The sequence below is a fragment of the Comamonas sp. A23 genome (assembly GCF_004522605.1).
In the GTDB taxonomy this organism is placed as follows: domain Bacteria; phylum Pseudomonadota; class Gammaproteobacteria; order Burkholderiales; family Burkholderiaceae_C; genus Comamonas; species Comamonas thiooxydans.
On record NZ_RSDT01000019.1, the window covers coordinates 1 to 41,511 of the forward strand.

The following is a 41,511-nucleotide window of genomic DNA, read 5'->3' on the forward strand; positions in this document are numbered from 1 at the left end:
TGGCGTGGTCGTTGTAGACCAGGAAGATCACATCGGGCTTGTTGTCCTTCATCCACTGGCGCGAGAAGTCATAACCCTTGAACAGGGGCGCCCAGTAGGCTTCCTGGGTCTTGCCCATGTCCATGGCAGCGCCGATGGCAGGCACATGCGAGGTAAAAACGGATGCGGTGATGCGTGCCATCAGGCTTGCCTCCCTGTTTCATGCAGGAATCTGTTGCCCTCTATGCCGCGCCCACCTGCAAGCATCATCTGGCGGTAGTCTTCTTCGCTCATGCCCGTCATGGTCGATACCATGTTCTGCACGCTGATGCCGTCGGTGGCGCCTATCTTTACCAGGAAGTAAATATTCCCGCCCAGCGCGATGCAGCGATTGAGGTCGCGCGCCAACACGGCCTGCTTCTGCTCCTCGGTCATCGCCCACTCGTCGAGATAAGCACGCTCGTTGGCGCGGAAGCGCTCGCGGTTCTCGGCCTTCATCAGACTCATGCAGAACTGGTTGAGCCAATAGCCCTTGCGGGACTGCTCGGCGTCAAACACCGTGGTCCCAGGCACATCAAGATAAGGTTTGTTCAATGCCATAAAAACGTCCCTGCGGACTCAAAGATCCAGTACCAGTCGTTCACAGTGAGCCCTTGAGCAGCAAGGGGTGAACTGATCGTTGGCCGCTTGTTCCTCATCCGTCAAGTAGGCATCTCGGTGGTCAACCTGCCCCGACAGAACACGGGTCAGGCAGGTTCCGCAGACCCCCTGCTCACATGAAACCATGACCTCCACGCCCGCCTCCAGCAGCGCCTGCGTCACACTCTGTCCCGCAGCGACGGGCACGACGCGTCCCGAGCTCGCGAGCTGCACCTCGAAAGCAGTGTCTTCGCCGCGCGGGCCAGCATTGGCGGCCGCAAAAAACTCCCAATGCAATCGTTTCTCGCTCCAGCGCTGCTTGCGCGCCGTCTCCAACACTGCGTCGATAAAGCCCTGAGGGCCGCACACGTATAAATGCGTGTCTGGCAAAGCATCCGTAAGCACGGCCTCGATGCACAGACGCTGCGAAGCATCGCCATCGTCAAAGTGCAGTTGCACCCGATCAGCGAAGGCAGAAGCCGCAATACGCTGCTGAAAAGCCATGCGCTGCCTAGAACGGCCGCTGTAGTGCATGCGAAAGGAGGCGCCAAGTACCGAAAGTCGCTCCGCCATGCACAGGATGGGCGTCACGCCTATGCCACCGGCCAGGAGCAAGTGGTGCGGCGCATCAGATTCCAGCGCGAAATGATTTCGAGGCGCACTGATCTGCAGCACATCGCCTTCGGCCACAAGTTCGTGCACAGCCGATGAGCCTCCACGTGAGGCTGGATCGCGCAACACGGCGATCTGGTAACGATGACCTTCCGAAGGATCATTGCACAGCGAATATTGACGAACGATTCCGCCGGGAAGGTGCACGTCTATATGTGATCCAGCCGCAAAAGACGGCAAGGTACCGCCATCGATAGCCACCAGCTCAAGGCCACAGATGTCCTGTGCCTCTAGAGTACGCCTCGCGACTCGAACCTGCAAAGAACTGCCGACGGTCATGCAGCCTCCGTACGCTCACGCGCCAGCAAGCGCTCAATGACGCGGCGCGACTGAACACCTCCTGCATCGATATTGAGCATCAGCAGCTTACGCTCAGGCCAGCGAAGCAGGTTCTGCTGCTGCAGCTCCAGCACCTCGGTGTCCTCGCTGAAGACCTTGCCCTGCCCCTCGCGGATGGAGGCTGTCAATGCCGCATCCTGTGGCTTGAACTGGCGCGCCATACCCCAGAAATAATGGTGCGTGGTTTCGGTCTCCGGGGTAATGAAGTCCACAACAATCGAAGAAACCTTCTTGTCTGACGGGGCACCATGACCGCCATGCCCAGCCAGAGCCACCCCCACCTCGATCATCACATGGCTGGGCGGCTCGAAATGGCATATCTGCCAACGATCCACAGGCTGGTCATCGGGCAGGCCGTTGCCACGCAATGCCATGCGCCAGAACGGAGGTGCCTCAGGCAAGCCCTCCATGAAGCGGCTGGTGGTGACATGGTCGCCCTCGACTTTGGTCGTACAAGGCGTCTCGTCGATTTCCTTTTGCCCGATGGAGCTGGCATGCACATAGGTCTCATGGGTCAGATCCATGAGGTTGTCTATCATGAGCAGATGACTTGCCTTGATGTGGTAATAGCCGCCGCCATAGGCCCATTGCGGATTGTCCGCCCAGTGCAGCTCGGGAATCAATCCGGGGTCGGCCTCCTCCTTGCGGCCCGGCCAGACCCACACAAAGCCATAGCGCTCCACGACAGGAAAGCTGCGGATTTCCGGAAACCCGCGTACGCGTTGGCCGGGCATGGCAATGGTCTTGCCCTCGCAGCCCATCTCCAGTCCATGGTAGCCACAGATCAGCTTTCCTTCGCAAACAAAGCCTAGCGATAGAGGTGCACCGCGATGAGGGCAAAAGTCTTCAACGGCAGCAACACCCTGCGGGCCTCGGTAAAAAGCCATGCGCTCATTGCAGATGGTACGGCCCAAGGGCTTGTCTTGCGGGATTTCATCGGCCTTGCAGGCGACATACCAGGTGTTCAGCAAAAACATAACGGGATAGTTGTCAAAGAGTGGGGAAACACGCTCGTTGGAAATCAATGCGCAGCGGCGACTGAACCGCGAACAACAGCGCTCCGGCCTGCGCCTGTGGCCATGACTGCAAGCGCGGCGACAACCAAGGGGAGAGCGAATACGTAATACAGCGAGGCCGGCTGCCAGCCTCCATCAAGCAAAAGACCGGCCATCGTGGGTGCAACAATGGCGCCAATACGACCAATGCCAATCGCCCAACCCATGCCTGTGGCTCGCACTTGAGCGGGATAGGTGGCGGGTACCAGGCCATAGAGGCCAGCCATGGAGGCAAACAGAAAAACGCCCACACCGACCGCAGCCGCAAATGCCCAACCCAAGCTGGTCGAAGCCAGGCCGAACAAGGCTGTAAACAGCGCATTGAGCAGCAGGCTGCCAATGGCCAGATTGCGCAACTTCGCCTTCACAGCCAGCAGACCGAACAAGCTGCCGCCAGCAATGCCGCCAAGATTGAGCAGAACCCCGCCTGTCACCCCCTGCTGGGCCGACAAGCCGGCTTGCACCAGCAGCTTTGGCGTCCAGCTCAGGGAGAAATAGACACTGAACATGAGCAGGAAAAAGCCTGCCCACAGCATCAGGGTAGGACGTGCCAAACCATTTTTGAACAGCGCAGCAACCGTATTGCCTTGAACGGCCTCGCCGGCAACCGGAGCGGGCAATTGCGACAGCGGTGCATGGCCCATGAGCGCCATCAAACGATTGAGCTTCTCCAGCGCGTGAACCGGGCGACGGCCAAGCAAGAAGTCCACCGACTCGGGCAAACGCCACAAAACAATGGGAAGCATCAGAGCTGTCGTCAGGCCGCCAAAAACGAAGACCGAGCGCCAACCGTAATGTGTCAGCAGCCAGGCGGCCATGAGCCCCCCCAAGGTCGCACCAATGGGATAGCCGGTGGCTTGCAGCGCAATGGCAGTGCTGCGCCACTTTTGGGACGAAAACTCGGAAGTAATGACCCCCACGCTAGCCAGCATGCCACCGATGCCGACGCCGGTGATGGCTCGCAGGGCAGCCAGCTCGATATAACTTCGGGCCATGGCTGACATCAGCATGCCTGCCGAAACCACGACGAGGCACAGCACGATGACAGGCTGGCGACCGCGTCTATCGGCTACGGGAGCGACAAACAGCGATCCAATGGCCATACCAATCAGCCCGGCACTGAACAACACGCCCAACTGAGCTCCATTGAGCTTCCATTCGGCCGCAACCGATGACGCAGTAAAGGCCATCACGAGCACATCGAAGCCATCGAGCATGATGAGCAAAATGCATATGCCGACGGCCAGCCATTGAAATGACGTCATGGAGCCTTCGTCCATCGTCTTGCGAATGTCTTTCATACAGGTCCTTACAGGAACAGGTTGTCTCCGGAGCTTTGTTATGCACGCATCTATAGCGCTGCATTAACCAGCTTTTTATTTAGAGCCACACTGCCAAATTTGCTAAAACAGCGTGGTGAGGCTCGCCTGAAAAGTATCTCCATCGGAGTCCATCAACGCCAATGCACACATTGCGGTCAGCTATGCGTTTTAATGATGACTTTTCTTACCCGCTCAGAAGATCAGACGGAAGGTAGTGAGATAGCCCATCAATCCGTGGGCATGGTCGATTGCCTAGCTTCCACTTCAACATAGGACGGTGCAAATAACACCATGCACGACCAGGAGTAATTCCGCATCGCTGTCGAGTGTCAGCTACTGTCTCCGATACTGCCCTGGAATAGGCGTCAGCTTCTGGCCCCAAAGCAGTCGTCGAAGTCTCGTCTAGGATCGGCAGCAATCGCTGCACATCAGACATTGCCGGTGGCAGCTCGAACGACAGCAACGGGTCGGTTGTTGCCGGTGGTCAGTACAAGCAAGCCGGTCAGTGCGTATCGGAATGATGGTCAATTAAGGCCAGCGCCCGCACATGGCCTCTTGTCCGCATGCAGCTTCACCGGTCGCTTGCGTGTCTGCCCTCGGCAAGCCTTCAACGGCTGCAATCACATCCAGGCATCTCTCGAACATCATGAGGCCGCGCCATGCTTGGCGGGCCGCACTGCGACACAGGCCATGTCACCAGCTTGATCAGGTTCGCCCTCCCCTGATTTGGAATATTCACGGCCTTGAAGAGCAGGATCGACAAGATATCCAGGAAGTGCGTAATCCTTGCAACCCCGGTTCGACAGCCATCGAACTCTTCGGTGCATGCTTGCTGCTTGCACCGGGCACACCAGGCTGTAGCGATTTGAGCTGCTGCACCTCAAATACAAAAAAGTGCCCGCCTCCATCATGGAGGACGGGCACTTTCCTGATCTCAATCTTCTTATTTGTAGCTTATGACAAAGGTAGCATCTGCATTCGCGCTGCCAGGCGTCGGCTCCTGTACGCGCGACGTCGAGGTATAACGGGCCTTCAGTTTGATATTCAACGGCGTCACCGCCATATTATTTTCACCAATTTCGCCCACCATCCACTGATTGACGTCTCCCGTTTCGGGCCCGAAACTCACTAGCTGTTCATTTTCTCGTTGAATCTCGATACCCACGTTTTTGGCCACCGAATCCCTGGAAAGGGACAGCGTCGTTGATCGATTCGCCGGGTTGTGCGAATCCGAAATTACAATGAATACTCTTGTGGTTGCCCCGATCTGGCCCGCGAAGCATGTAAGGCTCAGATTGAAATCCTTCCATGGCCCTTTGCCGCCATCCATCAGGTCGGAGACACTGGCACTCTCGAGATACACAGGAACCAGCGGAGTATCTAGCTTGCATGTCGGCACATTAGGTTCAACCGCGATGCCGCTTCCTTCTAAAATGATTCTTCTATAGGTACGTTGATGGTCGACATGTCTGAATTCACCGATTTGTCCGGTGATATATCCCCCTGCCGTGATTGGCCCCGTTTTCACCAATTCCACAATAAGGTTTTCAGTTGACTTCAAAGAAGCCCTCATACGGTTGTCAAACCATGTGTGAGGCCACCAATTCCCAACGCCAACAGTCCTGATTCGGATCCCCACGCCAGCAATAGGAGTCTTGAAGGTTCCATACCAGCTGGCCTCGCTACCAGTCTTCACAGTGTAGACCGTCGTACCCATTGTCCAGTCGCACTCCATGCTCGCGCTCGGGCCTGAGGCCTGGATTTGCTTCAACTGAAGGACTGTTCCCACTTCAACCAACGGATTAAAACTCCCCGTCTCCCATGCTGGCACCGACAGGTCAGCGGATGGAATGATCCGTCCGTCTTCCAGCTTGATAGTACAGACGTCTTCAGCCTTTACCGCCATTGGTGCAGCCACCAGAAACGAGGTGAACAAGAATCGCAAAATGACTGGCATCAATCTACGTTTTTGATATCGTTGATATTCCAATTTAGATTCCAAAAATACTCTTCTGAGATGGTATTTGTGGTTCAGATGGCGATTTCTAGGAATATTCTCAAAAGCTTGGCGTTTGGGTACACCCTGGGCAGCCTTGTCCAATTCAAGCACCGGTCACTCCGTCCAAGCATTTCCAGCAAGGCTCGGGCGCAGACTGCGCAGCTAAAGCCCAATGTCTTGGCGCTGCAGTCGCGGCTTGGTGAAGCAGGTCATAGGTGGGGATTGCCTGGAGCAGTCGCCCGAGGCGCACAAATCAGGCGCATAGTAAGGCTGTGGGTGCTGAGGAGCCGAAGACATGAAATCGGATGCTTCGTTTCGTGACCGGGCGGAGGCCGGCCAGGCCCTGGCTGCGGTGTTGACGGCGTGGCGTGAGCAAGCCGATGTGCTCGTGCTGGCCTTGCCACGGGGCGGCGTACCGGTCGCCTATGAAATTGCCAGCGCACTGGCCCTGCGGCTGGATTTGATGCTGGTGCGCAAACTAGGCACGCCCGGCCATAAGGAGATGGCGATGGGCGCCATTGCCAGCGGCGGCGTGCGGGTGTTGAACGATGATCTCATCCGTGGCCTGAACATTCCCCCAGCGGCCATCGACGCAGTCACGCAAGAGGAAGTTCTGGAGCTGCAGCGCCGTGACCTCGCCTATCGGGGCCAACGCCCCGCGCCGGCCGTGGCCGGGCAACGGGTGCTACTGGTCGATGACGGACTGGCGACCGGCGCCACCATGCGCGCGGCGATTGCTGCGGTACGTCAGCAGGCCCCAGCGCACATCGCAGTCGCCATACCTGTCGCACCCGTGGAGACGCTGGCGATGCTACGCCCTCTGGTCGATCAAATGATCTGCCTGCTTACTCCAGCGCCCTTTCTTTCCGTTGGTCAGTGGTACCGCAACTTCTCTCAGACCACGGATCAGGAGGTGAAGTCCTTGCTGAACGAGGCCTGGCTCAGGGAACTGCGTGATGCTGCGCAATAGCCCGGTGTGCTGTGCAGCTGCTGCCCGGCCACTCCAAACCGGAGTCGACACCGAGGTACCTGAACATCAGGGTTGACGATGCACGCGAGATCTCTGAGCAGACGGAGACCTGCCGCCCTCAAAGCCTGCAATGTGGCGCTGGGGCGAGCTAGCATTCCCGGCCAGATGCTGTTCTTGAAGGCACGCCCTCAGTTGACTGCTTCAGGCTGATCTGAGCCATCCACGGCCCTGCGCCTGAACGGCAGCAATCACCAACACAAGTCATAGAACGCCGCCTGCCTCGAAGGGCCGCTTCACCCTCAGGACCGGTCATGCGTTTGTGTGATTCGCCGCTTACCTAAACGAAGGACGGCTTCTGCTTGCCCTGAGAGGCTTGTGTCGACCCGTTACTCTCGTTCGAGCTTCCACGGCAATGTCTGATGTGCAGCGGTTCTTGCCTGTCGTAGCGAAGTCCTGAACTCACGGTGTCGGCCACATTGCAGACACCCAAGCCCGATATTGGGCTCAATCTGAGCTTGCGAGGGCAGGCTGATGCCATCTGCTACTAGGGACGATACATGCGGAACTTCTGCTCATCGCCAATCGAGAAATAGTCTGCTGGGCCTCCCGCGCGGAGAATCACCCCGGAACTGGCCGTGTCGAACACTCCGTCCTTGAGCAGCCGATGATCGATGTAGACCTTTACCACCTCTCCAAGCACGAGCCAAGACGGAATCGACTCATGGCTAGCGGTACGCAACTGGTGGATGTCGGTCAATCGGCATTCAAAGGTCACCGGGCTCTGTGCGACTCTGGGTACCCGTATCAACTCCGAATCCACGGCTTCTAGACCTGCCAGCTCGAACTCATCCACCTCCGCAGGGACGGCGGCACAGGTCTGGTTCATGGCATCGGCTAGCTCACGCGTGGCCAGATTCCATGCGAACTCGCCAGTCTCCTGGATGTTGCGCACTGTGTCTTTCCAGCCGATGCTGGAGAAGCCGATGATGGGAGGGACGTAGTTGAAGGCGTTAAAGAAGCTGTAGGGTGCCAGATTGACCTGTCCGCTCGCGCTCCTGCTCGAAATCCATCCAATGGGCCGCGGGCCGACGATGGCGTTGAAGGGATCATGCGGAAGTCCGTGCCCTTTGCGGGGCTCATAGGTATGCGAGTCAGTTTTCATCGCTGGTGGTTCTAGCGTCAGCCCTGTCGGGAAGTGCTCAACTGCATTCATGGAAGATAGTGCGAATCTAACGGCGTGCCGGGGAAGTCTGGCTGCTGGGGACTCTACCAAGCCTGAGGCCCAACCCGTCGCTATAGCCGTCTCGCACTGGTCATGTGCTCACGCCTCAGCACAAACGATGAGCGTCTGATTTTGCGTAAAAAAGCCGTCCTTTGAATCGGGAGATCAGCTCCTAGCCGGTTGGAAAGTGCACGCCAGCACGCTGGGCAGCCTGCACGATGTGCGCTGACATGGCCTGCTGCGCCAACTCCGGCCGGCCCTGTGCAAGGCCGTCGATGATGGCCGCATGCTCCTCGCAGGTGGCGTGGCGCGCGCCGCGCTTGTAGAACGGCAGGCGCTGGCTCTCCTGCATGACTTCGCCGCTGCCGCGCAAAACGTCGGCAATCGCGTGATTGCCCGAGATGGTGGCGATCTGCATGTGGAAATCGAAATCCAGACGACTGGCTTGCAGGAAGTCCGAGGCCTCTATGCATTGCTGCATGCCCTGCAGGTTGGCCCGCATCAGCGTCAGGTCCTCGGGCTGTACCACCAGGGCCGCAAGGCGCGCCGCAAAGCCTTCCAGCGCATAGCGTAGCTGATAGACATCGGTGAGCGCATGCGAATCGGCAAAGCGCCAGGCCTCGCTGGCTGGCGCCTCGGACGCCTCGGTGACATACATGCCCTTGCCGGGCCGCGCCACGACCAACCCCAGCCCCTGTAGCGTGGACAAGGCCTCGCGCAATGACGTCCGGCTGATGCCCAGTTGTTCCGACAGATCGCGCTGCGAGGGCAGCAATGAGCCCACCGGATAGGTGCCGGCTTCGATCCAGTCCCGGATCAAACGGGCGGCCTGGCTGGCAACGGCGACATTGGGGGAGACAGAGGGTTCCATTCGGGGGAGATCGTTCATCGCAAAAAGGGGGATGCGCTCCATCTTAACGACTGCTCAGCACATCCCGCTTCGAGCACCACCCCTGACATCGTTCCAGTCCGCACTGCGGCAGTGCTTCCGGACGGTGACTGCCGCGATGCGAGGCTACTTGTTGACCAGCTTAGCCGGCACGGTATAGGTCAGAAAGGCACCGAACAGCAGCACGCCGGCCAGTACGAACATGGCGGCATTGGTGCTCTGGGTCGCATCCTTGATCAGGCCGATCATGTAAGGGCTGATGAAGCCCGCCAGATTGGCGAAGGAATTGATCAGCGCAATGCCTGCCGCTGCCCCTGCGCTGGACAGAATGGCCGTGGGCAGGCTCCAGAACAGCGGCGAGGTTGCGAGGCTGCCGCCTGCAGCCAGCGCCAGGGCGGCCAGTGACAGATAGACGTTGCCGCTGAAGACGGCCGACAGCATCAGCCCCGCGGCCCCCACGCAGAACGGCACGATCAGGTGCCAGCGGCGCTCGCGCATGCGGTCCGAGCTGCGGCTGACCAGGTTCATGGACACCACGGCCACCGAGAACGGTACGGCCGTCAGCAGGCCGATCTGGAAAGCGCCTTCCACGCCTGACTGGCGGATCAGCGAGGGCAGCCAGAAGGTTAGGCCGTACTGGCCCATCACCGTGCAAAAGCAGATCATGGCCATCTTGATGATGCGCGGATCGGCGAACAGCGCGCGCAGCGTCATGTGGCTGTCTGCCTTGCTGGCGTTCTCGCGGGCGATGTTGCGCTCGAGCAGTGTCTTTTCCGATTCGCTGAGCCAGCGCGCGCTGCGGATGTTGTTGTCCAGATACCAGAGCACGGCAATGCCCAGCAGCAGGGAGGGTATGGCCTCGATCAGGAACAGCCACTGCCAGCCACGCAGGCCGGCCACGCCCTGCATCAGGTCCATGATGCCGCCCGACAGCGGCCCGCCCAGAATGCCCGAGACCGGGATCGCGCACATGAACAACGCCACCATGCGCGCACGCCGGTACGACGGGAACCAGTAGGTCATGTACAGGATCATGCCGGGGTAGAAGCCCGCCTCGGCCGCGCCCAGCAGGAAGCGCAGCACATAGAACTGCGTGGGCGTGGTCACGAACATCATGGCTGCCGAGATCAGGCTCCACATGATCATGATGCGGGCAATCGTAGCCTTGGCACCTATGCGGTGCATGAGCATGTTGCTCGGCACTTCGAAGAAGAAGTAGCCGATGAAAAACAGCCCCGCACCGAGGCCGTACATGGCCTCGCTGAACTGCAGATCCGCCAGCATGTGCAGCTTGGCAAAGCCTACGTTGACCCGGTCCAGGTAGGCCGCCACATAGCAGGCCATGATGAAGGGAAGCAGACGCCAGGCGACCTTGCGGTAGACCGCGGCCTCTGCGGCGGTTTCGCCGGCAAGCGTGGCTGCCGGTGCGGCAGCGTCAGGGGTGGAGGAAAGGGATGACATCTTGGATCCTTGTTGGCGGTGGTTTTTGCAACTGGTATTACCGGTATGAATTAACGATCGCAACCATAATCAAGATCAAGACATTGCGCACTCGCAATTACCCTAGCCACTCTTTAAATTTGCAATTTGACAAAGTCGCTGAGGCAAAACATACTGGTATTACCAGTTAGACCAATTCAAGCAACAACCTTTTATGACCACTGTCCTGGCAACCACACCCGCCTCCTGCGGCGCCCCTGTCCTCCACCGCCTAAGCATTCAGCCCCTGACTGCCGAAGCCTTTGCCCGCTTTGGTGACGTGATCGAAAGCGCGGGACATGCCCCTTTGCAGATCAACCACGGCATGACCGAGCGCTACCACGCGCTGGCGCAGGTGGACGCCGGTGGCGCAGAAGGCCATGCGCTGATCAACCTGTTCCACGCCCTGCCTTACGAGTTGCCGCTGCGGCTGGAGGAAATGGAACGCCACCCGCTGGGCAGCCAGGCCTTCGTGCCATTGCAGGAGACCCCTTTCGTCGTCGTTGTCGCGGCTGCGGGCGAAAGCGTGCAACCCTGCGACCTGCAGGCCTTCGTGACTAATGGCCGCCAGGGGGTGAACTACCACCGCGGCGTTTGGCATCACTCCCTGATTGCCCTACAGGCCCCTGCACGTTTTCTCGTTGTGGACCGCGGCGGTCCCGGCCACAACTGCGATGTGGTGGCCATTGGCGACGGCAGCGGCGTGTTGCTGGAGCTGCCGGACGCCGGCTAAAGCCCCGGAGTTTGAAGACGCAATCACGATGCACATGTGTTGGTGCATGGATCAGGGCCGGTAATGGGGTCGTGTCGACTTCTAATTTGGCGGCCACCTACCCGCCATGTTTGATAACCTGCCCGCTTCCCTGCCACACATCCAGGCAGGCAAGCTCAAAGCACTGGCCGTGGCTGGTAGCGAGCGCAGTCCATCGTTACCCAATGTGCCGACAATCGCGGAGAGCGGTCCCAAAGGCTACGCAGTCGACCCATGGTTCGGCGTATATGGCCCAGCCAAGCTCGACCCCACCATCACAGCCAAACTCAATACTGCCATCAACCAGGCCCTGAGCGATCCCGCCGTCAAGGACAAGCTGGTGCAGGCCGGATTCACCCCCAAGGGGTCTGCGGCACAAGCCTTCGAAGCACTGACACAGTCCGAATACAAACGACTGGGCGATGTGGCACGCAAGGCCCAGATGCAGGTCAACTGACGACAGCCGCTGGCGGTCGAAGGGAAAGTCCAATGACTGGTAAAGGTGGCAGCTGCCATCGGTCCAATACAACGGGATGCCGCCAACCAGCCTAATACAGTCACCTGTCGGCAGGTTGTCAGCGTCTGCTCCTGACCGAGAGCACCATTTCGTCGCTGCCTCCGACAGCAGTCCTTCAAGCAACTGCTGCCCAGCTGAATCCACACCCGACAATGGCCTGCAGGGCGCCTACTCCAAGCGTCAGTTCACCTGGCTCTGGCGGCTCGACCCCGCTCCCGGCAAGCAGCCAGTTTTGCAGTCACAACAGCACCAGTGGAAGAAAGGACGTTGAGCAACAGTTGTCCATCTCTCCCAAGTCCAGGCATTGTCTGTCTATCGGTGGCCTCTGCCGCGATAGAGGCATGGCACCATTGAGCCTTTCGATTGTGGAAGAGGATCTCGATGCTGATCAATTGCGTGGCCTACGAAAAGGGATCCAAGCTGGCAGATATTGCTGTCGCCGATATCAGCGAGTACATCGCAAGGCCCGACTGCTTTGTCTGGGTGGCCTTGTCCGATGCGACGTCGGCTGAGCTGGACGAAATGCGTGCAGAGTTCAACCTGCACGAACTCGCCGTGGAGGATGCCAGCCACGGGCACCAAAGGCCCAAGATCGAGGAATACGGCCAGTCCCTCTTCGCAGTCATGCATCTTCTGGAGCCTGATACCGCTCAACCCGGCCAGTTCAACCTGGGCGAGGTGGATGTGTTCATCGGCTCCAACTATGTTCTGTCGGTCCGCAATCGCAGCAAACAGGGTTTCCTGGGAGTGCGGGATCGCTGCGAGAAAGAGCCCGAACTACTTAAACACGGCTCAGGCTTTGTCTTGTATGCGCTGATGGACGCAGTGGTTGACCGCTACTTCCCCATCATCGAAGCCCTGGAAGCCGAGCTGGAAGCGGTCGAGCTACAGATTTTCACGCAGCGAGCTGCACGCGAGAGCATCAAACAGCTGTATGGGCTGAAACAACGTGTCATGACCCTCAAACACGCGGTTGCTCCATTGCTGGAGGCCGTGAGCAAGCTCCACGGTGGACGTGTACCCCAGGTCTGCGCGGGATCGCAGGACTACTTTCGCGATGTAGCTGACCATCTGGTTCGCATCAACGGTCTCATCGAGGGAATGCGCGACACCATAGCAACTGCGATGCAGGTCAACCTCTCGCTGGTCACAATCGATGAAAGCGAAGTCACCAAACGACTGGCGGCCTGGGCAAGCATCTTTGCAATCTGTACCGCCTTTGTAGGCATCTGGGGAATGAATTTCGAGCATATGCCAGAGCTGAAGTGGCAGTATGGCTACCCCGGTGCACTGCTGCTGATTGTCTGCGTGTGCAGCTATGTCTACTACCGCTTTCGCCGGGCCGGCTGGCTATGACACCAGCTTGGATCCGTACCGGGTACATCCTTTAGGATGCAGTCATCCGCAAGAAACCATGACCGAGCCGCAGCGGCGCCAATCGCTCTGCCCAGACATTTCCAACAACTCTCGTCGCACAAGCTGCGCAGCTAAAGCCCATTGTCCCCGTTATGTCGTCGCGGTTTGATGAGGTTGGCCATTGGGGGGATGGCTTGGAACAGCCTTTGTGGATATTTCCAGTGCTGATTGCTTTAGGCTGGTTGCTGTCGCTCAAGTCAGAAATGTCAATGACTGCTGATGTTCAGAGCAGTCATTGAGTTGAGTCTTCTCTCTACAAAACTCTGGTCGATTCACTGGCTAGTGATCTGTATCCGAAACGACAACACTGAAGGTGGTAAAAGAGCGGTCTCGTTCTCGAATCGGTTGCACCCAGTGCTCACACTCCCGCAAATCAATGCCATACGGTGGAAGCAAAAAGTCCTCGCCCCCACCCCATTCATACTCTTCAGACTCAGTCCAAAAGCATTCCTCAATCTTTTGAAATGCCTTCTGCCATACTTCTGCACGATCCAGAATGGCTTTTGCTTTTGGAGAGATCCTTTGACCACTAGAACGCATCATCACAGCAGCTAGTGCAGCCAAATATTGCCAATACAAGCAGTGACCCGCAGGAACCGTCACCGCTGACTCAAAAGGATGGGGGAAGGACGTCGCATGGATCAGTGAATCCGTCAAAAGCGACTGTGCTACACCACTTGTTTCGATACACCCGACATAATCTGCACGTGCAAACTGGTAATGAAATGCCATCACATGTATGCCTAGCGAACTCTCAATGGACTGTTTCTGAGCCTCACGGCTGACACTGGCCTTCCATTTGTCGAGCGCTGCCTGTACGGCTTCTATCCCACCATGACGTGCGGTATGCGCAAACCAGATTGGCGAAAGGGTTGGGTGACAAAGAAGAGTTTGAGAGAAGCGCTCTGGATCCATCCTTGCTTGTTCAGTCGATAAGCTATGCCAGTGTTGCTCGTATCCTTTATTACCCAAGATCCAACGAAGATGTATAAGCTGCATTTCTGCGGCATAGATATCGACGCCACCCCATGGAAAGATACTCAAACCGAAGCGATCATGCTCTGAAAAAATGAGTTCGACCGCTTCAATCTCCGATTGATTCAACGGAAGCCCCGCTACAGAATCGCCCTGCAAGTGCCTCCACTCAAGCACGTTTAACTTGAGCGCCCATTCAGGGGCGAAGCCATTCAGCTCAAACGCATGCTTAGAAGAACCAGGATAGCCACTCAAGCACACCTGACGAAATGCTTGGCTCAACATCAGAAGCAATAGCTTCTGACGCCACACATGGTGCTCATAGCCACCCCATTGATTTTTTGGCCAATTCAATAGCGCTTGAGGAACTATGTCATCTAACTTTTCTTGGCTTTCTGCAGCCTTGCTGGAGGCGTCATCTGCAGCCTCATATGCAGAACGCTCATGCGCCGACATAGGCTCTGCAATTTCAGATGCTTCAATGCGGTGCCTCTGTGTTTCTGCCAAAAACTTGTTACGGCTTTTCAAGGCAGACACCACACGGATAAACCAAGCCTGAGCATTGTTTGGATCCATCTCGATCGCACGGCGCGCTCTAGCTGCTGCCTCATCAAAGTCATCCAAAGCCAAGTAGGCCTCTGCTTGCTCTACAAGGTCTGAAGCACGTATTCCTTGTATCCGCGGGTGCTCCTCAATTCTTTCCAGCGTGCGAATAGCCCGCAACGCATATGGAGCTGGCAACTTGCATTCGCTAGGCTGTGGTGCTTTAGCTAAGAGATCATCAATCCGCTTTTCGCGGAAATCTATACCCTCGATGGTCGGTTCCACGAGCGGAATACGTTGCTGCCAATATCCATAGACCTTTGCACGCCTTTCAATGTCTTCGCGTGCTGCTAGGCAATTCTTTGAAATTTCGTCTCCAGATGCTTCGCCGAGAAGGATACGAACAACAAGCTTGGTATTTCCTAAAAATATCTCATCCAGCGTCAGAGCATTGAGTATTAGGTTATGTGCTCCAGGTCTAGCAAGCTTTGACTCATTTGCATTTCCCCCTTCGGTTGCTTGGGAAATAGTTCTTCACTCCGAAGATACTTATTGGCTACATCACGGATCTCGTTTGGAAGGGGGCGGATGCCCGTCAGCCGTTCCATTGTTGCGATCACGCCTTTTGGGTTGCGTGGGGCTCCAGCTCTAGGGCTTTTAGTCATAGGTTTGATGGGAATCATAAATATTGCTGGCACCGACCTTTTTGTCAGTGCCAGCGTACTCCTTACTTACTTCTTTTTAGATGGCTGTTGCAAACCACGCGACTGCCAGTAGGCTCGGTTGTTCGGATTGCTTTGGTTCGACTTATTGTCATTAGCCTGCTGCCAAGCAGGATGCTGAGGGTTGTGCTGGTTGGACTTGTGATTAGCGTCGTTGCGATTCATTGAAAGCTCCTAAAAGTGAAATGGAGCCTTCAGTCTGATTTTGTGACGGTCACATGCAAGAAATTTCTATGTATCTTTTTTGCATCAGTTTTTCATTTCACTGCATCTGCAATGGTGAATCGCCCAAGCTTTCCTAGATAGTGTCCAACTCTAAATAGCTGCTTTATCAGGTCTAGTGAACAACTGCTACCTGACCAAAATCAGTCATCCATAACGGGAGCCTAATGGGCGGCAACCGCTGCACCGCAGACTTTGCTTGACGAGACTCAAACGACAGCAACGGGCCAAACCGCCTATACAAATGATGGGCAAGCGGCCCGAGAAGTTGCACATATTGGATTGACCAACCCCCCGTGACCGCACACCAAGCCATCAAGCACACCCAAAATCGCTCAGCCTCTGACGAGAGCTGTGGACTCGCAAATCACTCTGGCCATGTCCTCTTCTCGGATGGGCTTGCAGAGCACCTCATCGGCGCCGGCAGCCATATAGCGCTGCCGTTCCGCGTCTTCGATGCTGGCGGTCAGTGCCACGACACGGCAGCGAGGTCGAGCCTCGCTGGTTTCACGCGCGCGCACTCTAGAGATCAACTCGGCACCATTCATATGGGGCATCTGGCCGTCCGTGACGATCAAGTCGAAATCCATCTCGGTGCATAGCTCCCATGCCTGAACGCCGTCTTCGGCAACCTCGGGCACCACACCTTGATCGGACATCATGCCTTTGACGATCTCGCGATTCAGCGCATGGTCCTCTACAAGCAGCGCGCGCAGCAGCGACGCGCCATGGGCTGGCGCCCTGGCTGCCGGCCGGGGCATGGTGCGCGGCTTGGGCTGCGGCAAGGTCTGCGCCTCGACAATGGGCAACGTAAGTTTCACCGTGAAGCGGGAGCCTCGTCCGAGTTCACTGCTGACCGATACGGTACCGCCCATATGGTTCACCAAACGGCGGGTGATGTGCAGCCCGAGACCGCTGCCAAAGGCCTGCCCCTGCTGAGCCGAGGCCACCTGTTCATAGGGCTCAAAGAGCCGAGCCTGATCCGCTGGCTCGATACCAATTCCGCTATCTTCGACCTCCAGGCAAAGGTTCAGCATTCCGCCCTCGGCGCCTCCAGTCGCCGTCAGAGCAATACCCCCTTGAGCGGTGAACTTGACGGCGTTGCTGAGAAGATTGAACAGCACTTGCTTGAGGTGCAGCGGGTCGACCATCACCCATGCATCGACCTCAGGGGCGACCGACATCTCCAGGGTGAGCTGCTTGCGATAGGCCATGCCACGGACCAGGACGGCCATATCCTCGATCAAGGGCCTGAGCGCCACGGGCTTGGGGCTAGAGTGGATCAGGCCCGACTCGATCCGGTTGAGGTCCAGCACATTGTTGAGCAGCAGCAGCATGGTCTGCGCCGCATCCTGAGCTGCTGGCAGGCTGGCATCCTCGGCGGCCGCTCCCTGGCTTCGCTGCCGGGCCATGTCCAGCAGGCCGATGATCGCAGCAAGAGGCGTGCGAATCTCATGGGTCATGGTGGCGAGGAACTGGGTCTTGGCCTGATTGGCAGCTTCGGCACGCTGCTCCGCGCGCCTTGTCCGGCGGATCTGGCGGGTCAGATAGATCCCCCAGATCAGCGAGATCGCGGCCGCCAGGCCCAGTGCGGCCGCCACCCGCAAAAGCGCCTGGCGATGCTCGTTCCAGAACCCCCAGCCATCGGCCGGATGCCTGGGCTCCCAGTTGCGCACCAGTTCTGCCACATCTTCAGGCGTTGTCGAAAGCCGGGCCTTCTCCAGGATCGCAACCAGCTCGGGCTCCTGCGCCTGTACCGCCATGCTGACGCGGCGCGTGTAGTCGTCCAGAATGCCTATCGGCGCCAGCCGGTTGCCAAGGTATCTGGCGTTGATGAAGCGCATCGCGTAGTCGCTGCCGGCAACGACATCGCTGCGCCCCTCCACAACACTCTGCATGGCCTGCGTCATGTCCGGGAACGCGCGGATCTTCACGCCCGGGTGCTCGCGACGGATGACGCTCTCAAGAAAGTAACCCTCGACGACGGCCACCCTCTTCCCATCCAGGGCTGCCAGATGGTGAATGCTCTGCCTGTCGTCCGTGATTCCCTGGGCGGCGCCTGCCGAGGCCATGACGATGACCGAGGTCCTCAGATAGGGGGTGAGTATTTCAAGCCCCTGCGGCGCTTCATCCGAGGGCGCGAAAACCGGGGTCAGCAGCGCCTGCCGCTGGCCCAGGATGGCATTGAGCTGCGAGTAGTTGCGAGCACGCATGTAGTCAAACTTGAGCCCGGTGCGGCGACTGATGAGCTCCAGATAGTCGGGGCCTATGCCCTGGGCCTGCCCATCGCTGGAGAACTGCCCCAGCGCCCCCAGCGAGCCATTCAAGACCACCGGAATACTCGGATGCGCTGCCAGCCAGCGATTCTCGGATGCAGTCAATGGAATGCGGTCCTCGCCCAGGCGCAGTGGTCGTCCGCCGCTCCAGGAGTACAGGATGTCGTCGCCATATTCCGCCGCCACCTTCGGAATGGCCCGGTTGATGTAGTCGAGCAGCGTGCCGTCGCCCCTGCGGACCAGGAAGCCAAATCCACCGCTGTCAACGGGAACAAAGCCCTGGATCTTGAGATTCACCAGATAGTTGACACTGATGAGGTAATTGGCCGAGAAGGCATCGGCCAGGACCGCATCGACCTCGCCCAGACTCAGTGCCTCCAGCGCACGTTTGGGCGACACAAAGTTCAGGAGACGGCTGTTGGGATACACCTCGGCAGTCTGTGCAGCCGGCAGATATCCCGGGTTGACCGCCATTTTGGTTCCCTGGGTCTTCGCGTCGAAAGGGGCATCGATCCTGGAGACCAGCACAGGCTGGTCCGCAAGATAGGGGTGGGTGAGTTGCAAGCCTGCCAGCCTGGCTTCGCTGGGCGTGCCGCCGCCAAGTATGTCGATCTCGCCGCGCTGCAGAGCCTGCAAGGCATCCTCGCGACTGCTGAACGGCTGCACGCGCACGGGAGACGCAAACAGCAGGCCCACATAGTCGGCCGTGATGCCGCGAAACCGGCCTGCATCAAAAATACCCAGGGGAGGATAGTCCGGCAGCGAAACACCCAGCGTGAGCTGGCCACGCTGGTCCAGCGTTTTGCGCTGCTCATCGCTCAGCCAACTGCGGGAGGCCGAAGTAATACGCGGTTCAAAATTGAAGACGCTCAACTCTGCCCGGCCTGGGGCCATGACTGCCAGCGACAGGATCAGGAGAACCAGGGAACACCGAATAAAGCGCATCGTCTTGGTATGTTTGTTTATCTCGCCATTCAACTGACTGATTACCTTGGCATTGCATGCGCGCCAGCCGAAAGCGGTCTTCGGCTCGACGAAATAAGGACTGACGGGGTTTCATGGTCAGCCCCCTGCTCTGCAGCCCTCACTGCGCCTGATCTTATCAAGCAGGCCGCCGATAAACGCCGGGACGGCATTTTCTGAATATTGATCGGCGGGATAGATTCACGCATCACTACCTGCTCGATTTCTGCCTGGAGATTTCCTGAGGACTATAAAGCTGGTCAAGAAAATCGGGGCATGGAGATGACTTGAATTCATTGCTGCGCCTGATGGCCTAACTAATAAGCCTACTAAGCCGGCACTGCCCGTCATTCAACTACCAAGTGCCAAGTATTCAGTACCAAGTACTAAGTGCAATTACGCGTCCGGGCAACTGCGCCGACCTGAAAAGCAAGACTCTGCGTCACGGAGCAGGAATTCGGCAGCAGCGTCTTCCCTGCCCTGCTGCCACGCATGCAGCAAGCATGTGCTGCTTGCCGCATTACCGCCAATCACTACGGGACTATGGGCTGGGGTTGTTCCCCCGCGCGGCCAGCGACCAGGAGAGGCCGAAATCGCTCCTCTCATTGATTGGGCTGAGGTATGGGACTGAGATATTGGAGTGCGAGGGCAATCTGCAGCCCGATTCTCCCCTGCCCTGTTTTCAGAGAGCGATGTTTTAAGAATTTTCCTAGACCTGTGAAAGAGCTCGACTTCTATCATTCCTTGCATGATTTTGACCAACCCTCCCACCGAGAGGTTGAACACCACCGCGCTCGGCTTGCCTATGCTGCTGCTTCATCTGTTGGCTGTAGCGCTGCTGGCCTGCATCCTGTTTGGCACCGCGCTTTATCTGTATTGGGCATTCAGCGGGGAGGTTTCCAACTACCGACGACGCATGAATGCAGCCGCCTACAGCGCGCAGCTTTATTTTGACCAGCGCGAAGCCTTGCTCAAGTCGATCGCCGGATCGTCCGTGCGCAATACCAACCGCATGTCGCCCGAGCGTACCCCGCAAACATTTGGCGAAACACGCCAGATCAGTGTCACGCCGCTGCTGACGGACAAGAACAGCTATGACTGGGCCCTGGTTCTGACCCCGCACGATAGAGCCGATGTCAAGCAGGCCAGCGCCCGCATCATCTATCTGTCGCTGGAGCATTCCACGGCAAAGCGCCTGGGTGCAGAGACGGCGGCAAGGCCCTCCCCGGTGTCGCCCGGCACCACGGCGTGGCTTACGGAAGCCCTGGCCGAGCGCGCGCCTGCAATCGAGGCAGGCAGCCGTGCGCCCATAGTCTGGCTGCGCCCGCCAACAGATGAAATGGACAGGATCTTTCTGTTCACCCCGCTGGACGCAGCGCATCCTGAACAAACCTGGATCGGGTTGGAGGTCGACGGTGTCGCCTCGGTCATCGCCTCCGAATGCGCAAGCGATGGCGGTAGCTACGCGCTCTATGACACCAACAGCCGCATAACCCTGCACGGCGGCCCGCTGCCCATGATGGGCGATACGGTTGCAACGCAGCTGACCCAGGACTCTTTCGGAGTCCAGGGCGGCACGTGGTTTCCCGAGAATCTCGTGCTGGTCAAATCGGTGGGTGAAGCGCAGTGGAAGCTCGTCTACTACGTCCCGATGCGGGATGTCCTGACCCGTAGTGCCCACTCCTTCTGGATGGCAGGAGGCGTCGCAGCCGTGCTGGCCGCCATCGTCTTGCTGGCCGTGCGCCACATCAAGAGAAAGCTGGTGGCGCCGGCTTTGCGCCAGTACGCGGCTCTTGTCGACAGCCTGGCCCTCAACAACAAGATCATTGAAGTTGCCCCTGTCGGCCTGAGCCTGGTGCGCCGCTCAGATGGCAGGCTGCTTGTGTCCAACGACGCCGCCAGGCGCCTGCTCGACGAGCACGACAGCTGGCGCGAGGATATCCGCCAGGCCACGACCCGGGCAGGCAGCCGCGAGTGTGAGCTTCGCGACGGGCGCAGCGTCATTCTGACCTTCGCCTCCATGCCCTATCAGTCCGAGGACGTGGTCATCTGCGGCATCAGCGACATCACCGTGCAAAAGGAGGTCGAGCGGTCGCTGCGAAGCGCGAAGCTGGCCGCCGACCAGGTGAACGAAGCGAAAACGATGTTCTTCGCCACGCTCAGCCATGAGATCCGTACACCGCTGTACGGCATCGTGGGCACGATGGAGCTGCTGGCGCTGACAGGCTTGAACGTGCAGCAGCAGCAATACCTGAACACGATCCAGCAGTCCTCTGCGACGCTGCTGCGCACCATCAACGACACCCTGGACCTGTCGCGCATAGAGGCCGGCCGGCAAGAGCTGTACATCGCCGAGGTCTCGCCTGCGGAGCTGCTGGAGCGCGTCGTCGCGAACTTTGCGGCACGCGCGCAGGGCAAGGGACTGCTGATCTACGGGCTTTGCGACGTTGGGGTTCCCTCCTCGGTTCGTGCCGACTCCGCCCGCATACTGCAGGTTCTGAACAATCTGGTCGGCAATGCGGTGAAGTTCACCGAAGCAGGCCGGGTTGCCGTGCGCGTGAGCGCCGAGAATCTTCAGCCCGGGCGCATTCGCCTCAAGTTTCAGGTTGCGGATACGGGCGTCGGCATTCGGGCCGAAGCCCAGGCTCAGCTCTTCGAACCCTACTTCCGTGCCGACGCCAGCGCCAAGGAAGACATTTCCGGATCGGGGCTGGGCCTAGCCATCTGCCGGCGCCTTTCAGACCTGATGGGCGGAAGCCTGTCTGTTGTCAGTGAAAAAGGCCTGGGCACCAGCATTACGTTTGCCGTCACGCTGGATGTTGCCGCGTCAGAACCTGCCCCGCCGGTGGTACTGCGCAAGCGCGCGGTGTATGTCGACGGCGCAGCTCCGGAAGTGGTGGCAAACCTGTGCGAGTGGCTGAACTCATGGGGCGCTGTCGCGCTGCCGTACCGGAGCGATCTGAAGCTTCCGGCCTCGAAAGACGCCGTCTTCGTCCAGGCCTGGCCGCCGGCCCCGCCTGATCTGCCGTGGAAACACAAGAGGGTACGCGTCGTGGCACCCGGGTCCGGCCAGGAGTCCTTGGCCTCGACAAGCTCCAAGCTGAGCATCACCTGCACCACGAATCCGGTCAGCATCGGGCGCGCCGTCCGGATGGCACAGGATGGTATCGAGCGCCCGCTGAGCGCGAAGGTTCACGCCAAGCGGATATCGCTGGGATTGCGTGTGATGGTGGTGGAAGACAACATCATCAGCCAGATCATCTTGCGAGAGCAGCTGGAGCATCTGGGCTGCAAGGTAGTCACTGTCGTCAATGGACATGAGGCGCTGCGCCGCTGGAGCGCTCAGGAGTACGACGTCGTCATTACCGACCTGAATATGCCGCTGATGGGCGGCAACGAGCTGGTCCGCGCCTTGAGAAAGCTGGACTACCAGGGCGCCATTCTGGGCCTGACGGCAAGCACCGCGCCCGATGTCGCGCGCCGGGGTGTCGAGGCCGGCATGAACCAGGTGCTCCTCAAACCCTTGCCACTTCTCACCCTGGCGCAAACCTTGCACACCCTCGTAGAGGATTTGACCTGACCATGCTTTCCAAATACAAAGTTCTTGTCCTGGATGATCACGCCTTTCAATGTATCCGCCTGAAAGACATGCTGGAGGAAGCAGGCTTCGCTCATGTCGACGCGGAGCAAAGCGCCAGTGTTGCCCTGACGCGGATCAAGGAACAGGGCTACAACGTCGTCGTCATGGACGTCAACATGCCCCTGATGGATGGCGCCCAGTTCATCGATCAGCTTGCGCGCCAGGACTTGAATCCCGTCCTGGCCATTGTCACGGCATGCTCGCGCCGCATGGCCAACAGCATCAGCCTGATGGCAAAGGAGCGCGGCTTCGCCGTCATCGGCTCATTCGTGAAGCCTATCGTGCGCGAGCAGATCGACGAGATGGTCAGGAACCTGTTGCGCCGCCCCGCGGCAGAGCGCTCCAGCGCGGCCGCATGCGACGACAGGGTCCTGGACAAGGAGAGCATGGAGATTGCGCTTCGCGACGGCAGCATCCGGGCCTGGTTCCAGCCGAAGAAGTCGCTGCTGTCCGGGAGCATCGTGGGGGCGGAAGCCCTGGTTCGCTGGCAACACCGCGATTTCGGCCTGATGATGCCGGCCTCCTTCCTGAAATCTCTGCATGACTATGGACTGGACCACGCGTTGCTGATGCGCATGGTGGAAGATGGAGTCGATGCCTACAGGACATGGAGACGCCAGGGCTATCGGGTGCCGATATCGATCAACCTGCCGACATCGTTGCTGGATCAGCAGCAGTTGCCGGACGAGCTCCACGCTATAGTCACCAATTGCGGCGTGCCGACAGAGGATGTCACTTTCGAGCTGCTCGAAGACGACATGAGCATGGACGCCGGCCAGTTCTACATGGGTGCCAGCCGCCTGCGACTGCGTGGTTTTGGCCTGTCTCAGGATGATTTCGGCAAAGGGTACAGCTCCATGTACAACCTGATCTCCATCCCGTTCACCGAATTGAAGATTGACCGGGCCTTTGTCTATGGCGCCGCCAGCGACGAAGTGCTGGCTACGGCACTTGCTTCATCGGTTCAGCTGGGCAAACAGCTGGGCCTGCTGGTGACTGCCGAGGGCGTCGAAACCATGGAGGATCTGCAATTCGTGCGGCAGCTTGGCTGCGACTGCGCCCAGGGATACCTGATCTCAGCCGCCATCGACGCGCCCGCATTCGGCGAGCTGCTGATTGACGAGCCCAAGCTGCATTTCCCTGACTCTGCGCCACATTGAAACCAGAGCGCGCGTCAAGCGTGCACCACCTATGACACGACAGAAGCATCAAAAAATGGTGATGCCCGCCTCCAGCCGCTTGAGAGCACTTTTTTTCGGCGTTTTTCCGGCTGCTCTTGTGCTGGCTGGTGCCGTGTATTGGCTCGGCCAGCATATCCTGCAGAATGAAAAGGACCAGCTTCAAGCGGATTTTTCATTCCTGATGGGCAACATCAACGCCCAGGAGCAGATGTTGCGCACGCTGCGCATGCAAAGCCAGCAGGCCGAACGGGCCAGCCTTGCTTCACGCACTTCGGTCAGCTCGGCTGCGGGCACCGAGTCGCCCTCCTGGCGATTCTTCGATGGGCAACGCGCAGCGGCGTCCATGCCGTTCACCCTGCTCTGCCAGCGGGCCGAATTCTGCCCGGTAACGAACGGCGTCCACTCAGGGGCAGGCTCGTATCTTTCCGACTTCTATTCCACGTATTGGGCAAATCTGGCGTTCCCGGCCGCACCCGTCTTTGTCGTATCGCCCGCCAGGCAGTTCAGCCTGAGCGTGCCGGCAGTTGCCGCAGATTCAAGCCATACGCCCCTGACGCGCCGAGTGTTGCTGAGCGTGGTTCAGGCGATCCAGCAGCACGCATCGAGCGAGAGTCCGCAAGGAGTCAGGCTAGATTCACCGATCGAGTGGCGACGGGATGCAGATCTCCCCGGCGCGATGATTGGGGTTCTTCCGGTATCCCTGCCTTTGGACGCAGACGATGCGCAGTCCGGCACATCAGGCAATGTCTATGCGGCGACGCTGTTCACGCGAGACCGAATCAGTGCATCGGAGCGCCCCTCCTTCCAGCCTGCCTACGATGATTTCTGGTTGATGCGGCGCGACAGCGGCGTGCTGATAGGCGAGGGACGGCTTCCGGCTGCCGACGATATCGGCTTCAAGGCTTCGTCCGAAGGCTTGATTCTTCGGCTTGCCGACAAAAATGGCGACTGGACTGCGGTCTACTTGCTCGGCTACAGCAGCTTCATCAAGAACCATGCTTGGCTGCCGGTGGGCGCCTTGACCACTTTGCTGCTGGTTCTGGCAGGCGGATTGGGGTTTAGGCGATGGTATCGGCTGCATGTCACCGATCCTGCGCAGGCCGCAGCCCAGAGCGAGCAGGAAATGGATGCATTCAATCTCACCCTGCTTGGCACCGTCCCGGTCGCGCTCTGCGTTCTGTACCGCTCGACCGGCAAGGTCGCCTTCAGCAATGAGCTCGCGGCGCAGTGGCTGGGCATAGGAGCCGACGCTGAATTGCACAACGCCCCGGGAGCCAATGGCCTGCTGCGGCAGATCATGGGCACCACGAAGCCGGGGAGCATCGAAAGCATTCAGGGTCTGGACGGCCGCCCCTTGCATGTGAGATTCGTGCCGACACGCTACAAGAGCCAGGACGTGGTGCTCTGCGTGTTCGCGGACGTCAGCGCACGAGCCGAGATGGAGCGCACCCAGGAACAGGCCAAGGTGCAGGCACAACGGGCCGTAGAGGCGAAATCGACCTTCCTGGCATCAATGAGCCATGAGATCCGCACGCCCTTGTATGGGTTGCTGGGCACGCTGGAGATTCTTGCCATGACGCCACTCAGTGATGAACAGCGCCGACATATCGATCACATCCAGAATTCATCGGGCATTCTGCAGCAGCTGATCAGCGACATCCTGGATGTCACCAAGATCGAGTCGGGGCAGCTTGCACTCGAGGCAGCAGCCTTCGATCCCGGCGAGCTGGTACAAAGAGCGGTCGCGTCCTGCGCGCCAGCCGGCGAGCAAAAAGGCCTGGTCATCTATGGCTGCGTGGACACCTCCGTGCCGGCATGCGTCTACGGGGATGCAGGGCGCATACGCCAGATTCTCACCAGCCTGCTTGGCAACGCCATCAAGTTCACGAACGCCGGACATGTCATCACCCGGCTGCGCGCCGAATCCTTGCAGGACGAGAAGGTGCGGCTGTGCCTGCAGGTGGTGGACAGCGGACCGGGCATCGGCCCCGAAGAACGAAAACGACTGTTCGAGCCTTTCTATCGGATCAACGGCGGCTCGCATACGGTTGGCGGCATGGGCATCGGCCTTGCCCTTTCCGCCAGATTGGCCAGGCTCATGGGCAGTGAGCTCCATGTCACCAGCGAACCCGGCTTGGGCAGCAGTTTTTCCGTGGATCTCGTTCTTGAAAAGGGCAGCCCGCCTGCGACCTCTGCTCCCCAGCTGCGAGATATCACGACCTATGTACGCAGCCCGCGCAAGGAGCTCAGCGATAACCTGTGCCTGTGGCTGACACGCTGGGGGGCTCATGCAAGCGCCCTCTCCCCGCATGCTTATCCCGAGAGCGAGTCGCCTGGCGTGCTCGTGGACGTCGTGCTTGATGATCGAGTCGATCTTGAGGAATGGACGGGCCCGCGGATCGTGGCCAGGGGATACGAGGACTTTGGCAGGCTCCCGCCGCAGGCAAACCGATACTCTGTGCGCAGCGTCGGATTCGCCATTCAATATCTGGTGAGCGGGGAGCTGGAGATTTCGCCGGAGCCCGCTCACCCGCCCTATCATCAGCTGAATCTGCATATTCTTGTTGCCGAGGACAATCCGATCAATCAGATCACGCTGCGCGACCAGCTTGAACAGCTTGGCTGCCAGGTAACCATTGCCCCCGACGGGGCAGACGCCCTCGCGCTATGGAGCATTAACAACTTCGATCTCCTGCTTACCGACCTGAACATGCCGCGCATGAATGGCTATGAGCTGGCAAGCACCCTGCGCGAGCGTGGCGTGTCCACGCCCATCATTGGAGTGACGGCGAATGCCATGAAGGAAGAAGAGACCCGATGCCGGGCTGCCGGTATGAACAGCTGGCTAGTGAAGCCTATCGATCTGCGATCGCTGTGGCTGCACTTGCGCGCGCATGCGAAAGCCAGCGCTGATGCAGCGCCGCCAGGCGGCTCGGACGATCCCGCCAGCAATCCTAGGCGCGACACTTCGGCGAACGCCGCCGCGATTCCCAGAAAGTACCGCGAGGTCTTCATCCAGACCATGAGCCAGGACCTGAACACCCTCGAGGAGTCCGCCAGTGGGGACAATGCCCCGGCCATGCTCGCCGTGTTGCACAGGATCCGGGGAGGTCTTTCTGCTGTCGCGCTCAAGGATCTCCTTGCGCAAGCCGAATCCCTGGAAAATCAGATTAGGTCCAACGGACAAACTCCTGCGTCACGGGAAATGCTGACCCTGCTTGTCAAGGACATGCACGAAACCCTGGACATCGTCAGAAGCAGCATTTCCGCCTAGAAGGTACGCGGCGCCCCGCAGGCCAGCGCCAGCAGTCGACTCGCCTGAAACGACTGCGCTCTGCGCTGAGCCACACCACCCCGATCCCTGACGTGACTACGCCGCCGCCTGCCGTTGTGCGCGGCCCGGCTCCGTGAATCGATGGGCAACGGCAGCCCGGATGTGCAGCTCGCTGAGCTGCCGGAATGGCTTACGTACAGGACTGGCCATGGACAGCCATCCACTCCTATCAGGCTTCAGCACAAATCAGTTGCACAATACAACCATATAGTTGTATATTGCAACCAATATTGATTGCTTGACACCACAGATGACCAACACCCTGTCTGAAATTGACTCGATCCGAGCCGACTCCCGCGCCCTGGTAAGAGAGCTCGGATTCATGCAGCCGACACTGGCCGCAACGGATTATTCGGCATCGGCTGTGCATGCATTGCTTGAAATCGACGCCCATGAAGGCATGACCTCGGTTCAGCTCGTGCAGCTTTTGGGGCTGGAGAAGTCAAGCGTCAGCCGAATGCTTGCGAAGCTGGTTGCAGCAGGAGAGATCAAGGAAGTGGCTGCTATCGATGATGGCCGTTTCAAGCTACTGCAGTTGACGGCCCAGGGGCGCAGCACGGTCAGGCAGATTCATTCCTATGGCCAGATGCAGGTACAAGCTGCGTTTCAGCACCTCAATCGCTCCCAGCAACAGGCGGTTGCGCAGGGCTTGTCTGCATATGCAGGAGCACTTAAGGCCCACCGCTTGAATATGGCAGAAAAGCAGCAAAGCCCAATCACCGTCAGCGCAGGATATCGCCCCGGACTGGTTGGGCGTATTGCCGAAATGCATGCAGCGTTCTACTCGAAGCACTCCAATTTCGGGCAGTTCTTCGAGAGCCAGGTCGCGACTGGCGCGGCAGAGTTCGCCGGACGGCTGAACGAGCCGTGCAATAGGGTATGGACCGCCCTGCTCAATGACCGAATTGTTGGCTCGCTCGCGATTGACGGCCAGGACCTGGGTGACAACAGAGCCCATCTGCGATGGTTCATCTTGGACGATGGTTGTCGCGGTAGCGGTGTCGGCAGGCAGTTGATGACAGAGGCGATGACATTCTGCGATATACGTGGGTTCCGTGAAGTCCATCTGTGGACATTCAAAGGCTTGGACGCCGCCCGCAAGCTGTATGAGTCTTTTGGCTTCAAGCTGCAGAAGGAGGAGCCAGGAGCGCAGTGGGGAAGCACGGTTACCGAGCAGCAACTCGTTCGCGTGTCTTGAAAATTCATTGCCTGTTTCAAGGACAGCTTCTGGCCGGCTGCAGCTGTCTTGAGTTTGCCGGGTCGTGCCAGCCGCCCCAAGGGCAAGGCGTGTAACGTTCGACGATGCTGAACGCCGATTGGCTGTTCAGCATCGCCATTGTCCATGGCGTCATCTTCCAGTGAACGCTTCTGAGATGTGCGAAGGGCCACAAATGGTCCATCTATGACTGTCGCCATACGTCCCAAGGTGGTTCGGCAAGGTGCTATTTCCTTGCTTCGGTCAACATACGTACGGCCAAGCCGGCGAGGACTGTTCCCATCAGCCATCGCTGGACCAGGATCCACGTCGGACGGCCGGAAAGAAATACTGCTATCGATCCTGCAAGCATGGCAATCGTGGCGTTCACACTGACGCTGATCACAATCTGGGTAAAGCCCAGAACCAGGGATTGCGAGAGCACGCTGCCATGTTCAGGGCTGATGAATTGAGGCAGCAGTGACAGATACATCACGGCGATCTTCGGGTTGAGAAGATTGGTCAGGAACCCCATCAGGAACAGCTTCTTTGGGCCGTCCTGCGGAAGGTTCTTGACTTCAAACGGAGAGCGGCCACCCGGCTTGACGGCTTGCCATGCCAGATAGATCAGGTACAGAGCCCCGCCAATGCGCAACGCATCGTAGGCATACGGTACCGCCATGACGATCGCCGTAATGCCCAGTGCCGCACACATCATGTAGAACACGAAGCCGAGAGCAACTCCCCCCAGGGAGATAAGACCGGCGGTACGTCCCTGGCATATCGATCGGGAAATCAAATAAACCATGTTCGGTCCTGGAGTGAGGACCATTCCAAGGGAAACAAGGCCGAAGGCAAGCCAATTCTCAAAGCCAGGCATGATGGTTTCTCAAGTGTTGTTGCATTTGAATATATCAGTCGAGGTCTGCTCCTGGCCGAAAGCAGCAGCACTCGACCCGAATCAGGCAGCCTCAGAGAAAGCAGCCCTCTCCAGTCGTATGCGCCCGATATTCATCAACAACATGCCGAAGATGGCCGTAGCGCCGCCACCCAGCAGCGAGTTGGTGATGGGCTCTCCGAGCCAGACGCTGGACAGCAGCATGCCAAACAGCGGCACCAGTGACATATACGCGGCTGCGGCGCCAGCACCCAGCTCCTGGACGCCCTTCAAGTACCAGGCGTAAGCCAATGCCGTAGCGCCCAGGGCCAGCGCCACAACGCTGTACCAGGCGACGGCAGGGGCTTTTGCCAGGCCAGTCCAGGCGGACGAGCCCTCCAGAGCAATGCTGGCCATAAGAAGCAGTGCAGCGCCAATGAGTGCGGTTGCCGTCGTCGTGGTCAGCGCATCCACGTGGGTCAGAACGATGCGTCCTATCAGGGTATAGGCAACCCAGCATGCGGCGCAGCCAAGCAGCAGCCACTCTCCCACGCCGGACGAGGAAGATACCAGCTCCCCCAAAGCGCCGCCGCTCAGCGCATACAGGGCGCCCGTCACGGCCAGCCCCAAGCCCAGGCACATGACGGCGTTCACGCGTTCACGAAACAGCAGCGCTGCGAACAGCATGGTCAGTACCGGGTTGAGCGCCACCACCATGGCCGCCTTGCCCGCGGGCACGGTCTTGAGTGCCTGCAAGAAGAACACGGAGTAGCCCAGCACGCCTACGGCAGAAGCGCAGGCCAGGCCCCCCCATTGGCGAGGCCCCAGAACACGCAATGCACCCATGCGCCCGCTACGGTATAGCCACAGCACCAGCAGGAGACCAGCCAGAAAGAAGCGCAGGCTGGCCGCTGCCAGCGGAGGCATGGTTTGCGCGACGATGCGTCCCCAGGGCCAGGAGGCGCCCCACAGGGCAGCCATGCCAATCAATCCCAAATGGGTGGAAGTTCGTAATGTGTTCATGAGACGTTACTATCTGATAATCAGCATTCATCGTCGAATGAGTAAAAGCTCATGACATTCACACAACTCGAAGTCTTTGCAGCGCTCGCCCGGGTCGGCAGCTTCTCTCGCGCAGCGGGTCTGCTGGGTATTTCCCAGAGCGGCGTCAGCCATGCCATCAAGCAGTTGGAGACAGAGCTGGGTGTCTCACTTTTCAAGCGCGAAGGAGCAGCGGCAACACTGACCGAAGTGGGCGCCAGGCTACTGAGCCGCGCCAATGACATTCTTCAGCAAAAAGAGGCATTGCAGCAGGAAGCCGATGCGGAGCATGGCATTGCCCGAGGCACCTTGCGCATTGCATCTTTTGGCGCCACCTCGTCGCTGCGTCTGCTGCCGAAGCTCCTGGCACGCTTTCAGCAGAAGCACCCCCTGGTCGAGGTGCACATCGAGGAAGCCATGGACGACACAGTCGTTCAGTGGCTGCTGGAGCGGCGTGTGGAACTGGGCTTTGTCGTCTTGCCCGACGAGCGCTTCGACACCCTGACCCTGGCTGAAGACGAGCTGGTGGCGGTGCTGCCTGCTGCGCACCCCCTTGCGTCCCAATCGGCCATTGCTGCCATGAGCTTTCATGGACAGCCCTTTATCCGTACCAGCGCAGGCTCGGGCCCCCATATCGATGCTTTTTTGGCCAGCCAGGGCGCCTCACCCAGAACTCTGTTCAAGTTTGAGCAGCTCACCTCGATGATGGGCTTTGTCGCGCAAGGCGAGGCAGTCACCATTGCCGCACGTCTGGCTCTGCCCGAGCCCCCGGCAGGTGTTGTCTACCGCCCGTTAAAGCCCCGTTGTCGCCGGAAAATCGCGTTGGCCGCGCTGAGCTTTGACAAGCTCTCGCCCGCTGCTTTGGCTTTTGTCCAGCTGGCCCGGAAAAGCAGGGCCAGCCTGGCGGTTGAGCAATGAGCGACCTCGTCATCCGAAGCAAGTGGTCTCCCGAATGCCTGGAGCCAAAGGTCGTCTGCAAAGGCCACGCAAGGCAGATCGCCATCTTCGATAAGGCAACCAGTCATGGCCGTGCGATGAATGCAAGGCTCATTGCATTGCTGGATATCGGCCGACCAGCCTTTGCCGTCATGGCAGGCTCAAGTCCATGCCGAGCATTCTGGCAAGGCCGAAAGTGAACAGCAGAACAAACAGCAGCCCCAGCATGAAGGCGGCAGCCACCTTGCCGCCCGTGCGCAGCAGCGCGCGCCTGTCCATTCCCTTCTTTCCTTGGTCGTAATGCCACTTGATGGCGAAGAACATGCACGCGCCGAAGATGAGAACCTTGAACGTAACAAAGATTACAGGGACCCAATCGATCATTTTGAGAATTTCCAGCTATGACTTGACACTGTCTACCGTGAGGAACACCGCCTCCCGAAGGAGAGAGGCGAAAACGTCGGCGATTGCCATACAAGAATGGGATCGCCACACGCTCTGAGGCATATTACTTAAAAGCAATTTCCATACATTGAGACAAAATGTCTTCGTATGAAAACCATACAAGATGACAGTTTGCCAGTTTGGCTGCCGCGATTGGCCATGCATGGCGGGCCACGCTTCTTGCAAATTGCGGATGCCTTGCAGGCGGCAATGGCAGACGGTTCGCTGAAGCCGGGTGATCGTCTGCCCCCGCAGCGCCAATTGGCAGCACAGCTGAACCTCGACCTGACAACGGTCACGCGCGCATACGACGAAGCCAGACGCCGCCATCTGCTGGAAGGCCGCGGCGCGCGGGGTACTTATGTCGCGGCACCGAGAATTGAACTGACCTCGGTCCTCGACCTGAGCATGAACACTCCTCCCCCACCCGCTGGCGTGGACTTCGACGACCTGCTGAAACAAGGCCTTTCTCAGGTAATGATGGGGGCAGATACCGCATTGCTGATGACTTACCACCTGGGCGGAGGAAGCGACTCCGACCGCAAGGCAGGAGCCAGATGGCTGGAGCCGATGTTTGGAGCTCTGGATTCAGCACAGGTTGTTGTCTGTCCGGGCGCTCAAGCGGCAATTGCCGCATTGATCCTGGCGCTGACGAAGCCTGGCGATGTGATACTGACAGAGCCAGCAAGTTATCCGGGCCTGCGTACTGCTGCGACCCAGTTCGGCCGGCGCATCGTTGCGGTGGAAGCGGACCAGCACGGGATGGTGCCCGAGATGCTGGAGCAAGCCTGCCATCAGCATCAGCCTGGGCTGCTCTACCTCAACCCTACATTGCAGAACCCGACCGCCATCACCATTCCGGAGCGCCGGCGCAAGGAGCTCGCCAACATCGCCAAGCGCTGCAATGTACGCATCGTCGAAGATGACCCCTACTGGCTGCTTGCCGATGCACCGCCACCACCTATTGCCACGTTTGCCCAGGAACAGGTGTCCTACATCTCGACCCTGTCGAAGTGCCTGACGCCCGGCTTGCGTGTCGCCTTCGTGCTCATACGTGACCCGCATGAACGCGAACGCTTCCTGGTCGCGCTCAGGTCATTTGCGCTGATGGTCGCTCCTCTGACGGCCGCACTGGCCACACAGTGGATTCTCGACGGTTCGGCTGCTGCTTTGATGGAAGGCGTACGCAAGGAGGCGCGTCTGCGCCACTGGATGGCCAGGGATATTCTTGCGGGGAGGTACAGCGGCACTGGAGACGGCCTGCATGTATGGCTCGAGTTGCCAGGGTATTGGAACTCCTCACAGCTTGCGCGTGCGGCCGACAACGAGGGCATCGCCGTCACGCCGGCGGAGGCATTCGCAACCAGCGCCACCGGCAGCGGCTCCGTCAATGCCATTCGCATCTCGCTGGGCAGCATCAAGGACCGTGGACGCTTGCAGACGGGCCTTCAAAGGCTGTCGCATCTGCTTGCACGAAGGCCAGAGCCGTTCAGCGCTGCGGTGGTTTAAGTACCCGGGAAAGACGGCGCACCATTCAGGAGCACCCTCAATGCGGTCGCATCCAGGCCGGCTCAACCCTCGACTGCGCCGGCTTTTTTCGCAAAGGGCTCATACGGCCGCGACACCGGCTTCACCGATGACCTTTCCTGACTTTTTCGCTCCAGACGTACTTGTTACCATGCGTTCAAAACAGCCTGGAGGGAGTACGTGGGCAAGGCATTACCGCTGCAAGCTCAGCACAAACAGTCAATGCGCCCCACCGTGCGCATGGCGACACTGGGAATGGCCGTTGCGTGGCTGACCTTGGTGGCTGGTCTGGGGTGGTGGATGTCAAAGCGAGTCATGGGTGCAGAGCTGGATCGCCTGGCGACCAGCGCCGAATACGAAGCCAAGACGACCGCACGCATCATGGATCGGCTGTTCACGGAAATGTCGAGTGTGGCCAATATGGTGGCGCGCCAGGGCTCGGTGATCCAGCTGGCCACCCGGTATCGCGACGATCCGCCAAGTCTGGCCAGGCTCACGCGCCAGCAGCGCGCGGCGCAGTTCACGCAGGATCCGTTGGTGCGCAAGGTCGGCAACTTCATGCATGAACTCTCCAGTGATCTGCGCTATGCCCGCATCTACATGAACAACATGTCGGACGACACGGTGACGGCCAGCAACTGGGATGAGCCTGACAGCATCGTGGGCATGATCTACTCTGGCCGTCCCTATTTGATCGATGCATTGCGTGACGGCAATGGCCATTCGTTCGGTATCGCCCGGCTGAACAAGACACCGTCCTATTTTGTAGCCAGCCGCATCGAGAACGAAGACGACATGCCTCTGGGCTCCGTCACGGTGAAGTTCGATGCCCCGGAAATAGCGCTCTACCTGACTGGACACCACATTGCACTGATCGTGGATCGCCAGGGAAGAGTGACCACCGCTTCGTCCGCTCCATTCATGCTGCGCAATGCGGCAGGGCTTCTTTCGCCGGGTACTGCGCAGTCTTCCAGCACGCCCTCTTCGCCAGACAATGGAGAAGATCCAGGAATAGCTCTGGATGTGCAAGCCATGGCCAGCTCCGGCCATGCTGATCAGTGGCTCATCGATGGCAAACCCTATCTGCTGCGGCGTGAGCCGCTATCCAAAACACAGTACCAGCTGATCACGATGGCGGCCCTGGATCACCTGCCTGCCATGCGTCGACAGCACTATTGGATGGCAGGGCTGGTGGCGGCGATCGGCCTGCTTTTCATCCTGCTCTCCAGCCACGTGATCGGGCAAATGGTGGCGCGGCGGCAGGACGAGCGACATGCGGCGAACCATGACGCTCTGACCAATCTGCCGAACCGGCGCAATGTGATGGCCCAACTGGATCGGCTGTTCGCTTTAGCGGGCCGCACGCAGCAATGGGTCCTGGTTGCCTTCATCGATCTGGATGGATTCAAGGCGATCAACGACACCTACGGACATGTGGTCGGTGACCAATTCCTCGTCGAAGTCGGCCGGCGCATGTCTGCGGGTTTGCGCAAGAGTGACATGCTGGGGCGACTAGGTGGTGATGAATTCGTCGTCATCGGGCTGATTGCTCCACCTGACCCAATGGATCAGGACAAGGCTCTTGAAGCCATGCGCAGTCGATTGGCACCGCTGCTGATCGGAAGCTATAAATTTGCCGAGTGCAGCTTCGACTACCCAGGAGCAAGCTTTGGCATTGTGAGTGCCGATCCATCCGCCAGCTCTCCGCAGGCTGTGCTCAAGGAGGCTGATCAGTGCATGTATGCGGACAAACAGGCGCGGCGAGCATCGCAAATGCAGTCGGCCCGAAGTGACTCAACCATTGAGACACGCGAATTGGCGGAGCGCCTCCAGGCTTCTGCTCCCGACTTTGGCTCTGTGCGAGCCTGAAACAGAGCAAGAGCAAAATTCCGACTTCGCCCGACCCGCGTTGACGGAAATCCCTCATTGCCACAGGTTTCTTGCCGCCGCATTGTTGTGCCCTCCGCAAACTACCCCAGAGGTGCCCCATGGCTGAACCATCGACTCCCACCAAGCAACCGCAACCCGATCCGGCCGAACTCAATGCGTTCTTCCCCTCCCCCTACTCGCTCAGCCAGTTCACGTCGCCCAAGTCCGACCTGAGCGGCGCCGACTACGCGAAAACCTATCAAGGCAGCAAGAAGATCCTGATGATCGGCGCAGACGAGCGCTACCTGCTGACCGATAACGGCAGCTTTTTCTCCACCGGCAACCACCCGGTCGAGACGCTTCTGCCCATGTACCACCTGGACAAGGCGGGATTCGCGTTCGATGTGGCAACGATGTCGGGAAATCCCGTCAAGTTCGAATTCTGGGCAATGCCTTCCGAAGACGAGACGGTCAAGGGCTTCTTCAACAAGTACCACTCCCAATTCAAGGAGCCGCTGCGCCTGTCGACGGTGCTTGAGCAGGGGCTAGAGCAGTACGCCGCCATCTTCGTCCCCGGCGGGCATGGCGCGCTGATCGGCATCCCCGACAGCCGTGACGTAGGTGCGGTACTGGAATGGGCTGCGGCCAACAACCGGTTCGTCATCTCCCTGTGCCACGGACCTGCTGCCTTCCTAGCGGTTGGCGACAGCGACATCTACCGAGGCTACAAGATCTGCGCCTTCCCCGACGCACTTGATGCGCAGACCCCGGCCATCGGCTACATGCCGGGTCACCTGACCTGGAAGTTCGGCGAAAGGCTCAAGACCCTGGGTTTCGAGATCGTCAACGACGGCATCTCGGGTGCCGTGCACCGGGACCGCCAGCTGATCACCGGCGACAGCCCTCTGGCTGGCAATGCGCTTGGCAAGCTCGCGGCCGAAACCTTGCTCAAGGAAGTCACGGCCTGAGATGAGCACTGCAATCGCGCAGGCGGCATTGCACGGAGCCCTCGCCATCGAGGGCGCCCGCAGCCTTGCCGCAATCCAGGATACGGTGCGTGCTGTCGGCGCGCCGCTGGGGTACGACCGTTTTGTGCTGTTTTCGGCTTCCAGCGCTCGGGACGATGCGGTGGAGCGCATCTACTGGATCGAAGGCGACTGGTTCGGCACGGGCGCGCCTGTCGATGCTGAAACCTACGTGCGGCACTGCCCGGTGACGCGCCATATCCTGGAGACGAACCAGCCCTTCTTCTGGACCAAGACGAACGGCGCTCAGGGCGAGCGTTACAGCGTCGTCCGCGCGCCGCAGGGCCCGGGTATCCACGGTCTGCAAGTGCCTGTATTCGGCCTCCTGGGGCTGGAAGGCGCGATGAGCCTGGGCGGCGAGCGCATCGATGCCTCGCCGCAGGCCCGGCTGGCGCTGGAGCTGATCGCCCAAACCGCATTCCGCACGGCGCGCAGGCTGCTGGAGTTGCCCGCTCAAGAGGAGCTCGGCCCCTTGTCCGATCGCGAACGTGAGGTGCTCGCATGGACTGCCGCCGGCCGGCGGCAGACGGAGATTGCCGCAACCCTCGGCCTGTCCGAACGCACTGTGGAAAACCACCTGCGCCGCATCCGCAAGCGCCTGGGCGTTGCCACGACGGCGCAGGCCATTCGCATGGCGATCCGCAACGGAGAGATCGTCGCCTGACTATCCATGTCGGCTCACATCTCAAGTATCCCTTTGGAGCATGTAAACGGGGGGCAGGAACCGGCCGCAGGAGCTCTTCAAGACATGGCTCAGCCGGCTTCTGCTCCCGGTTCAGGTCTATGCTGAAGTGGGTAGCGCTTTAATGGAGCGCAGAACATTGCGTGTGATGCTTTGCCGTTTGGCAAGGTCGGCAAGTCTGTTGGGCGTGTCCATGTTCAAGGCGAAGAAGACGGGGCCGCTGGGCCACTCTACCCAGCCCACCCACCAGCCGATTTTTCCGGTCCAGCCCGTTTTTGCACGCAGTATCCAGTCAGGCCCTGCTTCATTGACCATCACGTCCTTCACAAGCCGCTGGTGCTCGACCTGGAAAGGCAGTTGATTGCGGTAAAGCCGTTGCAAGAAAGCAATCTGCTCGAAGGATGAGATGGCGAGGTCGCCCTCAACCCAGAATGGCTTGTCGCCAGTGGCGACCGCATTGCCATACCCAATCTTTCGCATATAGGCGCTCTCGCGTGCATCGCCGAGTTCCTTGGCGAAGCGCTCATACACCCAGACGGTGGAGTTCCTCATCGCGGAGCGCAGATTCTGGTCCACGTTCCAGGCCTCCACAGGTCGTTTCACACCATCCCATTGAATGAGCTGAAATTCGTCACGCAGCAGCCCTGCATCAAGCGCAAACAGGCTGTGCGGAATCTTGAAGGTAGAGGCTGGCGAGTAACGCCGAGCGGAACGCGACACGTTGTAAACGTGGGTAGTTTCAGAGTTATCGCGTGCATCGAGAACAACGATGCTGCCTTGCGCATCGGCTTCTGTGAAAAACCGAGACCACTCGGCCATTTCTTGAGGCTGAGGGCCTGCCGCCGTCACTTGAGCAAACCCTGCGGCCAGGGCGGATAAGACCAGACTACGTCGATTCATGCGGCTAGTTTAAGGGTCAAACGAACCCGTCCTGAGTTGACCGAGACAGGAGCGGTGACACCTTACCGTGATGGGCAGCGTCTCTTGCGGGCCGGACGGCGACAGCCGCAATCGCTTGAATCCACAGCCAGAGGCTGTCTTTCGAGCAACCAGGTCGGGCATAGCGAGCACTCCAGGGGTACGGACAGCCGCATGAGCTGTTAATCGGCGCTCGCGGGCCCTTTAAGTTCAAGCTGATTGCCGTCCGGGTCTTTGCAGTAGATGGACAGGCCCATGCCGTCAGCACCAAAGCGCCGCACCGCCCCATCCGCCTCAAGACCATGGCCAGCCAAATGGGCGAGGATGGCTTGCTCATCAAAAGGCTCGATACGCAGGCAGAAATGATCGACATTTCTGCGCTCGCTTGAAGCCGCAGGTCCGCCCGCACGGCCTAAGGGGCCCTCAACATCCACCAGGTCAATCATGGATGCACCAGCTCGCAGGTGAACCATACCCAAATCCTCACGACGCTTCACCAAGGTACAGCCCAGGACCGTTTGGTAGAAGCGGATGCTGCGCTCCAGGTCAGTGACGCGCAACACGATGTGATCAATGTGCTGAATACTGAATTTGCTCATGGCGATCTCCTGCTTCAGGCATGCACACTCCTAATCGTATGCACTTGGTGTGACGGAACCCCAGACGTTCGACGAGCGTCAGGGACATTCTTCTTGATCGGAAGGCCTGTGGTTGCTTGATCTTGTCAAACGCAGTTACGGCATGAGGCCGTCAATGTCCAACCAAAGGCTCGCATTGAGCATTTCGACGTGAGGCGCTGATTTCCATTTCCTTTCGAGAAGGGTTCAGCGCACTGGCGCCGCGCCAGTGGGGCCGTCACTATTTTTGTGCTCAAGCCAAGCCCACGCCGGAGGTGGCGGGGATCGCAGCGGCGGCAGGCCTGGCTGCTCCTGCTCCCTGGATCAGGAACACCCCGCCAAGAATCAGGAGCACACCCAGCACACGCATGACGTTGATGGGCTTGGGCTCCAGCCCCATGACACCGAAGTGATCGATCAATACCGCCACGACCATCTGTCCTGCGACCACGGCAACCAGAAATCCGCCGGCACCCAGTTTGGGTATCAGGGCTGCAGCACTGGCGACGTAAACAGCCCCCAGGACACCGCCGATCCACAACCACCAGGGTCCGTGAAACGCATTGCTGAAATTCGGCATGGGGGCTTTGACCAGAATCAGCATGGGCACCATCACGGCCAGGCTGATCACCAGCGATGTGGCAGCCCCCCAGAAAGGGTGACCAAGAGCACGGCCTACGTTGGCATTTGCAGCGGCCTGAAAAGGCAGGATGGCCCCCGCCAGCAAGGCCATGCCCAGTGAGGCGACCGTCATCAATGCCATCTTGCTGTTCATATCTGCCACTCCTTCAAACGTCTACAAGCAATGTCTGAATGGTCTCGCATACGGATTAATTATGGAAATCGTTTATATGCACGTGTACTATTCTTCGCATGGATGATCTGCGCCGTATCGACCTCAATCTGCTGCTGGCACTTCACGCGTTGCTGACCGAGAAGCACGTGACCAGGGCTGCCATGCGCCTGCACAAGAGCCAACCGGCAATGAGTCATTCGCTAGCTCAGCTGCGCGAGCATTTCAATGACCCATTGCTGGTGCGCAAGCAGGGAAAGCTGGAGCTGACGGCCCGAGGCAATGCACTGCTGCAACCGCTCTCGGAGGCTTTGGGCAGCCTCAATACTCTACTGGGAACACCTCAGTTCGATCCACTGCAGGCACAACGACGATTCAGGCTGTCACTGTCCGACTATGCGGCTCGTCTGGTACTTCCGGACCTGATGCGATACGTCCGCAAACATGCGCCCGGCTTTGACTTCGCCATCAGTCAGGCCAGCCGTGATGCCATGCTGGTACAGCTAGCCGATGGTGAACTGGATCTGGCTCTGGGGATCTTTCCCGATCTTGCACAAGACATCCAGGTCGAAACACTGTTTGAAGAGGATTTCATCTGTCTCGCAGACAAGGCCGTCAGTCCGGAAAAAGGAGGACTGTCGCTAGAGGAATGGCTGGCGCGCCCTCATGTCATGCTGGCATTGAGGCCGGATGCGAACGACGAGATCGAGCGCGCACTCGCCGCCAAGGGACTCAAAAGGAGGATTGCGGTGGCCTTGCCACACTGGAGCGCTGCGGTTGAATTGCTGCCAGGTACCGATCTGGTTCTGACGATTGCCCGTCGTGCGGTCGGACCGCTACGCTCATTCAAGAATCTGCGGCAGTTTGCGCCTCCACGCCAATTGCAACTGCCGAAAATGGCATACCAACAGGCCTGGCATGCGCGAAAGCACAATGATCCTGCGCTGGCCTGGCTCAGGCTTGCTGTTATGAACAGCTGCAAACCGAATGCTGGCCAGCAGTGAGTTGCCACAAGTCGCGACTTTTGCGGTAATTTTTCTTCAGTCTCCTGGACGCTGCCGATGACTGCGCATGTAACGATGAACGCCAAACAATTTGTTGAAAACTGGGTCAAGCTCAGGTCAGAACTTCTTTTGTCTTTCATGAATGCTCATGAGGAGTCGGAGGTCGCAGCGCGGATCGCAGCTCTAGAGCTCACGCCCAAGCAGCACGAGCAACTTCGAGCGATTCTGGATGCGGTGCTGAGAGACACCATGTATACCTTGCTGCTGGGACTTGATGGCGCCGCGAGCATTGGAGGTGAGCAACAAACGTATACGCTGCATGATGAGGACGGCAATCTCATCTCTGATTGCGGTGAGCTGGAAGCAGCTGCATGGGAAGCCTTTCACGGGCAGGATCAGGCACCTGAGGGCGATTGACAAACCATGCCCAGCAGCTGGTCTTCGTCGTTTGCAGTCCTGAATTCATTAGGGAAGTAGGCGTAACTACGCGCTCTTGGTGCTTGCATCTCTTCAATGCGCTCGACTATGCTGGTTACATTGAGTCACGCAGCGCTAGGAGGGAACTTTGCCAAGCATTGAAGTTTTTGAAAAGCTCACTGGTCGCAAATTTTCGAATGCAGAGCTCTTGCATACAAAGGTGCTTGCCTTCCCCGAAGAGGGAAAAAAGAGAGTTGTCTATGGACTGCTGGCCGAGGCTATCGACATTGACTACTCTCAAAAGTCACTTTCTGAGCTTGGCGAGCAAATAAGGCTGGCCCTGTCCCATATTGAGCGCCTTGCACCCAAAGCCTTCGTTGGTCAGAACATTCGTCTGTACGAGGGCGGTAACCACCTGGACATCATCAATGATGGGGTTGGGAGCATGGGCTGGTTGATTGTGGAAGACCACCTGACTTGATTGGACCTCAATACCCCGGAATTCAGAAGCGCAGCAATCCCTTGTCCGGCTTCTGATGCCTGTTGGCTGTCTGCGCAAACATCGCCGTGCTATCCGCTGCGCCGGTCTGGAGGTCGTGGCTTGCGAAAGAAGCTTTTAACTTAGCGCATCCAACTGATCTGAACTGGCTGAATCAGAAAGGCTCCCTTAGGAGCCTCCTTGCTTAGACAGAAGAGCTGTTCAATCCACAGCGACCATCACCGACGACGCTTTAATGACGGCATATGCGTTGTCGCCCTCTTTCAACCCCAGGGACTGGGCCGACGTCGAGGTGATAGAGGACGTGACTCTCACACCAGGGGCAACTTCTAGTGTCAGTTCCGTGCTGACCGGGCCCGTGACAATCGAGATAACCTTGCCTTGCAAGACATTGCGAGCACTGATTTTCATAGTATCTGTATCTGAAGAAATGACGTATCCGTCTGGCCAACCCATATTGACCGCCGGCGGCGGTCATGACTGAGACTCAGATCGTGGCGCTCTGCCACCGATGCGGCAACAGTTCCCCGATGCGGCTGTCCTTGTGTGTGGGCAGCCGGGT

Annotated in this window: 33 protein-coding genes and 2 pseudogenes; 16 read left to right on the forward strand and 19 right to left on the reverse strand. The window is 58.9% G+C overall.

Features of this window, described 5'->3' with window-relative positions; all coding sequences use genetic code 11:
- The 6 genes and pseudogenes from EIC84_RS24385 to EIC84_RS24410 form a co-directional block, all read right to left on the reverse strand.
- A pseudogene (locus tag EIC84_RS24385) lies at positions 1 to 181 on the reverse strand (protocatechuate 3,4-dioxygenase); the annotation flags it as partial.
- A complete protein-coding gene (gene ligA / locus EIC84_RS24390) occupies positions 181 to 579 on the reverse strand; it encodes a protocatechuate 4,5-dioxygenase subunit alpha (RefSeq protein WP_003070718.1) in 399 nt (132 codons plus the stop codon). The gene ligA and the pseudogene EIC84_RS24385, both read right to left, overlap by 1 nt.
- A gap of 18 nt (positions 580 to 597) precedes the next feature.
- Positions 598 to 1,569, reverse strand: a complete 972-nt coding sequence (locus EIC84_RS24395; protein WP_034363436.1) for a PDR/VanB family oxidoreductase — start codon at positions 1,567 to 1,569, stop codon at positions 598 to 600.
- Positions 1,566 to 2,606: an aromatic ring-hydroxylating dioxygenase subunit alpha gene (locus EIC84_RS24400; protein ID WP_003070712.1), complete on the reverse strand. Its 1,041-nt coding sequence runs from the start codon at positions 2,604 to 2,606 to the stop codon at positions 1,566 to 1,568. Before EIC84_RS24400 ends, EIC84_RS24395 begins: the two co-directional genes overlap by 4 nt.
- 44 nt (positions 2,607 to 2,650) lie before the next feature.
- A complete protein-coding gene (locus EIC84_RS24405; RefSeq protein WP_134737349.1) occupies positions 2,651 to 3,985 on the reverse strand; it encodes an MFS transporter in 1,335 nt (444 codons plus the stop codon).
- A gap of 964 nt (positions 3,986 to 4,949) precedes the next feature.
- Positions 4,950 to 6,116: a fimbrial protein gene (locus EIC84_RS24410; protein WP_134737350.1), complete on the reverse strand. Its 1,167-nt coding sequence runs from the start codon at positions 6,114 to 6,116 to the stop codon at positions 4,950 to 4,952.
- 184 nt (positions 6,117 to 6,300) lie between these two features.
- On the opposite strand from EIC84_RS24410, the gene EIC84_RS24415 reads away from it, so the two are divergent.
- Positions 6,301 to 6,975 carry a phosphoribosyltransferase gene (locus tag EIC84_RS24415; RefSeq protein ID WP_003062246.1) on the forward strand — a complete coding sequence of 225 codons (675 nt, stop codon included), beginning with the start codon at positions 6,301 to 6,303 and terminating at the stop codon, positions 6,973 to 6,975.
- 544 nt (positions 6,976 to 7,519) lie between these two features.
- Here EIC84_RS24415 and EIC84_RS24420 read toward each other — a convergent pair.
- The 3 genes from EIC84_RS24420 to EIC84_RS24430 all read right to left on the reverse strand — a co-directional run bounded on the left by EIC84_RS24420 (position 7,520) and on the right by EIC84_RS24430 (position 10,547).
- Complete coding sequence (locus EIC84_RS24420; RefSeq protein ID WP_003062248.1) at positions 7,520 to 8,137, reverse strand: flavin reductase family protein; 618 nt, start codon at positions 8,135 to 8,137, stop codon at positions 7,520 to 7,522.
- 232 nt (positions 8,138 to 8,369) lie between these two features.
- Positions 8,370 to 9,086 (reverse strand): FadR/GntR family transcriptional regulator, encoded by a 717-nt coding sequence (locus EIC84_RS24425; RefSeq protein WP_085960368.1) that lies wholly within the window; start codon positions 9,084 to 9,086, stop codon positions 8,370 to 8,372.
- Positions 9,087 to 9,212: 126 nt separating this feature from the next.
- Positions 9,213 to 10,547, reverse strand: a complete 1,335-nt coding sequence (locus tag EIC84_RS24430; RefSeq protein ID WP_003062252.1) for an MFS transporter — start codon at positions 10,545 to 10,547, stop codon at positions 9,213 to 9,215.
- 193 nt (positions 10,548 to 10,740) lie between these two features.
- Here EIC84_RS24430 and EIC84_RS24435 point away from each other — a divergent pair, with 193 nt between their 5' ends.
- The 3 genes and pseudogenes from EIC84_RS24435 to corA all read left to right on the forward strand — a co-directional run bounded on the left by EIC84_RS24435 (position 10,741) and on the right by corA (position 13,189).
- Positions 10,741 to 11,298 carry an ureidoglycolate lyase gene (locus EIC84_RS24435; protein WP_003062254.1) on the forward strand — a complete coding sequence of 186 codons (558 nt, stop codon included), beginning with the start codon at positions 10,741 to 10,743 and terminating at the stop codon, positions 11,296 to 11,298.
- An 88-nt stretch (positions 11,299 to 11,386) separates the two neighbouring features.
- A pseudogene (locus tag EIC84_RS24440) lies at positions 11,387 to 11,773 on the forward strand (tripartite tricarboxylate transporter substrate-binding protein); the annotation flags it as partial.
- A gap of 441 nt (positions 11,774 to 12,214) precedes the next feature.
- Complete coding sequence (gene corA / locus EIC84_RS24445) at positions 12,215 to 13,189, forward strand: magnesium/cobalt transporter CorA (RefSeq protein ID WP_003062259.1); 975 nt, start codon at positions 12,215 to 12,217, stop codon at positions 13,187 to 13,189.
- 339 nt (positions 13,190 to 13,528) lie between these two features.
- On the opposite strand, the gene EIC84_RS24450 is transcribed toward corA, so the two are convergent.
- From EIC84_RS24450 to EIC84_RS24455, 3 genes are all read right to left on the reverse strand, one after another.
- Positions 13,529 to 15,052, reverse strand: coding sequence for a hypothetical protein (locus EIC84_RS24450; RefSeq protein ID WP_131361303.1), 1,524 nt, complete (start codon positions 15,050 to 15,052; stop codon positions 13,529 to 13,531).
- Between the two features lie 446 nt (positions 15,053 to 15,498).
- A complete protein-coding gene (locus tag EIC84_RS26105; protein ID WP_167599012.1) occupies positions 15,499 to 15,654 on the reverse strand; it encodes a hypothetical protein in 156 nt (51 codons plus the stop codon).
- A 392-nt stretch (positions 15,655 to 16,046) separates the two neighbouring features.
- A complete protein-coding gene (locus tag EIC84_RS24455; protein ID WP_202795907.1) occupies positions 16,047 to 18,860 on the reverse strand; it encodes a transporter substrate-binding domain-containing protein in 2,814 nt (937 codons plus the stop codon).
- 838 nt (positions 18,861 to 19,698) lie between these two features.
- Here EIC84_RS24455 and EIC84_RS24460 point away from each other — a divergent pair.
- The 4 genes from EIC84_RS24460 to EIC84_RS24475 all read left to right on the forward strand — a co-directional run bounded on the left by EIC84_RS24460 (position 19,699) and on the right by EIC84_RS24475 (position 28,303).
- Entirely contained in the window at positions 19,699 to 22,530 is a 2,832-nt protein-coding gene (locus EIC84_RS24460; protein ID WP_003062266.1) for an ATP-binding protein, read from the forward strand.
- A 2-nt stretch (positions 22,531 to 22,532) separates the two neighbouring features.
- Complete coding sequence (locus EIC84_RS24465) at positions 22,533 to 23,750, forward strand: EAL domain-containing protein (RefSeq protein ID WP_003062268.1); 1,218 nt, start codon at positions 22,533 to 22,535, stop codon at positions 23,748 to 23,750.
- 31 nt (positions 23,751 to 23,781) lie between these two features.
- The gene (locus tag EIC84_RS24470; RefSeq protein WP_100086382.1) at positions 23,782 to 27,045 is read left to right on the forward strand and encodes a hybrid sensor histidine kinase/response regulator; all 3,264 of its coding nucleotides are present in this window, start codon (positions 23,782 to 23,784) and stop codon (positions 27,043 to 27,045) included.
- Between the two features lie 310 nt (positions 27,046 to 27,355).
- Positions 27,356 to 28,303: a bifunctional helix-turn-helix transcriptional regulator/GNAT family N-acetyltransferase gene (locus EIC84_RS24475; RefSeq protein ID WP_003062271.1), complete on the forward strand. Its 948-nt coding sequence runs from the start codon at positions 27,356 to 27,358 to the stop codon at positions 28,301 to 28,303.
- A gap of 244 nt (positions 28,304 to 28,547) precedes the next feature.
- Here EIC84_RS24475 and EIC84_RS24480 read toward each other — a convergent pair whose 3' ends face one another.
- Together EIC84_RS24480 and EIC84_RS24485 are read right to left on the reverse strand one after the other, a co-directional pair.
- Positions 28,548 to 29,180: a LysE family translocator gene (locus EIC84_RS24480; RefSeq protein WP_003062274.1), complete on the reverse strand. Its 633-nt coding sequence runs from the start codon at positions 29,178 to 29,180 to the stop codon at positions 28,548 to 28,550.
- 81 nt (positions 29,181 to 29,261) lie between these two features.
- Entirely contained in the window at positions 29,262 to 30,200 is a 939-nt protein-coding gene (locus tag EIC84_RS24485) for a DMT family transporter (protein WP_034361408.1), read from the reverse strand.
- A 51-nt stretch (positions 30,201 to 30,251) separates the two neighbouring features.
- Here EIC84_RS24485 and EIC84_RS24490 point away from each other — a divergent pair, with 51 nt between their 5' ends.
- A complete protein-coding gene (locus tag EIC84_RS24490; RefSeq protein WP_003062278.1) occupies positions 30,252 to 31,136 on the forward strand; it encodes a LysR family transcriptional regulator in 885 nt (294 codons plus the stop codon).
- Between the two features lie 168 nt (positions 31,137 to 31,304).
- On the opposite strand, the gene EIC84_RS24495 is transcribed toward EIC84_RS24490, so the two are convergent.
- The gene (locus tag EIC84_RS24495) at positions 31,305 to 31,538 is read right to left on the reverse strand and encodes a hypothetical protein (protein ID WP_003062279.1); all 234 of its coding nucleotides are present in this window, start codon (positions 31,536 to 31,538) and stop codon (positions 31,305 to 31,307) included.
- A 168-nt stretch (positions 31,539 to 31,706) separates the two neighbouring features.
- On the opposite strand from EIC84_RS24495, the gene EIC84_RS24500 reads away from it, so the two are divergent.
- The 4 genes from EIC84_RS24500 to EIC84_RS24515 all read left to right on the forward strand — a co-directional run bounded on the left by EIC84_RS24500 (position 31,707) and on the right by EIC84_RS24515 (position 36,683).
- Entirely contained in the window at positions 31,707 to 33,107 is a 1,401-nt protein-coding gene (locus tag EIC84_RS24500; protein ID WP_003062281.1) for a PLP-dependent aminotransferase family protein, read from the forward strand.
- A 240-nt stretch (positions 33,108 to 33,347) separates the two neighbouring features.
- Entirely contained in the window at positions 33,348 to 34,994 is a 1,647-nt protein-coding gene (locus tag EIC84_RS24505) for a sensor domain-containing diguanylate cyclase (RefSeq protein WP_003062282.1), read from the forward strand.
- A gap of 119 nt (positions 34,995 to 35,113) precedes the next feature.
- On the forward strand, positions 35,114 to 35,962 hold the full coding sequence (gene hchA, locus EIC84_RS24510) for a glyoxalase III HchA (protein ID WP_003062284.1): 849 nt from the start codon (positions 35,114 to 35,116) through the stop codon (positions 35,960 to 35,962).
- Between the two features lies 1 nt (position 35,963).
- Positions 35,964 to 36,683, forward strand: a complete 720-nt coding sequence (locus EIC84_RS24515; RefSeq protein WP_003062286.1) for a PA1136 family autoinducer-binding transcriptional regulator — start codon at positions 35,964 to 35,966, stop codon at positions 36,681 to 36,683.
- Positions 36,684 to 36,800: 117 nt separating this feature from the next.
- On the opposite strand, the gene blaOXA is transcribed toward EIC84_RS24515, so the two are convergent.
- From blaOXA to EIC84_RS24530, 3 genes are all read right to left on the reverse strand, one after another.
- Positions 36,801 to 37,601 (reverse strand): class D beta-lactamase, encoded by an 801-nt coding sequence (blaOXA, locus tag EIC84_RS24520; protein ID WP_034361410.1) that lies wholly within the window; start codon positions 37,599 to 37,601, stop codon positions 36,801 to 36,803.
- A 200-nt stretch (positions 37,602 to 37,801) separates the two neighbouring features.
- Positions 37,802 to 38,218 (reverse strand): VOC family protein, encoded by a 417-nt coding sequence (locus EIC84_RS24525; RefSeq protein ID WP_003062290.1) that lies wholly within the window; start codon positions 38,216 to 38,218, stop codon positions 37,802 to 37,804.
- Between the two features lie 271 nt (positions 38,219 to 38,489).
- The gene (locus tag EIC84_RS24530; RefSeq protein WP_003062292.1) at positions 38,490 to 39,011 is read right to left on the reverse strand and encodes a DMT family transporter; all 522 of its coding nucleotides are present in this window, start codon (positions 39,009 to 39,011) and stop codon (positions 38,490 to 38,492) included.
- Between the two features lie 98 nt (positions 39,012 to 39,109).
- On the opposite strand from EIC84_RS24530, the gene EIC84_RS24535 reads away from it, so the two are divergent.
- The 3 genes from EIC84_RS24535 to EIC84_RS24545 all read left to right on the forward strand — a co-directional run bounded on the left by EIC84_RS24535 (position 39,110) and on the right by EIC84_RS24545 (position 40,931).
- Entirely contained in the window at positions 39,110 to 40,033 is a 924-nt protein-coding gene (locus EIC84_RS24535) for a LysR family transcriptional regulator (protein WP_003062295.1), read from the forward strand.
- Positions 40,034 to 40,108: 75 nt separating this feature from the next.
- A complete protein-coding gene (locus tag EIC84_RS24540; protein WP_034361421.1) occupies positions 40,109 to 40,450 on the forward strand; it encodes a hypothetical protein in 342 nt (113 codons plus the stop codon).
- Positions 40,451 to 40,598: 148 nt separating this feature from the next.
- The gene (locus EIC84_RS24545; protein ID WP_003062303.1) at positions 40,599 to 40,931 is read left to right on the forward strand and encodes a hypothetical protein; all 333 of its coding nucleotides are present in this window, start codon (positions 40,599 to 40,601) and stop codon (positions 40,929 to 40,931) included.
- Positions 40,932 to 41,150: 219 nt separating this feature from the next.
- Here the strand turns inward: EIC84_RS24545 and EIC84_RS24550 are convergent, their stop codons facing one another.
- A complete protein-coding gene (locus EIC84_RS24550) occupies positions 41,151 to 41,360 on the reverse strand; it encodes a molybdopterin-binding protein (RefSeq protein WP_003062306.1) in 210 nt (69 codons plus the stop codon).
- Positions 41,361 to 41,511: the final 151 nt, after the last annotated feature.

What these genes read in the sequence shown, in the direction of transcription:
- blaOXA (WP_034361410.1), bottom strand. Translation starts at nt 37,601, where the DNA reads ATGAATCGACGTAGTCTGGTCTTATCCGCCCTGGCCGCAGGGTTTGCT.
- EIC84_RS24405 (WP_134737349.1), bottom strand. Translation starts at nt 3,985, where the DNA reads ATGAAAGACATTCGCAAGACGATGGACGAAGGCTCCATGACGTCATTT.
- EIC84_RS24500 (WP_003062281.1), top strand. Translation starts at nt 31,707, where the DNA reads ATGAAAACCATACAAGATGACAGTTTGCCAGTTTGGCTGCCGCGATTG.
- EIC84_RS24485 (WP_034361408.1), bottom strand. Translation starts at nt 30,200, where the DNA reads ATGAACACATTACGAACTTCCACCCATTTGGGATTGATTGGCATGGCT.
- EIC84_RS24415 (WP_003062246.1), top strand. Translation starts at nt 6,301, where the DNA reads ATGAAATCGGATGCTTCGTTTCGTGACCGGGCGGAGGCCGGCCAGGCC.
- EIC84_RS24420 (WP_003062248.1), bottom strand. Translation starts at nt 8,137, where the DNA reads ATGAAAACTGACTCGCATACCTATGAGCCCCGCAAAGGGCACGGACTT.
- EIC84_RS24515 (WP_003062286.1), top strand. Translation starts at nt 35,964, where the DNA reads ATGAGCACTGCAATCGCGCAGGCGGCATTGCACGGAGCCCTCGCCATC.
- corA (WP_003062259.1), top strand. Translation starts at nt 12,215, where the DNA reads ATGCTGATCAATTGCGTGGCCTACGAAAAGGGATCCAAGCTGGCAGAT.
- EIC84_RS24400 (WP_003070712.1), bottom strand. Translation starts at nt 2,606, where the DNA reads ATGTTTTTGCTGAACACCTGGTATGTCGCCTGCAAGGCCGATGAAATC.
- EIC84_RS24525 (WP_003062290.1), bottom strand. Translation starts at nt 38,218, where the DNA reads ATGAGCAAATTCAGTATTCAGCACATTGATCACATCGTGTTGCGCGTC.
- ligA (WP_003070718.1), bottom strand. Translation starts at nt 579, where the DNA reads ATGGCATTGAACAAACCTTATCTTGATGTGCCTGGGACCACGGTGTTT.
- EIC84_RS24430 (WP_003062252.1), bottom strand. Translation starts at nt 10,547, where the DNA reads ATGTCATCCCTTTCCTCCACCCCTGACGCTGCCGCACCGGCAGCCACG.
- EIC84_RS24530 (WP_003062292.1), bottom strand. Translation starts at nt 39,011, where the DNA reads ATGAACAGCAAGATGGCATTGATGACGGTCGCCTCACTGGGCATGGCC.
- EIC84_RS24490 (WP_003062278.1), top strand. Translation starts at nt 30,252, where the DNA reads ATGACATTCACACAACTCGAAGTCTTTGCAGCGCTCGCCCGGGTCGGC.
- EIC84_RS24470 (WP_100086382.1), top strand. Translation starts at nt 23,782, where the DNA reads ATGACACGACAGAAGCATCAAAAAATGGTGATGCCCGCCTCCAGCCGC.
- EIC84_RS24480 (WP_003062274.1), bottom strand. Translation starts at nt 29,180, where the DNA reads ATGCCTGGCTTTGAGAATTGGCTTGCCTTCGGCCTTGTTTCCCTTGGA.
- EIC84_RS24540 (WP_034361421.1), top strand. Translation starts at nt 40,109, where the DNA reads ATGAACGCCAAACAATTTGTTGAAAACTGGGTCAAGCTCAGGTCAGAA.
- EIC84_RS26105 (WP_167599012.1), bottom strand. Translation starts at nt 15,654, where the DNA reads ATGAATCGCAACGACGCTAATCACAAGTCCAACCAGCACAACCCTCAG.
- EIC84_RS24550 (WP_003062306.1), bottom strand. Translation starts at nt 41,360, where the DNA reads ATGAAAATCAGTGCTCGCAATGTCTTGCAAGGCAAGGTTATCTCGATT.
- EIC84_RS24535 (WP_003062295.1), top strand. Translation starts at nt 39,110, where the DNA reads ATGGATGATCTGCGCCGTATCGACCTCAATCTGCTGCTGGCACTTCAC.
- EIC84_RS24465 (WP_003062268.1), top strand. Translation starts at nt 22,533, where the DNA reads ATGCTTTCCAAATACAAAGTTCTTGTCCTGGATGATCACGCCTTTCAA.
- EIC84_RS24475 (WP_003062271.1), top strand. Translation starts at nt 27,356, where the DNA reads ATGACCAACACCCTGTCTGAAATTGACTCGATCCGAGCCGACTCCCGC.
- EIC84_RS24395 (WP_034363436.1), bottom strand. Translation starts at nt 1,569, where the DNA reads ATGACCGTCGGCAGTTCTTTGCAGGTTCGAGTCGCGAGGCGTACTCTA.
- EIC84_RS24495 (WP_003062279.1), bottom strand. Translation starts at nt 31,538, where the DNA reads ATGATCGATTGGGTCCCTGTAATCTTTGTTACGTTCAAGGTTCTCATC.
- EIC84_RS24505 (WP_003062282.1), top strand. Translation starts at nt 33,348, where the DNA reads ATGCGCCCCACCGTGCGCATGGCGACACTGGGAATGGCCGTTGCGTGG.
- EIC84_RS24425 (WP_085960368.1), bottom strand. Translation starts at nt 9,086, where the DNA reads ATGAACGATCTCCCCCGAATGGAACCCTCTGTCTCCCCCAATGTCGCC.
- EIC84_RS24460 (WP_003062266.1), top strand. Translation starts at nt 19,699, where the DNA reads ATGATTTTGACCAACCCTCCCACCGAGAGGTTGAACACCACCGCGCTC.
- hchA (WP_003062284.1), top strand. Translation starts at nt 35,114, where the DNA reads ATGGCTGAACCATCGACTCCCACCAAGCAACCGCAACCCGATCCGGCC.
- EIC84_RS24435 (WP_003062254.1), top strand. Translation starts at nt 10,741, where the DNA reads ATGACCACTGTCCTGGCAACCACACCCGCCTCCTGCGGCGCCCCTGTC.